Below are 57,671 nucleotides of genomic sequence, written 5' to 3' on the forward strand. Positions count from 1 at the left end.
AAAAAAAGTCTAGTGATAATGGCAAAGAGGTCACACCCGTTCCCATACCGAACACGGAAGTTAAGCTCTTTAGCGCCGATGGTAGTTGGGGGTTTCCCCCTGTGAGAGTAGGACGTCGCTAGGCTTTTTTATTTATACTTTTATTCCGAAGTAGCTCAGTGGTAGAGCAATCGGCTGTTAACCGATTGGTCGTAGGTTCGAGTCCTACCTTCGGAGCCACTACTTTCTTCTTGCTTCCATAGCTCAGCAGGTAGAGTGCTTCCATGGTAAGGAAGAGGTCACCGGTTCGAGCCCGGTTGGAAGCTTTTTTCCAAAAATACAGTACTCGTTTATCATACATATCGGCCCCTTGGTCAAGCGGTTAAGACACCGCCCTTTCACGGCGGTAACACGGGTTCGAATCCCGTAGGGGTCACCATGAATTTCTTTTTACGTAACTTTAACCAGTTCGTAAAAAGGATCAAAAGCAAGTAGTTCTAGGAAACGAACGAATGAATGAAGGAGCGTACAAAAGTACGTGACTGAAATGAATGCGTGAGTTGACAACGAAATACGCCGCTTTTCATTCTTTTTACCGGAGGATTAGCTCAGCTGGGAGAGCATCTGCCTTACAAGCAGAGGGTCGGCGGTTCGAGCCCGTCATCCTCCACCATTATTTTTATATGTTTACCCTTGGAGGGGTAGTGAAGTGGCTAAACACGACGGACTGTAAATCCGTTCCTTCGGGTTCGGCGGTTCGAATCCGCCCCCCTCCACCATTTTTTCGATTTTACTAATGGGGTATAGCCAAGCGGTAAGGCAACGGATTTTGATTCCGTCACGCCCTGGTTCGAATCCAGGTACCCCAGCCATAACACTTGTACGAGCCATTAGCTCAGTTGGTAGAGCATCTGACTTTTAATCAGAGGGTCGTAGGTTCGAATCCTACATGGCTCATTTTTTTATTTAATCTTTTTTCGGGGCCTTAGCTCAGCTGGGAGAGCGCCTGCCTTGCACGCAGGAGGTCAGCGGTTCGATCCCGCTAGGCTCCATAATTTAAAAGATGTTTGGAATATTTATATTCCAAACATCTTTTTTTGTTTTTCTGAAATCATGTTTATCCAAAATAATGCGATGACAAGAGCTGAATGAACTCTTTCTCCAATTCCGCTTGTTTCTTTACGACAACATAAGTCGTGACTTTCGGTAATTCAAATAAATCAAAATGGACATTCTTCAATCTGCCCTCCAGTAGTTCACGTCTGACAATAGAGTGAGGAAGGAATGAGATACCGAGCCCTTCCTGGATAAAACGTTTGGTGATATGTGCTTGAGAGACTTTCATGGAACGCAAGCCGGTTACTTGTTTTCTTAACTTTATCAACACGTCATCCCAAAACACGGGGTGATGGTGGGTAAACAGTGTATAAGTTTGTAAAAACTCCATTTCATCGTACGCAGGCCCACTTTCATCATCATAGATATCCACAGGAGCAATGAAAAGAAGAGGTTCTTCAAAAATTGGAATCGATTCAATATGTTTATAAGTCGAATTTAATGCGGATATCCCCAAATGTACGTCTTCTTTATCCACAAGTTCTTCGATGAGGTGCGATTCTTCCACGCGAATCGTGATTTCTAAGTCTGGATGTTGCCGCATAAATGAACGCAGGATATGAGGTAATATGGTTTCTGCCAACAACGGAGAAATGGCAATGGTCCAATTCCTTCTAAACCCCTGTTTGTAAGCATGAATGGTTTGGATACTTTCTTCATATTGTTGAAGGAGTTTGTCTGCTTTATCCACAAATAATTTGCCGGCATCCGATAACGTAACCCGGTTTTTGCTACGTTCAAATAAAGAAATTCCTAAAAATTCTTCCAACAATTTAATGTGCACGGAAACACTCGGTTGTGACATTAAAAGTTGCTCGGAAGTTTTTCGGAAATTAAGCGTCTTGGCAGCTACACTGAATGTTTTTATCCATTGAATTTCAATAACAAACACCTCTATTAAGAAAATTAATTAAGTTAATTATAACTATTTAATTTTTATAATCAATTTGCCGACGTATACTTCTTTTATAGGAGGCGATCAGTATGTTTCAAAAAGGTTTGAAAGACGTGGTGGCCGTTCACACGAAAATCGCATCAGTCGATGGAGACAAAGGTGAATTGCGCTACCGTGGAGAACTTGTGGATAAAATCATCCCAAATGCAACATTTGAACAGTTGTCCACATTTTTATGGACAGGAGAGAAGGAACCAGTTTCCTCATTACTGAAAGAAGGAAGAGTACTTCCTGAACATGTACTAAACCTACTGGGGCAATTGCCCATTGATTTACAAGTGATGGATGTATTGAAGGTAGCTGTTTCGGCTTACGGAACCCCGTCATTCCTGGGAAAATCAACATATGAACAATCGGTTATTTTAACAGCTGCTCTTCCGGTAATCGTTGCTTTTTATTATCGAAGACAACAAGGATTGGAGCCTTTGTCTTCACTTGATAATCTCGGACATACAGCCAATTTTTTATACTTGTTAACAGGGATATCCCCAACACCTGCACAAGTGGAAGCGCTTGAGACGTATTTGTTATTAACAATGGAGCATGGTTTGAATGCATCGACGTTTGCTGCACGTGTCACCATCTCAACGGAGTCTGATATTCCATCTGCAATTGTATCTGCACTAGGGACGATGAAAGGTCCTTTACATGGAGGTGCTCCTTCAGGGGTGCTTGATTTATTGGATGAGATGCAGTCTCCCGAAGGAGTGCGTGCAGTCATAGAAGAAAAGCTAGCTAGGGGAGAACGCATCATGGGGTTCGGTCACAGGATCTATAAAACGGAAGATCCGCGTTCGATTGTGCTTCGTGAAAAATGTTTATCACTTCAAGGAGAAGATGCATGGCTTGATCTTGCTACTTTTGCTGAAAAAGAAATAATTCATCTGTTAAATGAACATAAACCTGGCCGCAAGCTGTATACCAATGTCGAGTTCTATGCAGCAGCCATCATGCGTGCCATTAATTTGGACCCGGCACTCTTTACACCTACCTTCAGTGTGGCTCGAATTGTCGGGTGGACTGCCCATGCGATGGAACAAGCAGAAGATAACACAATTTTCAGACCGCAGTCTGTATATATTGGAAAAACTTTTGTATGATAGTGTAAAAGTTGTTGGGAGTGTGGAATATGAGCGTTTTATTAATGCATGATGATGTGACGTTACGACCGATGCAAGAATCCGATATTGAAAGACTGTGGAAACTGACAACGTTCGAAACGTTTACTTTTATGCTTAATAAATTTCAACATATGGAAGAGTTTGAAAAGTGGATGAGCTCCGGCTATGAAGATATGCAATTAACTGATTCGACATTTGTTTTTGTTGCAGCGAACTCAAAAACGGATGAAATGTATGGTTCTACACGTATATATAACATTGACCATGCGAATAAAACATGTGAAATAGGCGGTACTTTTTATGGCAAACCATTTCAACGAACGCATATCAATACGACAGCTAAGTGGCTGCTGCTCACATATGCCTTTGAAACGCTTGGCATGATTCGCGTTCAATTTAAAACAGATGAAGAAAATGTGGAGTCTCAAAAAGCGATTGAACGACTCGGAGCCCAAAAAGAAGGCATCTTACGAAATGAACGAATTCGCTCGACTGGAAAACCGCGCAATGCCGTTGTTTACTCAATCATTGATAAAGAGTGGGCCAGCGTCAACAAAGGGTTGCAAGAAAAAATGAATAAATATTCAAAATGATGTGCAGTTGAGCCAAGTGTACCTCTTGATTTACAATAGACCTAAGTAAATGGGGAGGTATAAAATAATGAATAAATTAAATATATCTTTAATTGGGGTACCGATGGATTTGGGGCAAAATCGTCGTGGGGTTGATATGGGACCGAGTGCGATTCGTTACGCTGGCGTTGTTGAACGTTTAGAAGAGATTGGTCACACGGTAACAGACGAAGGCGATATCCAAATTGCAGCGGCAGAAAAAACTGCTCCAACGAATACAAATTTACGCAACTTAAAAGAAGTAACAGATGCAAGTACAACTTTAGCTAATAAAATCCATGATGTTATGGAAAATGGTCAATTCCCGCTTATTCTAGGTGGAGATCATAGTATTGCCATTGGCACATTGGCTGGTTTAGGCGATCGTTATGAAAATCTAGGCGTTATCTGGTACGATGCGCATGCAGATTTAAATACGGGAGATACGTCTCCATCTGGTAACATTCACGGAATGCCACTTGCAGTAAGTATTGGATTGGGCAATGAACAATTGGTGAATATTCGTGGATTTGCACCAAAAATCAAGCCTGAAAATGTTGTCATTATCGGAGCACGTTCAATTGATCCTGGTGAGCGTGAGTTAATTAAAGAAAAAGGCATCAAAGTGTTCACGATGCATGATATCGATAAGCTTGGAATGACGGAAGTTATGGACAAAGCTATGGGGTATTTAAAAGATCGTGAAGTAGATGGTGTCCATTTATCACTTGATTTAGATGGAATTGATCCGATCTATACACCAGGTGTGGGAACTCCTGTACCGGGTGGAATCAGTTACCGCGAAAGTCATTTAGCGATGGAAATGCTGTATTCTGCAGACATAATCACATCAGCTGAATTCGTTGAAGTAAACCCGATTCTTGATGAGAAAAATAAAACAGCGGATGTAGCTGTAGCTTTGATGGGCTCACTATTCGGCGAAAAATTATTATAAGTTAATATCGAACGGTTCAACCTGGCATATGATGCTTAATGGTTGAACTGTTTTTGTATTTAATTTCATGCCACTAATTGACGTGAATGGCTGTCAACGTATAGGTAGGTTTTTAAATAATTGTAAGTATCTTGAAATATTTCTGATATAATATAAGGTATTGATAAAAAAGATGAAACCTGTCTCAACTTTAATCCGTATAAGTAAGACAGCCGCATGAGCGGAGGGGAAATCACCATGGATGCTTTGGTCAACAAACGAATAAAAGAAGTATTAAAAGGCGATCAAAATGCATTCGCGGAGATTGTCGAGCTATACCAAGATAAATTATATCGGGTATGTTTTCGTATGCTTGGAAACATGCATGAAGCGGAGGATATCGCACAGGAAGCATTTGTTCGTGCCTTCATTAACATCCACACGTTTGATACAAATCGAAAATTTTCAACTTGGTTGTACCGAATTGGAACCAATTTGTGTATCGACCGTATAAGAAAGAAGAAACCGGATTATTACTTGGATGCAGAGGTTTCAGGTACAGAAGGTTTGAATATGTACTCGCAAATCGCTGCCTCAGAAGAATTGCCGGAAGATCAGGTAATGAAAATGGAAATGCAAGACCGTGTCCAATATGAAATCAGTCGCTTGCCGGATAAGTACCGCGCAGTGATTGTATTGAAATATATGGAGGATTTGCCGCTCCAGGAAATAAGTGACATTTTGGAAATGCCACTTGGAACTGTGAAAACCCGTATCCACAGAGGGCGCGAAGCGCTCAGAAAGCAATTGAGTAACATGTAGGAGGGATTCACGATGAACAAATGTCCAGAACATATCGTTCACTATATGCATGAATATTTGGATGGCGACATCAGTGGTGAACATGAGCAGGAGCTCAAATCCCATTTAGCCAGTTGTCCGTCTTGTCAACAGCACATGCATGAGTTAAGCAAAGTCGCTGCGTTCGTTCAGAGCGCTTCACATATTTCAGCACCGAATGGTTTTGTGGAAGGCGTGACGGCACGATTGCCAAAAGAAACATCAAAAGTTGGGATGAAACGCTGGTTCCACAGTCATCCACTACTGACTGCTGCAGCCTTGTTTATGATTCTGATGAGTGCTTCACTCTTCTCCAGTTATAACGATGACCAACATTTCTCGTTTACAAAACAACCAAATCTTGTGGTTGAAGGAGAAAAAGTAATCGTTCCTGCAGGAGAGATTGTCAAAGGGGACTTGGTTGTCAAAAACGGTGACCTTCAAATTGATGGAGAAGTAGATGGGAATGTAACGGTAATCAATGGACAGTATATGGCATCAACAGCCAATGTGACAGGTGAAATAGAAGAAATCAATCAAGTGTTTGATTGGCTTTGGTACAAAATTAAAGCAGGCGCAAAAGACGTCACGTCGCTTGTTGATGGAAAAGAAGATAAATAAGCCTACCCATTGAGGGTGGGCTTTTGCTTTGTCTCTATTGAAAGGTAGGAGATAGGACGTGATTCCGGCTGCGAAATATGTGAACGCGAATAGAATTTGTGGAAAAGCGAATAGAAGTCAATGAAACGCGAATAGAAATGGAATAAGCGCGAATAGAAGTCCCCAAAACACGCATAGGCCAAAATCCATGCGCTATAAGTGTCAATCTTGCCTGAAGCGTTGCGCTATTAGGCAGAAGGCTGGATGTTTATGTTATACTGATTCCATATGAATATGTGATGAAAAGTGGGGGATGCCACATGCCGTTTATTGACCAATTCACCGATTTGACGCCGGTAAACGTGCTCGTTAATATACTTGATGTGTTACTCGTGTGGTTTGTCATTTATAAGATCTTCACTTTGATAAAAGGAACGAAAGCGGTCCAATTATTAAAAGGAATCTTTGTAATCATCATTGTCCGGGTGCTAACGCAAACAGTTGGATTGGATACACTTGGTTGGATGATGCAAAAAATCATTGACTGGGGCTTTCTTGCCATTATTATTATTTTCCAACCGGAGCTAAGACGTGCACTCGAACAGATAGGTCGAGGTAAATTATTCGCCCGCACGAGCCTTCAAGAAGCAGAAGAGCAAAATCGATTAATTGAAGCCATGACGAAATCTGTAAGCTATATGGCAAAACGACGAATTGGTGCGTTGATTTCGATTGAACGCGAAACAGGGTTAACGGAGTACATTGAAACGGGTATTAAAATGAACTCCGAAACTACATCGGAATTATTGATTAATATTTTCATACCGAACACGCCACTTCACGATGGAGCGGTTATTATGCAAAAAAATAAAATAGCGGCTGCTGCCTGTTATTTGCCGTTATCTGAAAGTCCATTCATTTCGAAAGAGCTTGGTACACGTCATCGTGCGGCACTGGGTATAAGCGAAGTGACGGATGCCATTACCATTATTGTATCTGAGGAAACGGGAGCGGTTAGTTTAACGTCTAACGGAGACCTTCACAGAAATCTATCCATTGAAGAATTTGAAACACGCTTGCGTAAAGTGTGGTTTGGACCTGAACCTGAAATGGTTAGCACTTCTAAATGGACGTGGAGGGGGAAAAAGAATGGATAAAATGATGAATAGCCCTTGGTTTTTGAGAATCACTGCGCTACTTCTTGCCATGCTTTTGTTCTTGACAATTAAATCCGATGAAGAAAGCTTGAATGCATCAACGAACGGGAACATGACGGATATTATTCGCGATGTGCCGGTGGAAGTCTATTATGATGATGAGAACTTAGTGGTCACGGGAGTTCCAGAAACAGTTGATGTAACGATAGAAGGACCTACGTCGATTGTACAATCAGCAAAACAGTTGCAAGATTTCACCGTCTTTGTGGATTTACGCAATTTGAATATGGGTCAGCATAATGTCATGCTCCAAGTGGAGAACGTGTCAGAAAAACTTGAAGTCACCTTAGATCCTTCTTATATCGAAGTGAGTATTGAAGAGAAAATAACCCGGGAAATGCGGGTAGATGCTGAATTTAACGAACGATTGCTGGCTGAAGACTTTATCGTGACGGGCATGAAAACGAACCCTGAACGTGTATTGATAACGGGAGCGAAAAGTGTAGTTGAAAGCATCAGTTTTGTAAAAGCAACTGTCGGGGGAGAGCCAGGACTCAATAAAACATTCACGCAAGAAGCGAGCGTAAAAGTATTGGATAAGGATTTATCCAAATTGAATGTGACCATTGAACCTGCTCAAGTGGACGTCACGGTTAACATTGAAGAATATAGCAAAGAGGTACCCATTGCTTTAAGGCAAATCGGGCCACCTAAAGAAGGCGTAATAATTAATGATTTAACGCCATCATTTGAGTATGTACGTGTGTACGGAAACCGAGCGGTTGTCGATGCATTGGAGTCAATCAAGGTGGACGTAGATGTGAGTAAGCTTGAAGAATCAAAAGAACTCGCATTGAAATTACCGGTACCTAAAGGTGTGTCGAGACTTTCTGAATCTCAACTGGAAGTACTTGTTGATGTGACACCAGCACCTAAAGAAGAGTCGGTGGAAGAGTCCGGCCAAGTGCCAGCTGAAGAAGATAACGAAGTTAAAACAAAATCCCGTGAATTCGCGGATGTTAATGTAGAAGTCAAAGGGTTGAATGAAAAGGATCATTACGCATTCAGCCAACCTGAAAGTGGTCAAGTCCTCTTGACTGTACGAGGAGAAAGTCCATATATTGACACCTTGAGTGCGAAGGATTTTCAAGTATATGTAGATGCAAGCACAGCTGAAAACGGTGAAAATCTTTTGGTTGTCACCGTTGAAGGTCCTGAAAACGTGACTTGGACGGTGTCTTCACCTTCTGTCACAGTGGATGTCGTGCGAGCTTAAGTTTGGATTTGAAGGAGAGAATAGATAAATGGGTAAATATTTTGGAACTGATGGGGTACGAGGCGTTGCGAATAGCGAGCTTACACCAGAATTAGCATTTAAATTAGGTCGTATCGGTGGATACGTTTTAACAAAAGAAGCTACAAGTCGTCCGAAAGTTTTGATTGGACGTGATACACGTATCTCCGGTCATATGCTGGAAGGTGCACTGGTTGCTGGTCTTTTATCTGTAGGTGCAGAAGTTATGCGTTTAGGCGTCATCAGTACGCCAGGTGTTTCTTACTTAACGCGTGTGATGAGTGCTGAAGCGGGCGTCATGATTTCAGCTTCACATAACCCGGTTGCAGATAATGGAATCAAATTCTTTGGTTCTGATGGCTTCAAGCTTTCTGATGAACAAGAAGCGGAAATCGAAGCGCTTATTGATACAGAAGTGGATGAATTGCCACGCCCGGTTGGCGGCAATTTAGGATCTGTTACGGACTACTTTGAAGGTGGACAAAAATATATCAGTTACTTAAAGCAAACGTTGGATGAAGATTTTGTTGGCATCCATGTTGCTTTGGACTGCGCACATGGCTCTACTTCTTCTTTAGCAACTCATGTTTTTGCTGACCTGGATGCGGATCTTTCCACGATGGGCGCATCACCGAACGGTTTGAACATTAACGAAGGTGTCGGATCTACTCACCCTGAAGTATTGGCTAAGTTTGTCGTTGACAAAGGAGCTCATGTAGGGCTTGCGTTTGATGGAGACGGCGATCGTCTGATTGCAGTGGATGAAAAAGGTCAAATCGTAGATGGCGATCAAATTATGTACATTTGTGCGAAGCACTTGCATAGTGAAGGCCGTTTGAAGCACGATACAGTTGTTTCTACAGTTATGAGTAACATGGGCTTCTATAAGGCGCTTGAATCTCATGGCATGAGTAGCGTGCAAACAGCGGTTGGTGATCGATATGTTGTCGAGGAAATGAAAAATAATGGCTACAATTTAGGTGGAGAACAATCAGGACACATCGTGTTCCTGGATTATAATACAACAGGTGATGGTTTACTAACGGGTCTTCAATTGGTGAACATCATGAAAATTACAGGCAAGAAGCTGTCTGAACTTGCAGCTGAAATGACGATTTTCCCACAAAAACTTGTGAATGTACGTGTCACGGACAAACATGGCGTAACGGATAATGCAAAAGTGGCGGCAGTCATTGCGGAAGTTGAGCAAGAAATGGCTGGCAATGGCCGCGTGTTGGTACGTCCTTCCGGTACTGAACCATTGGTGCGTGTCATGGTTGAAGCGTCAACGCAAGAAGATTGCGAACGATATGTGGAACGCATTGCTGAAGTTGTGCGTACTGAAATGGGACTAGCAGAATAATTTATTTGGGGGGCCAGCTTCTATGAAGTTGGTCTTCTGTCGTTCTGTGTATATAAATTCCCATTTAAAAACAAATCGTAAGAATATTAATTATTTTTCTTCCCAGCTGCTAATTCTTTTCGTATAATACCAATACAATGGTGGAAAGTGGGTGGCCCATGCGTTTAGATGCTACAGATAAACGTATTTTAGAATTATTGATTGCCAATGGACGCTTATCGTATGTAGATATAGGTAAAGAATTGAACTTATCACGCGTTGCTGTGCGCGAACGTGTACACCAGTTGCAAGAAGCGGGAGTCATTGAACGTTTCACGGTGGTAATCAACTCGGAGAAAGTTGGTAAAAGTGTATCTGGCTTCTTTGAAGTGGACTGTGAACCATCTTCGCTTGTGGAAGTGGCTGAAAAACTTGCTGATAACCCTAGTGTTGCGAGCTGTTATCAAATGACCGGACCTTCAACCCTGCATATGCATGTCTTGGTGGATGATTTTTCCAATCTGGAAAAGTTCATCAACGAAGAATTGTACGCATTGGAAGGCATTACGCGTGTGGAAAGCCACATATTATTAAGACGCTTCAAGAGCCGAAGCGGATTAAAACTATAACAAAATAAAGACCCCTGACATTTCTTATGAAAAGTCAGGGGTCTTTTTGTGTAGAAATTTCAACTTACGAAATGATTGTAAACGTTTTCATCATTTTAATAAGGCGATACTAACATTTTGATTGAGTTTTTCTGAAACGAATTACGTTATGTAGGAGATAATCACTATTTATTAACGAAAGGAATATAAAAAATGAAAAATTATAATTTATTTGAATATTCATGTAGATTTTTAATTCTCAATGCTCTATAATCACATTTAACAAATAACAACCAATTGTTAATCAAATTAAAAAAATCAGTTAACAATTGCAAGAAGGTGGGGGAATAAATGATAGCTTTGATTGTCAGAAGAGGGATACAACTGGTTTTTTTATTACTAGGAATTTCCTTTCTTGTATTTTCATCCATGTACATAGCTCCTGGCGACCCAGCCACGATGGTGGGCGGACCTACGGCGACTGAAACCGATTTGGAAGCCATCCGAGATAATCTTGGCTTAAATGATCCATTCCTTGTTCAATATGGAAGTTATTTAAAGCATGCAGCTCAAGGCGATTTTGGTTATTCCTATCAGTCAAAGCAAGCTGTTTCAGAGGCTATATCAATCCGTTTTCCAAATACATTAAAACTTGCGATTGCCAGTATGATTGTTGCGGTAGTCATTGGGATATTTGCAGGGTTGATATCAGCACTCAAACATAATTCATGGCTGGATGTCACGTCAACCACGTTTGCGCTTGCTGGCATTTCCATTCCGAACTTTTGGTTAGGTACACTGTTAATTTTAGTGTTTGCAGTAAATCTGCAATGGCTTCCAGTAGGTGGACTTTCCGAACCTTTTTACACGGTTGACGGCTTCAAACAATTGATTTTACCGGCAATTACTCTTGGTACGGGCTCCGCAGCTATGATTGCACGAATGGCGAGGTCTTCCATGCTTGAAGTGATTAAAGCTGATTACGTTAGGACAGCAAGGGCGAAAGGTGTAAAAGAACGAAACGTCATTTGGATTCACACTCTGAAAAATGCCATGATTCCAGTCATCACAGTCATCGGACTTAACTTTGGATTTTTGCTAGGGGGAACAATCATTACTGAAAAAGTATTCGCCATCAATGGTGTAGGAAGGTTAATGATTGATTCAATCGCAATGAGAGATTTCCCTATGGTTCAAGGATCTGTGCTGTTAGTGGCCACTCTGTTTGTGGTCGTAAATTTAATCGTAGATATTGTTTATACCTTTATCGATCCACGTATCAGCTACGACTGATGAAAGGAGATACCATATGACGAATGCAATCCTGACAACGGAGAAACGTTTGCCGGTTGTTAATAAAAAAGAGAAAGTTTATGTGACTACTTTAAAAAGATTGTTCAAAAATAAGTTAGCGGTTGCGGGACTGATCATCATCCTTTTACAAATCGGAATGGCAGTTTTTGCACCACTTATTGCGATCCATGATCCCATCAAACAAAACTTGGTGGCAAGCGAATTGCCAATGTTTTCAGATGGCCATTGGTTAGGAACTGACAACTATGGACGGGATGTGTGGGCACGAATTGTCTACGGTGCACGAATTTCCTTGCTTGTAGGAATTATGGCCGTATCACTCGGTCTGATTGGGGGGGTCACGCTTGGATTGCTCGGCGGGTACTATAAAAAATTAGATGGCGTCATCATGCGCATTGTTGATTTATTGTTCTCGTTCCCAGGGATATTGCTAGCGATGTTGATTATCGCAATTTTGGGCACGAATTTGGTCAATGTCGCCATCGCAATCAGTATTTGGTCCATTCCAACATGTGCCCGTATTGTACGAGGCTCGGTTCTTTCCATTAAACAGAAAGAATACATCATGGCGATGAAGTCATTGGGTGCATCTGATTTTCGAATTATGATCCGTCACATTTTACCGAATGCATTCGCACCGATCATTGTATTCGCGACGATGCGAATGGCTACGGCGATATTATCCACAGCTGCACTCAGTTATTTAGGACTGGGCGCTCAGCCTCCCACACCTGAGTGGGGAGCCATGATTGCACAAGGTCAAGATTATATGTGGACTTCTCCTCATTTAACAATCGTCCCAGGTATTGCTATTATGTTGACGGTTTTTGCATTCAATGTTGTCGGTGATGGATTGCGGGATGCATTAGATCCGAATATGGATATTCAATAAAAAGCGAAACGCGCCACTTTAGCTCGCCGCCGAAGAACCGATTCGAAAGCTTGCTTTCGCATGAGGGACTAAAGCTGAAGTGCGAACTGGCGTGTATTGCCAGACATCAATAATAATGGAGCAGGGGGAAAAAGAATGAAGAAAATAGTATGGTACTCAATCATGTTAATGGTAATGCTTGTACTTGCAGCTTGCTCGGGGGAATCCGCATCAGCACCTAAAGATTCTGATGGGAAATCAAGTGGTGGATCTGCAAGTAATGAAACATTCACATATGCATCAACTTCAGATGCTGTAGGGTTATCACCGATCTTAATGAACGACGCAGTATCCGCGAATATCACGGAGCATGTCTATGAGCAACTATTTACTCGTAACGGAGATACACAGGAATTTGAACCTTTGCTTGCTGAATCATATGAAAACCCTGATGAAAACACATGGGTCATTAAATTAAAAGAAGGCATCAAATTCCACGATGGCACACCTTTTAATGCTGAAGCAGTAAAATATACATTTGATAAACTTCGCGATCCAGCAACTGCTGCACCACGTGCATCATTATTGGAACCGGTTGATACGATTACAGTACTAGACGAACACACGGTTGAAATTAAAACAAAATATCCGTATGGACCGTTCTTAGCGTCTTTATCACATACGAATGCAGCAATTGTCAGCCCGACTGCCGACAAGAAACAAGACTTAATGAAAGATCCAGTTGGAACGGGTCCATTCAAGTTTGTTAGTTGGACACCTGGAGATAAAGTTGAATTAGAAGCAAATGAAGAATATTGGGATGGGGCACCGGAATTAAAGAAAGTTGTGCTAAAAGTCGTTCCGGAAATTTCAACTGCGATTTCCATGCTACAAACAGGGGAAGTTCAATTTATCGATAATTTACCAACAGAGCAAGTGAAGCGATTGGAATCAATGGATAACATCAATATTGAAAAGAAAGATGGTACGAGTGTTTATTACTTAACGTTCAACCATTCACTTGAGAGAAACCAAGATGCTGAGTTCCGTAAAGCAGTTGCATTAGCAGTAGACCGTGATGCATTTGTTTCGAAACTGAATGGTTTAGGTGTAAGAAGTGATAGTGTTATCGGGCCGCAAGTATTCGGCTTTGATGAATCTGCAGACAAAGCGGGAACAGCGTATGATGTTGAAGCGGCAAAAGCCTTAGTTAAGAAAAATGGATACGGGGACAAACCAATAAAATTATTAACTGCTAATCGCGACAATTTCATCTTAATGGCTGAAATCGTACAAGCTCAATTAACTGAAGCAGGATTCAAAGTAGAGATTGAATCGATGGAATGGGCAACATTCTTGGATACAGCTCGCGCGGGAGACTATGACCTTACTTTCTTGAGTTGGTCAAATGTAACGGGAGATGGTTCTGAATTATTATATCCGAACTTCCATAGTGATAACGTTGGTTCATCTAACCGTTCTCAATACAGCAATCCGGAATTTGACGAACTGGTTGTTCAATCTCGTACAACGATTGACCAGGATGAGCGTTTGCAAATTCTAGATGAAGCCAATCATTTAATGATTGATGAAAATGTTGTCATCCCAATGTATCACGGGATTGTTACGGCAGCGCTGGATAAAAATTATTCTGGTCTTGAAATTGATCCAAATGGTAAGTGGTCCTTGAAAAAAGTTTCAAGAAAGTAGGGGGAAATGATATGGAGACATTACTCGAAGTGAATCACTTGGTAACCGAATTTCGCACAGCGGACGGCAACGTCCAAGCTGTGCGGGATGTCTCCTTTTCCATTGCGAAAGGGGAGACGCTTTGTATCGTTGGTGAATCAGGCTGCGGGAAAAGTATTACGTCCCTATCTGTCATTGGACTGCTTCCGAGTAATGGAAAGATCGCAGGCGGAGAAGTGAAGTACGAAGGAAAGCCGATTCATAATCTACCATACGAAGAAATGAGAAAAATGCGTGGCACGAAAATTTCAATGATTTTCCAAGAACCGATGACCGCATTGAATCCAGTATTGACGGTGGGGTACCAATTGCGTGAACCACTCATTTTGCATCATAAAGTCAGCAAAAGTGAAGCGACGAAACAAGGCATAGAGTTATTGAAGCAAGTCGGCATTCCCTATCCGGAGAAACGTATGAATCAATACCCACATGAACTGAGTGGGGGGATGAGACAACGAGTCATGATTGCCATTGCCCTCGCCTGCCATCCTGGCCTGCTCATTGCAGATGAACCAACTACTGCATTGGACGTCACCATTCAGGCTCAAATTTTGGATTTAATTAATGACCTTAAAGAAAAATTGAATATGGGCGTTATGATGATTACCCATGATATGGGCGTTGTCGCTGAAGTTGCTGACCGTGTGATGGTCATGTATGCAGGTGAAAAAGTGGAGGAAGGCACGGTCACTGAAATATTTGATCATCCAAAACATCCGTATACAATTGGCTTGCTGAATTCAGTTCCGAACATTGATGATCCTGATTTTGAGTTGGAACCGATTCCTGGGTCCCTTCCGAGTTTACAGGAACACATCCAAGGATGTCGTTTCCATCCGCGATGTAAATTTGCGACTGATAAATGCCGGGAACTGACACCACCTGAATTTAAAACGGATGAAGGACATGTCGTCAGTTGTTGGTTGCACGAAGAAGTGGAGGAGGTTAAGCATGGTCACCTTGTCGCCCAAATCTGATCCGAAAATTCTCCTTGAGTTAAGAGGCGTGAAAAAGTATTTTCCTATTAAAGGCGGTATTTTGAAACGCGTTCAAGGCCACGTGAAAGCTGTAGAAGATGTGTCACTTCAATTGTTTGAAGGGGAAAGTCTGGGAGTGGTTGGCGAATCGGGCTGTGGAAAATCAACTCTGGGTAGAGCCATTTTAGGACTGGAAGAATTGACGGAAGGAAAAATCCATTTTCGTAACGAAGAAATACAAGATTTAAAACGTAAAGAAAAATTGAAATTCGTCAAAGAAATGCAGATGATTTTCCAAGATCCATATGCGTCCCTAAATCCACGCCAACGTATCGGTCATGCATTGGAAGAAGTATTTACAATGCATACAAACATGTCTGCAAAAGAAAAGCGAGCGAGTGTATTGGATTTACTACAAGAAGTCGGATTGAAAGAAGAACATTTTGAACGGTATCCGCATGAATTCAGTGGAGGACAACGGCAACGAATCGGCATTGCGCGTGCGATTGCCTTGAATCCTTCTTTTGTCATTTGTGATGAAGCGGTTTCGGCTTTGGATGTTTCAGTCCAGGCACAAGTGTTAAAATTATTGAAGTCGCTGCAAGAAAAATACCAGCTGTCGTACTTATTTATTTCTCATGACCTGGGCGTTGTCCGTTATTTCTGTGATCGGGTCTTGGTTATGTATCTGGGCAACACGGTGGAGCTCGGCACGGTAAAAGATTTGTTTGCTAATCCATTGCACCCGTACACGCAGGCTCTGCTATCCGCTATTCCGAGGCCATCTGTTCAAAAAAATACTAAACGGATTCGTTTGCAGGGTGATTTGCCAAATCCGGCAAACCCTCCTAGTGGATGTCCATTTCACACACGTTGTCCGATTGCGCAGGAAGTATGCAAAGTCGACAAACCGGCTTGGCAAGAAGTAGAACCAGCTCATTTTGCTGCTTGTCATTTTTCAGGAACAAAAATTTAAACATTGAACTGACCGAACTTAAGGGGGAACATCATGGATTACTTAAACCACCCATTTGCTGCGAAGCGACATACGGTATTCGCGAAAAAAGGCATGGTCGCCACTTCACAGCCACTTGCAGCACAGGCTGGTCTTGAAATTTTGCAGAAAGGCGGAAATGCAATTGATGCTGCCATTGCAACAGCTGCCGCATTAACTGTAGTAGAGCCCACTTCAAACGGTATCGGTGGCGATGCATTTGCCCTCGTATGGTCAAAGGACAAGTTGCATGGTCTGAATGCCTCCGGTCCTGCACCGCAATCGATTTCTGCTGAAGCCATCCGCGAGAAAGGGCATGAAAAAATGCCGGTCTTCGGTGTCATTCCTGTGACGGTTCCCGGGGTTCCAGCTGCGTGGGCTGAACTGTCCGCGAAATTCGGGAAACTTCCATTAAAGGACGTGCTCGTTCCGGCGATTCGATACGCAGAAGAAGGCTATCCATTGTCACCGATTCTCGGCAAGTATTGGAAAGCTGCCTATAAGAAGTACAAAGAAACGTTCACGGCCGAAGAATTTGCTGGGTGGTTCGAAACGTTTGCACCGGACGGTCGTGCGCCTGAAATCGGGGAAGTCTGGTCTTCACCAGGCCATGCAAAAACGTTGCGTGCAATTGGTGAAACGAATGTGCGTGATTTCTACGAAGGTGAAATTGCCGACAAAATCGATGCCTTCTTCAAAAAGCATGATGGATATTTAACGAAAGAAGATTTATCTACATATAAACCACAATGGGTGGAGCCTGTTTCAGCCAACTACCGCGGTTACGATGTGTGGGAAATTCCACCGAACGGGCAAGGAATGGTTGCGTTGATGGCGTTGAACGTATTCAAGCAAGTAGATCCACCTACTTGGCAGGATGCGGACACGTTCCACCGACAAATCGAAGCGATGAAGCTGGCATTTACAGATGGCCAGGCATTCATTACAGAACCTGAATCAATGTCTGTAAGTATCGAACATCTGCTGTCAGATGAATACGCTGCAAAACGTGCTGGTGTCATTGGAGGTACTGCTACGAACCCTGAACCGTATGAATTGCCAAAAGGCGGAACGGTTTATTTAGCCGCTGCAGATGACGAAGGAAACATGATTTCTTACATTCAAAGTAACTATATGGGCTTCGGCTCGGGTATCGTGATTCCAGGCACAGGCATTGGTTTACAAAACCGAGGGCATGATTTTTCACTGGATGAAACACATCCGAACGTGCTGAAGCCAGGCAAGCGAACGTACCATACGATTATTCCTGGCTTCCTGACGAAAGATGGTCAGGCTGTCGGCCCGTTTGGTGTGATGGGTGGATACATGCAACCCCAAGGTCATTTCCAAGTGGTCACAAATACAGTTGACTTCCTATTAAATCCGCAAGCAACGTTGGATATGCCACGCTGGCAGTGGATGAAAGGGAAGACTGTCCACGTAGAACCGGAGTTTCCGAACTACTTGGTTCAGAGTTTGGTTAGAAAAGGACATGACATTTACGTAACATCCGATGGCGGCAGTTTTGGACGTGGACAAATAATTTGGCGAAACCCTGAGACGGGTGTGCTTCAAGGTGGCACAGAATCCCGAACAGACGGAGCCATCGCGGCTTGGTAGAACGTGCTGGGGTGAAGAACGCTACGGGACGTCCACGTCGTGTTCTTTACCGCAATATCGCGCTGGCTTTCTTTCGCACCGGCATGCTTGGATTTGGAGGGGGTCCTTCCTCTATTCCATTGGTCCATCAGGAAGTCGTGAAAAAATATGAATGGATGACGGATGACGAGTTCGGCGACACTTTAGCTCTTGCCAACACGTTGCCAGGTCCCATTGCGACTAAAATCGCTGGATATATTGGCTACCGGATAGCGGGTGTCTGGGGATGCTTGATTGCCCTTGCGGCATCTATCATACCAACAGTTGTATTGATGATTGTTTTTTTAGGATTATTGCAAACATATAAAGATATTCCCTGGGTTCAACATATGTCAGCGTCCGTCGTACCGGTTGTTGCGGTCATGCTTGCCGTATTGACTTGGGATTTTGTTAAGAAATCAGGAGAAACTCTCGGTTGGATGCGCGCCATATTATTGATCGGGTTATCCGGCATTCTAATAGAAGGTTTGCAAATCCATCCGGCTATTGTCATTTTGGTTTGTATCCTTATCGTCTTTTCACCGCTCCTGAAAAGGAGGAAAAAAGCATGATTTATTGGCACTTGTTTTTAGCATTTTTCATTCCTGGTATCCTCGGTTATGGTGGAGGACCAGCTTCGATTCCATTAGTAGAGCATGAAGTGGTAGGGAATTATGAATGGTTAACCACGCAGGAATTTAGTGAAGTGGTCGCGATTGGCAATTCCTTGCCTGGTCCAATTGCTACGAAAATGGCGGGGTATATTGGGTACACGGAAGCGGGAGTACTCGGATCTATCGTCGCGATGTTCGCGAGCGTCGCACCGTCTTTACTCCTGATGATTGGTATGATGGCCCTCCTGCTTAAGTACAAAGACGAACCGGAAGTGAAAAACTTAACGAAGATTATTCGACCAGTCATCGCTGTGTTGCTAGGTTTCATGACCATCCAGTTTGCGCAGGAATCAGTTGAAGGTGTTGGTCCCGGTTATACTTTGTTTTTGATGGCGGCAAGTTTCGTACTGTTGGAAAAAGTGAAGTTACACCCCGCTTTTGTCATTGCGTTGGCATTGGTATTTGGGGCTATAACGGGTTTGTAGGAGTCGCAGAGATGCGACTCTTTTTCATTTTCCCGATACACGTCGCATCTCTTTGTCAGCTTCGCTCACTCACATTCTCATGTACTTATGTACACTCCGGTGTTCGCTCGCTTGCTTCCGCGACCTGCTCGTGTCTCGGAAAAATGGTGTGTTACACGTCGCATCTCTTTGTCAGCTACGCTCACTCACATCCTCATGCACTTTTAGTGCACTCCGGTGTTCATTTACTTGCTTCCTCGAACTGCTCGTGTCCCGGGAGAATTGTTATTTAAGAATGATTGAAAGGCCATCTTATAACAAGATACTTGGTGAAAAATGGTCATTGAGAATATATAAAATGTTTAATTAAACTAGGAAAAACGGATGGTAAATTTTAAAAGGCTGTTTTCTTAGACTTTCATGTTTCTTTGGAATATATTGAGGGTATGTACTGTATTGACGTATGTATGTGAATTCAGTATGATAGGTGTGCTGACGTGAATTGTAAGTCATTGACAACTGACTACTTTAACGTTACCGTGCAAAAGGAGTGAATTTACGCACGTCAAAAAAATCGGAAAACAATGATAGCGCCTGAGCTGAAGAAATCGGACGGAAATGGATCTTCAGCAGACGAGGAGGAGGAGTATCGAAGATTCGGCGGATACCTCCCGGCCGCGATGCCCGGTCGTAATTCTGATTCTTAAACCGCAGAAGTGATTTTGCGATTAAAGGAAGAAGAGGGCACACGAACAGCGTCTGCACGCTTAGCAGAACGCTTATTTTATTATGATTAAATTATTGGAGGATTTTAAATTATGTGCGGAATTGTAGGATACATCGGAGAGTTAGATTCAAAAGAAATTTTATTAAAAGGGTTGGAAAAATTGGAATACCGCGGTTACGATTCAGCTGGTATTGCCGTTCGCAATGAAGATGGTGTAACTGTATTCAAAGAAAAAGGACGCATTGCAGACTTACGTCAAGCAGTAGAAAATGATGTGCATGCAAAAACTGGTATCGGCCACACGCGTTGGGCGACTCACGGAGTTCCTAACCAATTGAATGCCCATCCACACCAAAGTGAATCAGGTCGCTATACGCTGGTTCATAACGGAGTTATCGAGAACTATCATTTGCTTCAAAAAGAATATTTACCTGGCATGGAAATGAAGTCCGACACGGATACAGAAGTCATTGTTCAGTTAATTGAGAAATTCTCTAAAGACGGCATGACTACTGGTGAAGCATTCCGCCATACACTTGGCTTGTTGCACGGATCATACGCAATCGCGCTATTGGATTCAGAAGAAGCACAAACAATTTATGTTGCGAAAAACAAGAGCCCATTATTAGTTGGTCTTGGTGACGACTTCAACGTTGTAGCGTCTGACGCAATGGCGATGTTACAAGTAACAGACCAATATGTAGAGCTTCATGATCAAGAAATGGTTATTGTGAAAAAAGAGTCTGTTGAAATTCAAAAATTAGATGGCTCGGTAGTAGAGCGTCAAGCTTATACAGCTGAACTGGATATGAGCGATATCGAAAAAGGCACATACCCACATTACATGCTGAAAGAAATTGATGAGCAACCGGCTGTTATGCGTAAAATCATCCAAGCTTACCAGAACGAACAAGGCGAGCTTGAAATCGATGAAGCAATCTTGACTGCTTTAAATGAAGCGGATCGTATGTATATTATTGCAGCAGGAACTAGCTATCATGCTGGTTTAGTAGGAAAAGAATACTTCGAGAAAATTGCGGGTATTCCAGTAGAAGTTCACATTTCAAGTGAATTCGGCTATAACATGCCGTTGCTATCTGAAAAACCATTGTTCATGTTCATCACTCAATCTGGTGAAACTGCGGATAGCCGTCAAGTATTGGTGAAAATCAAAGAATTGGGCCACCCAACGTTAACAGTAACAAACGTACAAGGTTCTACACTTTCACGTGAAGCAGATCACACATTGTTATTGCATGCAGGTCCTGAAATCGCTGTAGCGTCAACGAAGGCTTACACAGCACAAATCGCTGTACTTGCCCTTACTGCAGCAGTAGCGGCTAAAAAAGCGGGACGTACAGTAGATTTCGATTTCGTTAAAGAACTTGGTATCGTAGCTAATGCCGTTCAAGCGATGGTTGATTCAAAAGAAGAAATGGAGCAAATCGCTCGTGACTTCCTATCAACTACTCGTAACGCATTCTTCATCGGCCGAAACTTGGACTTCTGTGTCAGCATGGAAGGCGCATTGAAACTAAAAGAGATTTCTTACATCCAAGCTGAAGGCTTTGCTGGTGGCGAATTGAAACACGGAACAATCGCTTTAATTGAAGACGGTACTCCAATCTTCGCATTGGCGACTCAAAAAGCAGTAAGCTTGAACATCCGTGGAAATGTTAAAGAAGTCGTAGCACGTGGCGCAAACCCGTGTATCATTGCGATGGAAGGCATGGAAGAAGAAGGCGACACATTGGTACTGCCAAAAGTGCACCCATTGTTGACTCCACTTGTTTCGGTAATTCCTTTACAACTGATCAGCTACTACGCAGCACTTCACCGTGACTGTGACGTGGATAAACCTCGTAACTTGGCGAAGTCTGTTACGGTTGAATAGACACTAGAAAGTGAAAAGCCGAACAAGAGTAAGTTCACAATAAATCTACGCAAGTAGACCCGGTCCATTTTTTATTGGATCGGGTCTTTTTTGTGTTGTTAGATTCAGTGGGAATTTTTAATAAAGTTTGATTACTACATGAAGGAGTTAGGGGTAAAAATACTAGGAGCATTATTGGTGTTACTAGTAATTTGATTCAACTAGAACACCCCTTACCAAATGGAGGAGGGTGGTGTAAAGGATGAAACTACTTAATCTAATGTATCTAATTTCCCTTTTATATAATTCGCCCGTGCTTCAATAAAATTCAATATATACTCCGGTTCTTTATCAAATAAAAGGATATCATCTTTCTTATAGGGATCTTCAAGAAAATATGGTCTTATCAATTCATGCAGACCTTGTATTTTCGGTTTCAAATAGTCTACATTAAATTGGTTGTTTATAATGACTTCTAGCAAGTTTTTGTATTGACCGCGGAATGTTTTTACATCGAGAATTCTTGCAGTTAGCGTATTAAATCCTTCGATTCGTAAATAATCCTCCTCCATTACTTCCCCGTTTACATCTCTTCCCCATGTTGCATCGTAATCCCACGGGAGGACTTCGAATAGTCTCGTTTCACTATTTTGGTATAGTGCGTAGTTATGAACAAAACCATCAAAATTTTGGGTGAAAACAACGCCAGCCAACCATCGAAGATACTGATCAACATTTAGGTATTTCACAATTTCTTTTTCAAAATCATCTCTTGAAATGGTATTAATATTAATAATAAATTCTTGTAAATGAAATTCATCTTGTTCTGTACCACATTTTTTTTCATAGCCAAATTTAAGTGATTTTTTTACATCTTTATCAAGATCACTCATTAACGAAAAGTTAGCATCTCCGTCAATCGCATAGAATATAGGTCCTTTCGGTAGTTGTCGATTCGCAAGGAAATATTCATCCACTGATTCTAATTCCAAATATAGCCCCTCATTTTTCCCATTCAATTTTATATTTACAAATCGAGACTTTGGAGATAGGCATCCTATGTCATTGAAAAAATCGAGCGATAATTTATTTCTCATTAGAGACGGATCTTTATATTCTGCGTTGATATGAATTTCTTTGGCATTTCTATACGTATTTGGTTTATAAAACGAAATGTGATATGACTTCTTTTGAAACTCCCGGATATGCGAGCCACGATACGCAATATCGATATCATGTTTCTTTTTGTTTATCGTTAGCTTCGCGGAAACCGGATCATCCGTCCAAATTTCTTTTCGAAGTTCCCTTAAATCGATAGGATTAATAAAAAGCTGATATACAGGTATTTCCACGACATTATCCACGCGAATTCTTCCTTTCATTTTTATAATATTCGTATGAAACAAGAATAAAAGATGCCAAGAAAAGAAACGAAATTTTATTTATTTTAAAATAGTATGCGTTTGTCTCTACCATAATTAGTACAATTTCGTAACTTACTATATGAGAAAGAAATGTGTATCAGCACGAGTTTGAATTAAAGTAAAATTGATTTTTTTCTTTCTCTAATATAAAGATGAAGGGAGGTTTGAAAATGTCACGTTTTAATGTTGACGGCATTAAAAATGCAGTCGAACTATCTAACTCTAGAGGGTTAAGCAACTTCATGTTCCAGGATACTTTTAGTAGTGAACGACGCTCGAACAAAAGACGCCGCACAAGCAGAAATCGTTGCACTTGTCGAAACGGACGGTGCACGAACAGAAATCGTCGTACTTCGCGTAACAGACGATGCACGAGCAGAAATCGTCGCACTTCGCGTAACAGACGGTGCACGAACAGAAATCGTCGCACTTCGCGTAACAGACGATGCACGAGCAGAAATCGTCGCACTTCGCGTAACAGACGGTGCACGAACAGAAATCGTCGCACTTCGCGTAACAGACGATGCACGAGCAGAAATCGTCGCACTTCGCGTAACAGACGATGCACGAGCAGAAATCGCCGCACTTCGCGTAACAGACGGTGCACGAGCAGAAATCGTCGCACTTCGTTCAACAGACGATGCTGTAGAAGAGGCTTTTTCGGTAACTGGTTCTTTTAAAAAATCTTCGTGGTGATTTTTCGCTATCTGAAGAGTATCTACTTTCAGTTCTTTAAAGAACTATTTAGTGCGTCAGTATTATAAAGTTAACTAGTTCTTAATAATGGTTAACTTTTTAATACACAATGGAGCTACCAATTTCCAACTCCTTGCATTATAGGCTATGTAGAATTAATGATGAGGCTTAGACTAAGACCCATGTTTGGGGTCTTTGCATGGAACGATTTTGGACTGTTTCGCAAATCTCCAATTGGCATTTGGCAAAAAGAAAAGAAATAATCAAGTGCGTATTTGATGATAAGAAAGAAAAAGCATGGAATGGATTGGACAGATCATGATTACAAAAGGCATCCGGATTAAGACCATCCGGATGCCTTTTGTCTTTTACCTAAGACAACCTATTAGGAATGACTTTTAGTTATTCGTTTCTCTGTCCATGAAGAAGAATTTTATGAGCAAATATTGGAAAAGAAAAAGCCGTTTAATGATTGGACTAAAAACTATTTCCCGGGTAATACAAATTTAAATGAAATCGTGGGAATAGATATGTGAATAAAGTGAAGTGCGGAACGCGCCTTGCTTATACAAAGGCTTTATTTAATAAGGTGAAATACACACGACGAATTCTTGATTCCAGCGATTAACCCATAGTAACGTGCCATTTGCGATGCAAATGGCACCATTTCAGCGAGTTTGAATTGTGCGGATTTCGTGAATTTTAGATATGAGTACTCGATTTCTAGATAACCCAGACACATTTCAAGATATCCCTTTCTGAAATGAAGATATCACAAGATGAATCCTCGATAAACACCCGCGAATCCTTGATATCCCCAGCTGTGAGTTTGAGCCTAACGGTGTATGGCATTATTGCATGAGGTGCATCGATGAGGGCCAGGGTGACTTTTTTGGCCACGAATCATGGGGGAAAGCTGTATTCCAAGAGATTAATGCACCTAAAAAAATCGTCTATATGGACATGTTTGCAGACGAAGAAGGTAATACTGTAGATAGTTTGCCAGAGATGCAGATAACAATGGAATTCGTTGAACACGAAGGAAAGACGAAACTTATATCACGTTCTCAATTTGCTTCCATCGAAGCACTTCAGCAAGTAATGGAAATGGGAGTTGTTGAAGGAGTAGCCTCTCAATACGAGTGCCTCGAGGACCTCCTGAACGAGATTCGGTAAGTAAGTTCTCGCTTTTTTCTAAAACAAATAATTTCCTAAAAGGCGTAATTCATCTATGAGAATTGTGCCTTTTTTTACGTTTAGTACTATGTTCTCCCTTAGGTTTTCATTAATTTAATCCCCCTAGAAATAGTGAACTAAAGTACATATATCCTCATGTGAAAAACCCTTCAAGAAATAGTTTTGCTGTCTAGTGAAACTGATTTGTGTAAAAATAGAATTAAATAGAAAATCTTTACAAGATGAAAGGAGCCGCTTATGAAGATTCAAACTACACGTTTTGGAGAAATAGAGGTAGAAGATAGCAGTGTCATCACGTTCAATAAAGGAATTCCAGGATTTGAGGAATATAAGAAGTATGCATTGATACCGGCTGCTGAAAAAGGGGAATCCCCATTCTTCTTCCTGCAATCGATAGAGGAAGTAGAAGTAAACTTCTTTTTGGTAGACCCTTTCTCATTTTTTAAGGAATATGACATCAAATTAGAAGAACAAATGGTAGATAGACTTGAGTTGAAAGGTCCCACAGATGCAATCGTCTTAACAACCGTTACGGCGACGGGCGAAATAAAAGATGCAACGACTAACCTAAAAGCCCCACTTGTCATCAATAATAATAGACAGCTTGGCATGCAAATTGTATTGGATAATAAAGACTACCTAATTAAGCAGCCTTTATTTCAAAACAGTATTAATGCTGAATCAAGGCAGGTGTAGCAGATGTTAGTGCTTGGAAGAAAAAAAGGTGAATCCATCATAATTGATGACGACATTGAAATCTTCGTTACTGCTATTGAAGGAGAAATGGTTAAACTCGGTATTAAAGCACCAAAACATATCACCATCCACCGAAAGGAAGTCTATCTAGAAATCCAGGAAGAGAATCGACGAGCGACTTCTAACGTCATTAACTTGAGCGATTTTTTGAATATGAAGAAGTAAATTTAGGGAAAGCCTGCAGAATTATAGCAGGCTTTTTATTTTTTAAAAAATAATAGAAATATTTTCAAAAAACGCTAAACATTTATCAAAAGCCTCCGATATAAATTATGTAAGCTAGTCCAAACGGATTTGGACACTTGCAAAAAACAAAAAACATTACACGGAGGTAATACAAAAATGAGAATTAATCACAACATCGCAGCACTTAACACACATCGTCAATTAGGCAGTGCAAACAATGCACAAATGAAAAACATGGAGAAACTATCTTCAGGTTTACGTATTAACCGCGCTGGTGATGATGCAGCTGGACTTTCAGTTTCAGAGAAAATGCGCTCACAAATTCGTGGCTTAGATATGGCCGCACGAAATTCACAAGATGGAATTTCATATCTTCAAACTGCAGAGGGAGCTCTAAATGAAGTTTCTTCTATGGCAACACGCCTTAAAGAATTAGCAGTTCAAAAAGAGAACGGAACTTATAACGCAGAAGACACAATTAACCTTAACTTAGAGATGACAGCTTTAACGGATGAAATTAAGAATATCTATGCAACAACAGAATTTAATGGTAAAAATGTTTTTACGTCTAGTGTAGATATTACAGTAACTCAAGATGCGTCAGCTATGTTAACTATTGCTCCGGCAACAACGACATTGTCAAACGCTTTAAGTTCTGGTAGCGATGTAACTGCAATTGATGCTGCAATCGATGAAATTAACTTACAACGTGCAACTTACGGTTCACAACAAAACCGTTTAGAGCATACAATCAATAACTTGAATACTACTCAAGAGAACTTAACGGCTGCAGAATCTCGTATCCGTGATGTTGACATGGCGAAAGAAATGATGGAGCAAACTAAAAACTCAATTCTTTCTCAAGCATCACAAGCTATGTTAGCTCAAGCTAACCAACAGCCTCAAGGCGTTCTACAACTTCTTCGTTAATTTTTACTTTTTAAAAATGAGATCCTTGTTTACGAGGGTCTCTTTTTTTAAAGACTTAATATAGGTCTTTGTGTGTATATAAGGGTTATTTGTGCCTGTTATTTTGATATTAAAAAGAGGGTAGTAAGATTTAAATATATTTTAAAATACCAAGTGAAAAAGGCAAACCATTGGGAAACCATGGGGCGCAAAGCCAAGGGCCTGAAACATGTAGATTTACATGAAGGTAGCCGGTTGCCACAAGGAATCATAGACCGATTCTATGAACCTTGTTGAAGGTTCTTTTTCTTTGGAATTCAAGAAGCGGAGAGGTTATGGAATGAATAAACGAACAATTAAAATGACGTCCTATTTGGCGCTATTGCTGCTTTTGATTCAAATGATTAACCCATTTGCAGCTGCATTTGCAGCAACGAATAGTAATATGTTGCCGCCAAGTAATCTGGCTGTCCAACAAGTGACACCAGATGACGTGAAACTTACGTGGAGTTCTGTATTCGGTGCTACTGGATACAATGTATATGAAATTCAAGAGGGGCAGCTAAACCTGCTTGGCAATAGCACTTCTCCAAGTTTCAATCTAAATAATCTGTCTGAAGGGACTACTCGATATGTTGTTTCTACGATGAGTCCAGAAGGGGAATCAGGCCCGAGTGCACCTGTATCGGTAGAAATTCTTTACCCGGAAATGATTGCCCCTTCAACATTGACACAAACAATCAAGAACGGAAATGATATCGCCTTGAGCTGGGGGTCATCTGCATATTCAGAAACTAATAATCTTTACCAGCTTTCTGTTGACGGACAGAAGACACTAGTAACAACTACTCAGAACAAAACGACATTCACTGTTAATAACGCTCCTGAAGGGAACTTCATATATGCAGTTACAGCAGTTAATGCATTGTATGGGGAATCTCCTCTTTCAGAATCAGTTCAAGTGGAAGTTGTTTATCCTACGATAAAAGCTCCTGCCAATTTTACGTATTCTGTGACAAATGGGAGCGACATTACATTCAAGTGGAATGCAGCTGCAAATGCAGCAAATTATAAACTATATCAAATCGTGGATGGACAGCCAGTTTTGAAAAATACGGTGGTTGGTACGTCTGTGAAATTAACGAATGTGCAAGCAGGAGACTATGAATATGAGATCCGTTCAAACAGTGACCGCTTTGGTGAGTCTGGGGATAGCAGCAAGGTTTCTGTAACTGTAGGTACTGTTTCAATGACGGCACCTGGCAATTTTACATATAAGCTTGAAAACACAAATGATGTTGTGTTGGCTTGGGATACAGTCCCGTACGCTAACAGTTACAAAGTCTATCAAATCATTGATGGAGAAAAAGTATTGAAAAGTATGGTAACCGGAACTGGAATCAAGTATTCGAAGATGCCTTCCGGAAACTACATTTATGAAGTGTACTCTTACAGTACTCGTTATGGCGAATCTGCTGAGGGAAGTAGAGCCGAATTGACAGTTGATGAAGTTCTGATTCAAGCACCTGCCAGCTTGGAGTATAAAATACAGAACGGCAATGATGTTGTCTTAAACTGGATTGCTGCGGACAATGCGACAAGCTATAAAGTCTATCAAATTGTAGACGATCAAAAAGTATTGAAGAGTACAGTGACTGGAACATCGGCAACCCTAGCTAATAGAACAGCTGGTAGTTATAAATTTGAGGTGTATTCACTGAGCGACCGTTTTGGGGAGTCGAAAGAAGGTAGCAGTGTTTCATTTGAATTGATACATCCAACAATGAAGGCTCCTGCTAACTTGAAAGAAACCATAAAAACGGATACGTCCTTTACGCTGTCTTGGGACACTACCGAGTACGCAACGGACTATAGAATCTACCAAATTATAGCGGGACAAAAAACATTAAAGAAAACAGTAACGGCTTCCAATAACACATTTACGAACATGCCGTCAGGTGACTATGTGTACGAGATACATTCATACTCTTCTAAATTTGGTGAGTCCAATGAAGGATCGAAAGTGTCCTTTACACTGAAAGGCCAGACGATGCTTGCTCCGCAGGATTTATCGCACACCATTACTAACGGTAATGACATCAAATTGAACTGGACAGATGTAGAAAAGGCGACAAGCTATAAAGTCTATCAAATTATTAATGGGGAAAAAGTGCTTAAGAGCAGCCCGACGAGTGAATCCATTGCTTTTTCGAACTCGCCTGCCGGAGATTACACATTTGTGGTTCACTCCTATTCAACTACTCATGGAGAGTCGGAATATGGAACGGAAATCTCGTTTAAATTGATTTATCCAACGATTCATGCGCCTGAAAATACTGCATATCAAATTAAAAATGGTAATGACGTTGTATTATCGTGGAATGTAGCTACATTTGCAACTGGCTACAAAGTATATGAGCTGGTGGATGGTCAGAAAGTATTGAAGTCTTCGCCAACAGCATTAACCACCACACTTTCTAAAGTGCCTGCTGGCGAGCATATGTATGTAATCCATTCTGTCAGTTCACGTTTTGGAGAATCGACAGAAGGTACTTTGCAAAAGGTGACTGTGGACGAGCATACGATGGAAGCTCCGCAAAATGTGACATCAAGCATTGCAAACGGCAACGATTTAACATTGAGGTGGGAAGCTTCAATATTTGCAACTTCCTATAAAGTTTATCAAGAAAAGAATGGTCAGCTAGAGTTAGTCAAAACAACAACAGGACCATCAACGACATTTGCTAATATGCCTAAGGGAGATTACAAGTATATAGTTCATTCCTATAGTGATCGTTTTAATGAATCTCCAGTAGGCAGTGAAATAGTTGGTACGATGGTATATCCAACCATGCAGGCTCCTGGAAATCTTAAACAAAGCATCGTAAACGGAAATGATATTAAACTAACATGGGATGCAGCGGCTTATGCAACCGGCTATAAAGTGTATCAAAACGTCAATGGCGAATTGATTTTGACAAAAACTGTACCTAGCACGACTGTTACATTTTTCGATATGCCAGAAGGGGATTACGAATATGAGGTTCGCTCATACAGTGATCGTTTCGCTGAATCACCAGTCGGTAGCACAGTAGGTATTAATGTGATTTGGCCAGTCGTAGAACCACCTGTACTTACTAGTAAATTTACTAATGTCAACAATGTGGAGTTAACATGGAAATCCGTTACTTGGGCTAATGAATATCGTGTTTACCAAACTGTAGGGGGCAGCCAAACGCTTGTTTATAAAGGAACTGCTTTGAAAGCTAATGTGTACAATTTGGTCGAAAACACGCATTCCTTTGAAGTAAGAGCCTACAGCACACGATTTGGAGAATCCCAACCATCCAACGCCATTACACAAAAGATTGTATATCCAGAAATGCAGCCACCAACGGCCACAGTGACAGTTTTGAGTAATTCTAGTGCTAGAATAGTCTGGGATTTCGTCACTTACGCTAACGGATATAATATTTATGAAATCGTTGATGGCAAGGCAGTCTTGGTGGCAGGAAAAGTGAATAACTTATCTTACACAATTAACAATCTGTCATATGCTAACCATGAGTTTTATGTCACTTCTCAAAGTAATTCGTTCGGGGAATCAAAACCATCAAATACGGTTTTGGCCAAATTGATTGTGGATACAGAAGCACCGGTTACTATATCTGACGCACCTACAGATTGGACAAATAAGCGTCCTGTCATCACACTGTCAGCATCCGATAATGAAACCGGAGTGGCAACTACGTATTATTCAGTGGATGAAAGTGATTTCATTGCTGGAACTAACATTTCAATTGAAGAGGAAGGCATCCACAAAGTTTCCTTCTATTCAGTTGATAAAGTAGGCAACAAGGAAGCGATTAAAACCATTAACATCAAGTTTGACAAGACTGCACCTGTGACAAAAGAAAGCGTTACTCCAGCTTGGTCTAACCTGCCTATTACAATAACTCTGGCATCAGCTGATGTGCATAGCGGTGTTGCAGCTACCTACTATTCGATTAACGGATCAGAATATATGGTAGGCACAGAACTTACATTAGATAAAGAAGGAATCAACGAAGTATCCTTCTATTCGATCGACAAAGCAGGCAATAAAGAAAATCCGCAGACAGTAGAAATTAGTCTAGACCAGACAGCTCCTGTCACGTTGTCCAATGTTGGAGAACAATGGTTCAATGATCAATTTATCGTTGAATTAACTGCAACTGACGATTTCAGTGATGTACAGGCATCCTATTATTCAATCAATGGTTCAGAGTACCAGCAAGGTACAAGCTTCGAATTAAGTAAAGAAGGCATAAATGAAATATCCTTCTACAGTATAGACAATGCAGGAAACAAAGAAGAAGTGAAAACAGCTAAAGTCAAAATTGACAAATCAGCACCAGCAACAATTTCTAATTCAACTGACGAATGGCACCAAGAGTTCACTGTGGAGTTCACTTCAAAAGATGAACTTAGCGGTGCAGACTCAACGTACTATTCAGTAAATGGTTCTGAATTTGCAGAAGGAAATAGCCTTCTTGTAAATGAAGAGGGAATCAACGTAATCACGTTCTATAGCGTTGATAACGCCGGTAATAAAGAAGAAGTAAAAACAGCTGAAGTCAAAATCGACAAGTCAGCACCAGTAACTTCTTCCAATGCAACAACTGAATGGCAACAAGAGTTTACTCTAGAATTTACTGCTAAAGATGACCTAAGCGGTGAAGCAACAACATTCTATTCAGTAAATGGTTCTGATTTCACAAAAGGCAATAATGTTGCTGTAAAAGAAGAAGGAATCAACGTAATTACGTTTTATAGCGTCGATAACGCTGGTAATAAAGAAGAAGTAAAAACAGCTGAAGTCAAAATTGACAAGTCAGCACCAGAAACAACTTCAAATGCTAGCGATTTTTGGGTAAAAGAAAGCTTTGCGGTGGAATTGACTGCAGCGGATAGCCAAAGCGGTTTATCATCAACTTATTACTCTATCAATGGTTCTGAATACGTTGAAGGAAAAAGCTTCACGGTAAATAAAGAAGGAATTAATGTAATTACGTTCTACAGCGTAGACAAAGCAGGTAACAAAGAAGAAGTGCAAACAATCGAAGTGAAGATTGACAAAACGGCCCCAACTGTAACGTGGGAGCTTAAGGAAATCTATACTCTTGGTACAAAACTTCAATTGGCCTATACAGCTAAAGATGCTGAATCAGGAATCAAAACGGAAAGCTTGACGGTTAATGGTGAAGCATATAAAAACGGTGATATCATCGACTTTACTAAACCGGGTAAATATACCGTAAGAGTAACTGTAACTGACCATGTTGGACTGACGACAACTCTTGAAAAGACAATCGTAGTCTACATTCATGTAAGCACCATCAAAGTCAATCCTGGTGTTATCAAGGATAACGGCGGAGTTTTCACAGTTGACGTATCGTTGCCAAGAGGATTTGACACGAAGAATTTCATTTTAGAAACAGTAACGATCAATGGCGTATCTGCCCTTTCCGGTAAAAATGGCTATGAAAAACAAGCCGAAAAAGGCCAATTCAAATTCAATCGGGATGACTTTGACTGGAGTAATGGCAAGCAGACACTTGAGTTCAGTGGAATGGTTGGCGATTACCTAGTACTTGGAACTACCGAAGTGGAAGTAAAAGGGTCAAAAAAATAAGGCTCGAATAACGGCCATCACCATGGGTTCAAATACTGGGAATGGTTAGCTTCTTTAGTAAAGCGAGCAATCGGACAATACTAATATAGAAGAAGGACTGTGACTTATTTCCTGCCACAGTCCTTCTTTTTGTTCTTTTTTTCTATAAAGTACCAACTAATGAGATTATACGACTATTCTTTTAATTATTTTTTCTATGTAAAATGATTGGTATGAATATATAAAGAAGGATGCGAAATCTATCAATGACCAGCCCGATCTCTTCCAATTGGTTTTATTACATGACAATGGCTTCTATGGCACAAGCAATGCCTTCGATAAATCAATCAGGCAGTGCAACCAATTTACTCGGTAATGTAGGAAATGAAAATTCTCTATTCCTTATGGTATTGAATGCAGCGATGCAAGGGAGCGAATCGAACAATACAACCACTCTGCCTTTTGCTCAAAATCAGTTGATTCCACAAATAAACAGTCCATTTACTCTTCCAGTAAATGTGCAGGCAGTAGATAAAATAGATGTCCCTACAAGTCCAAATGATACAAGTGACTTCCATTTCAAACCCGTGCAATTCTTGAAACTTGATAGTAGTTTGGAAGGGAAATTGAGCGGATCAGCCTCGCACTTTATCAATGCAGGGAAAAAGTATGATATAGATCCGAGTCTTCTTTCTGCGATTGCCATCCATGAAACGGGGAATGGTTCATCAAGAGCAGTCAAAGAGAAGAATAATGTCGCTGGCATGATGGGTAAGAATGGCTTGAGAAGCTACGCATCTATAGAAGATAGCATTTTCGATATGGCTCGTAATTTACGTAAAAATTATTTGAACCAAGGAAAATCCACGATTGCCGAGATTGGAGCGAAATATGCCCCAATTGGTGTTGCAAATGATCCAACTGGTCTAAACAATCATTGGACAACAGGGGTCAGCCGTCATTTTGATAATCTATCATAGAAAAGACTGATTCTAATCGAATCGGTCTTGTTTTTTTGAACAAATATATTTGTAAATAACACTAAAAATTTCGCTGTTTATGCCGATATACATAAAATAAAGGTTGATTTGCAGTGAAGTAGATTTGTTTTCTTTCTCAACCGACAATGACGATACAAGGGGATAGCCACTGATGGAAGTTAAACCAGCACCTGCAATACCGTTTCCAAAGAAAGTCGATCTTGCAATGGAGTATCCTGTCAAAGGTCCAGTTCAATTAGAAGAACCGACCACTGAACTAAAAGAGAAAGTAACTAAAGAAATGCTGATAGATAAAGTCGAGGGGATGAATGAGTTCCTGGAACCGACTCCTACTGAAATAAAATTCAAACTGCATGAAAAACTGGATATCTATTATGTACAAGTAATCGATACAAACTCGGATACAGTCCTGAAGGAAATTCCACAAAAGAAATTTCTTGATATGTATGCTTCTATGGCGGAGTTAATGGGTTTGATTGTGGATGACAAATTTTAATTAAGTCTATTATGAAAATCATGACATAAACACAGAAACGAAAGAAGTGGAGTGAGGTAAATTGCGTATTGGCGGAATAGCATCAGGAATGGATACGGATTCATTAGTCAAGGAACTTATGAATGCACAAAAAATACCATTAAATAAATTGATGCAGGAGAAAGTATGGACAGAATGGCAACGGGGCGCCAATCGAGAGTTTAACTTGACTCTATCGAAGTTAAGGTCAACTGCAAGTGATCTGCGTTTTCAAGGTTCATTCAATGCCTATAGTGCAACATCATCAAATCCGAGCAGTTTAACAGCATCAACAACAGCCAACGCATTGAATGGTACTTATCAGGTAGAAGTAGTGAATGTTGCGAGTCCTGCAAAAATCCATTCTGCCGGCATGATTGAAAAAGTCGCTGGAGTTGCTGCTAAATCAACTGATGTAATGTCTGCTACAGGATTGATCACAATTAAAGATAATACGGGCACGGTTTTGGGAAGCGTTGATGTTACTAGTGGCATGACTTATGCCGAGGTCGCGAAAAAACTTCAGGAATCAACAGCAGGAAAGACAACCGAGTTACGAGCGAGCTTTGATGACACTACATCGAGCTTCTTCATGTCGACCAAAGGCATGGGTTCTGATCAAAACTTCACGTTGGAATTCAGTAATGACCTGTTAGCCAAACAAGTAATAAACGATGGCACCAATACGGTCTTCACCACTGGCACTGCTGTAGGGGGTGGCTTCATGTCATCCGCAACAAACGGAGAAGTGAAATTCGACGGAATTACTGTCAATAACTTGACGTCAAACAAAACAACAATCAATGGCCTCACCATAAATCTATTACAAAAAGGTACATCCACTATTACGGTTCAATCAGATACAACCAAACCATTAGAAATGATAAAAAATCTAGTGGAGAAATACAATGAAACAATTTCTGAAATCGAGAAAAAGCTGGTAGAGAAACGTTATCCCGACTTCAAACCACTTTCCGATGAACAACGAAAAGGCATGAGTGAAAAAGAAGTGGAACTATGGGAAGAGAAAGCAAAAAGTGGTTTGCTACGAAATGACCCTATTCTAAAAAATGCTTTGCAAGAGCTTAGAAGTGCCTTCATGAACCCAATAACAGAAATTGCTAATGGAAATATAAATATGCTTACTCAAATTGGCATTAATACCGGCAAGTACACGGAAGGAGGAAAACTTTTCATTGATGAAGATAAGCTAAAAGAGGCATTGTCAAATAAACCTGATGAAGTCATGGAGTTATTTACTAACAGTGCAAACGGCATTGGTCACCGAGTTTATCAGGAACTGAACGATGTTGTAAAACGTTTGAGTGAACGTGCAGGCAGTACAACGAGTGCTGTCGACAACAGTACCATGTCAAAAAAAATCACCCAAATGAACCAAGAAATTAGTAAATGGAATGACCGGTTAAAGATTGTTGAAAACCGCTATTGGAAGCAGTTCACTGCCATGGAAAAAGCATTGAGCCAGATGAACTCACAAAGTTCTTGGATGCAACAGAATATGTTCGGTGGCATGTAATGATCGGGTACCAAAACGTACTAGCTGAGTTTCTTCAATTGACAGAAGAAATCCATAATCATTCTAAAAAGCTTTATTCAAACATGAAAGATAATGAAACTGGGCAAGTGGAAACCTTGCTATCCCTTTTCGATAAAAGACAACAGCTGATTTCTCAGCTGGATACATACATGCAACTGACTGACTTTCACTGGACAGAAGAAGATAAGAAAGTAATTCAGCAAATGAAAGAAACCGAACAATTAATCCAGACGCTTATGAAGGGTTTACATCAGTCGTTCAAGTCGCAAATGAATCAAATCACTCAAACGAAACAAGGGTCCAAGAAGTTTGTGGATGCGTATCAAAATGTATCGACCGAGGGATCTTTTATCGATAAACGGAAGTAAAAAGCAGGAGGATTCAATATGTCAGTTATCAACCCTTACCAAACTTACCAACAAAATTCAGTGATGACCGCATCTCCGCAGGAGCTTACACTGATGTTATATAACGGTTGCTTAAAGTTCATCAGGCTGTCCAAAAAAGCGATGACCGAAAAGAATTACGAGGTAAAAAATACAAATATCATTAAGGCACAAAACATAATTCAAGAGCTGCGAATCACCTTGAACCAAGAAATCGAAATTTCCAACAATATGACACAACTTTACGAATATATGCACACTAGACTGGTTGACGCCAATATAAAAAATAACCTGGAAATACTGGAAGAAGTTGAAGGGTATGTTGTAGAGTTGCGTGATACATGGAAGCAAGTCATTGAGCTTGCGAAAAAGAACTAAAGGTCACGGTACGTTTGTTATTCTTTGAAATTGAAATGAGGGTTTGGTGTGGATAAGACATCATGGTTAGGCATAATACTTGGAATGTTCGTACTGGTCGGTGGGATGATTTTGAAAGGCTCCGATCCAATCGCTTTATATAATCCTGCGGCACTCGTCATTATTTTTGGCGGAACAGTTGCCTGCATACTTATTGCGTTTCCATTTGAAGAAGTGAAGAAAATCCCTGTTCTATTTAAGGTGATTTTTTCTGAGTCGAAGATGGTTTCTCTTAAAGAATTGATTCCAGTGTTCACGGGGTGGGCGATGGTCGCAAGAAGAGAAGGGTTACTGGCATTGGAAGAGCGTTCGGAAGAAGTGGAAGACCCATTTTTACAACGTGGTTTGAAAATGGTGGTTGATGGACAATCACAGGAACATATTCGTGAACTGATGGAAGAAGAAATTGCTGCGATGGAAGACAGACATGAGCTTGGGGCGAAAATTTTTACACAAGCTGGTACATATGCACCTACACTCGGGGTACTCGGTGCCGTAATGGGATTGGTATCGGCACTTGGCCACTTGGACGATATTTCATTGCTTGGTAAATCCATTTCGGCGGCATTTATTGCTACTTTGTTCGGTATTTTTACGGGGTATGTCATGTGGCATCCATTTGCCAATAAATTAAAGCGTAAATCAGAGCAGGAAGCCAGAATGAAATCGATTATGTTAGAAGGCTTGCTGGCTGTTCAGGAAGGTCTTCCAGTACGTATAGTAGAAGAGAAATTACTGACGTATTTACCTGCTAAAGATCGTGTTCTTGTGCAGGAAGAAAAAACAAGAGAAGGTGTTCGCGTTGAAGCGTAAGAAAAAACATGAAGATCATGTTAATGAATCATGGCTGATTCCTTATGCCGATATTTTGACGCTATTACTCGCTCTTTTCATCGTATTGTTTGCGGCAAGTGAAGTCGATTCACAGAAATTCAAGGAAATCTCAGAGTCATTTAATAATGAGCTCCAAGGTGGGACAGGCATTCTGGACGAAGAAGCGGCTATTGAAATTATGACTGATACGTCCAAAATCTCTAAACTGGATGAGATTAAACCTGAAACTGGAGTGAAATCAGTAGCTGAAATAACCCTTGAGCAGGACCTTAAAGAACTCGGGGAACTCAGGGGGAAAATTGAAGTTTACATAAAAGACAAGGGATTATCTACAAAAATTGAAACAGCTCTGACAAGCAAAGGGTTGGTGTTGAAGATAAAAGAAGGTGTACTTTATCCTTCGGGTAGTGCGGATATAAACGAAGAATCAAGAACGATTGCGGTTGAGATTTCAAATTTACTGGTTACAGACCTACCACGGAACATTTATATTGATGGTCATACGGATAATATTCCGGCTAATTCAGAAGAGTTTCCATCAAACTGGGAATTGAGTGCTGCAAGGGCCATCAATTTCATGAAAATACTACTGGAAAATAAAAAGTTAGATCCGAAAGTATTCAGTGCAACCGGATACGGTGAGTACCGACCGATTACTTCAAATGACACTCCACAAGGCAGAGCAGAAAACCGACGTGTGGAAGTTTTGATATCACCGTACAAGCAAGAAACTAACCACTGAAGAGGTGTACCATGGGAAAAATGAAAGTTTTAGTCATCCTCTTCTTCGCTATCATTTTATTAGGCGGGGGAGCCATGTTTTTTTTGAAAGAAGAAGTAATGGGCAAGGAAAAGGAAAAAGTAATTTCAGCAGAAGAACTGGTTGAAATGAGTGTTGACACCGACGTCATCACAACCAATCTAGCATCCGCCAACAATTTTGCAATTGTTCAGTTCAATATTTTGTTAAGTAGCAAGGAAACGAAAGAAGAGGCGGAAAAACGTAAACCTGAAGTACGCGCAGCCATCATTTCCACTGTTGCTGGCTTTACAAAGGACGAGTTAATTGGCAAGGAAGGCATTGTCAAACTTGAAAAGGAACTATCTACAAAACTTGAAAGTATTGTGGAAACAGGAGAAGTCGAACGGGTATTGGTAACGGAATTTAAATTACAATAATTCGTATTTGTACTAAACATTCTGTGAGAAGTGCCGATATATACATTAGAAAGATTCAGGTGATTTAAATGCAATCAGGTCAATTGGATAACTGCAGGATTTGTGGCAAATTGTTTCTCAGAGAGCATACAGATTATTGCTTGAGCTGTTACAAAAAAACTGAGGACGATTTCAAACTGGTTGCCGACTTTTTAACAGACGAGAAAAATCGTTTTGCTACGATTGAAGAAGTAAGCATAGAAACGGATGTTTCATTGAAACAGGTTGCTGATTTCATTCGTGACGGTCGGATATTTGCGGAGGACTACCCGAACCTGGGTTACCGCTGTGCGCATTGTAGTAAAAAGATAAAAAGACAGTTGTTATGTGACGAGTGTTTCAATCAATTCTCATCTGAAATCAATCAAACCTTGAAAAGAGAAAATCTCCAAAATGAGATTAGAAATAAACAAAATAAACAACCGACAAAAGTGAACACGCCACAATATTGGCAGTTAAAGAAATGAAAATAAACGACAGGGCGGTGAAGGAATGAATATCGATAAGACGACAGGTTCTTCCTTTATTCAATCTTATCAAAAACAAATGCAGGTCTCCCAAGTTGGCAAAACGAGACCATTGCAAAAAGAAGACCAGCTTCAAATTTCAAATCAAGCAAAAGAGTTATTTGAAAAGAACACCGAAATAGATTTAGACAGACAAGAAAAGATCAGCACATTAAAGGCACGAATTCAGTCAGGTGAGTATCAAATTCACAATGATAAAGTGGCAGATAAAATCTATCAATTTTGGTTTGATAAATAGATGTTCGTCTATATAGAGGAGGGTGTCGGATGCTTCAGTTAATCACGACGCTGAAAGAATTGATGGTAATACTGGAAAAACTCATCAACTTGGCGGAACGAAAGAAAGTTGTTTTAGTCGAACGAAAAGTGGACGAGTTGAATCAACTGGTACAAGAGGAAGCAAAGATTATAAAACAGCTCAATCAAGTAGATCAGGAGCGTGAACAGCTGGTTGAAAGTGTGATGCAAAATCATCCTTCTCTTAGTTTCAGTCAATTTGTAGAACAACTTCCAGATGAACTTACGAGGAAAAATCTACAATCAAAATTGAAAACATTACAACAGCTCATGATGGAGCTGCATGATATAAATAAAGTAAATGAGTCACTAATTGAAGACTCAGTGAATTTTGTTCAACATATGATCGAACACATTACTAAGTCAAAACAACAACACTTCAATTATCAATCTCCTATAGGTCAACAAAAATCACAAACAAGCAATCGGGGCTTTTTCGATACAAAAGCTTGATTGACGTTAGAAGGTAGGGAATAAGATGGTTTCAACATTTCACGGATTAGAGGTTGGGAAGCGCGGATTAATGATGGGGCAGGCAAGAATTGCAACAACAGGTCACAATATTGCCAATGCAAATACCAGAGGCTACTCACGCCAACAAGTGAATGCATCCACTTCCCCTTTTCTAAACATTTGGACAAGTGGTACGGTCAACCCCGGCCAACTTGGTACTGGGGTCTCATTGGACTCCATTACTCGTGTGAGAGACAAGTTTTTAGACGGAAAATTTCGTGAGCAATACGCAAAACTAGGTGAAGCATCCGTCAAACAAGAAACACTTGATCAACTTGAAACGATTATCAATGAACCAAGCGAAACGGGATTAGGTTCTTCAATGGATCAACTGTGGGGAGCTTGGCAAGACTTGGCGAATGATCCGGATAGCCTTTCCGCTAAAGCAGTAATCAAAGAAAGAGCACAGGCTTTCATCGATACCGCGCAAGCTATGGATAGTGCAATGACAGGTGCTAAAGCGGACTTGGATAACCAATTGACTGCGAAAATTAAAGAAGCGAACGGTTATTTGGAGCAAATTGCCCAGTTGAACGACAGCATCAAACGCAATGGTACGCAGGCGAATGATTTATTGGATAAGCGAGATGTACTTGTTGAAGAACTATCGAAAATTGTGGATATTAAAGTTGCCGACCAAACAGACGGAACTTATAAAATCAGCTTAAGCTCTGGTGAAACACTAGTTGATGGATCAGCTGTTAATGAGCTTGCCACTGTAGCTGATAGTGATCCAACTACTACTGAAGTTATTGTTAGTGATTTAGTCGGAGGCGAATTATCCGGTATCCTTAAATCAATAGATACGGTTGATGAGTACCAAGCGAACCTGAACAAAATTGTCAATGATTTTGTCCAGGCAAACCAGATGTCATCAACGGATCCCAACGTACCTGGAGAAAATCTATTCAGCGGGAATACGATTGCTTCACTTAAAGTTAATCCGTTAATTGAATCTGATAGTAGCCAAATTACTTCTTTGATTCCGGGCAATGAGCAAAAATACAAGAGCGTAAACAATGAATACCGAGCGCTTGTTAGTGAACTTGGTGCTGAAAGCCAAACGGCCATCCGGAATATGGCAAACTATGAAGCAACCTTGCTAGCGACAGATAGCCGTCGTCAATCGATAACGGGTGTTTCACTAGATGAAGAAATGGCTAATTTAGTTCAGTACCAACATTCATATAGTGCTGCAGCAAGAATGATTTCAACGACGGATCAGATGCTCGATACAATCATCAACCGCATGGCTGCACGTTGATGAAGCGCATGGGAGGAAAATGATGATGAGAGTTACACAGCAAATGTTACATCAAAATTCAGTTCGCCATATGAATCAGAACTTGAGTCGACTGGAAAAAACCAATAATCAAGTGACGACAGGCAAACAGCTACACCGCCCATCTGATGATCCGAATGGCGTAAGTAAGGCAATGAACCTGAAAAGTGCACTTGTTGCTAATGATCAATTTGAACGTAATACCAATGAAGCTAACCTTTGGTTGGATGAATCAGGTCAGACGATTAACGAAATGGTTAATGCCATGCAGAAAGTACGTGAACTAGGAGTCCAAGGAGATAGCGGGACTCTTACGGATTCTGATCGTAATATCATTGCAATAGAAGTGGAAGAATTGACCGAGCAAATTCGTCAATTTGCTAATTCAAAAGTAAACGGCAAATATATATTCAATGGTTTAAAAACGGATGAGCCTCCTTATCCCAATAAAAATTCCTATCAAAATGATACATTTGATACGAGTGCCAAAATGTTTACGATTGCAGATGGCGTAGCAGTAAAAGCAAATGTCACTGCCGATGAGTTATTTGGAAATGCTGCTGATAATACCAATCTGTTTAACACATTGAATTTACTGGCTTCAGATCTTCGTTCGGGTTCTGACATTCAGATGGATCAAATCGATAAAGGCATCAATCGAATGTTAACTGTAGCTTCAGAAGCGGGCGCAAGAAAGAATCGCGTTGAAGGAATTGAAAACCGGATTCAAGACAGCAATATTGAACTTAAGTCCATGTTATCAAAGCTGGAAGATGCGAATTATGCAGAAGCCGTTACGAAGTTGAAAAGTGAAGAGAGTGTATATCAGGCAAGTCTTGCTGCTTCAGCAAAAATCATTCAGCAAACTTTGATGGACTTTCTAAGATAAAGAATAAGGAGCATTCGCCATATGGGTGAGTGCTTTTTCAGCTTGTTGACAAAAGAATATTAATCAAAAAAAAAGTATAAAAATTCGCATTCTTATCTTTTGCACTCTATCGAAAAAGATTATGGTCGGCTATTTCTTTCGCTTTCCGCGGACGAAACGCTAGCCTCCTCGGCTCAGCTGTCTATGACAGCTGAGCCTGTGGGGTCTAGCTTATTTCGTTTTTCCGCAGGAGTCTTCAGAAATAGCCGACCATCTTACTAATGAAATAATATGAAGAGATACGCAAACAGAAGCGAAATCCGTTGATTGGAGTGGAGGCGGCGGAAAACCCCACAGGAAACGAATAGTGCAAGTGTAAGTTTGCACTATTCGTTTGCGACGAAGCTAGCGAAGCGATCCAACGTACTTTCATGTTTCGAAGCTAGCGAAGCGATGCAGAAACAGAAACAGGAGCAATGTATACTGCGTCGAGTAACCGCAGGCGCACCGGTTTTTCTAGTGACAAGGAGACTAAAGCCGTGCCCGCGAAACGCGTCCGCCGCAAAGGAAATCAACATTTTCTTGCATACGTTCTTTTTCATTAGTATACAGTTATATTCACTCTTTTTATTTTTTGTCTACAGTCTATAAGGAGCATTCGCCATATGGTAAGTGCTCCTTTTTTGCATTTACATATTGGGTGAACGAAAATAAAACTTCATAGGAAAATCAAACAAAAGAAAAAAGGATGGGATTAATGACAAAGTCATTAAACCCATCCTTCTATTTAACTTATGATTTTATCGTATTGACCAAGCCCATCATATCATCCGCAAATGATATCGCTCTTCCTTGGGATTGCAGCAATCGTTGAGTAGAAATTAATTCGGTCATTTCATCAGTCAAATCAACATTGGACATTTCGAGTGCCCCTTGCGTGATTCGGAACGAACCATCATTGTTTCCAATTTGCAGGGTACCGTTTGCTACTTGATTTGCTTCCGTTCCAGGAAGTTGATAACGGTTGGCTCCGATTTTTTCGAGAAGATTCGGCCTGTTAATTTGGGCGATGCTCAACTGGATTTGGGTTGGCTGTTTTGAAGGATTCCGATAAGACAATTCAAGTGTTCCGTTTTCCGTTACTTTGATGTTGTTATAATCTCCATCAAAAACAATCGGGCGGTTATTGCTATCGAGAACAGAGTCTCCAGAAGACGTGACCAAGTTTACTTGGTTAGAATTCAGGACTGGCTGAACTTGAAATGATCCATCTTTTGTATAGTAAGTTTTTCCTTCGGAAGCCACGCGGAAAAATGCATCATTTCCCTGAATCATGAAATCAAGAGGGCGATCTGTTTTTTTCATGGACCCTTGTTCAGTCCGAATCGACGTCTGGGTAATGATTGCACCAGAACCAACTCGAAGACCGTTCGGCGTGATTCGGCCAATTTCGTTGTGAGTTCCGGCTTGCTTTACAATGGATTGGTAAAGGGCATCTGAAAAGTTCGCTTCCTGACGTTTGTACCCGTTTGTATTTAAATTGGAAATATTATTAGCAATGATATCAATTTTTTTCTGCAATTCACGCATGGATGTTGTGGCGGAATTCATTTGGATACTCATGTATTCATACCTCCTTAGTAAATACGGCCAATCTCATTGACTGCTTTTTCCATGCTGCGGTCATATGCCTGTATGACTTTTTGATTCGATTCGAAACCTCGATAAGTGTTCATCATTTCCGTCATTGTTTGAGTCAGATCCACATTGGATTGTTCGATAAATCCTTGTTTGACGAAGGGGCCGGTTAAGCCTGTACCTTCAATGGACTGAGGACCTTCTGCCGGATTTCCTTCCCAGCGTAATAATCCCTGACCCTGTTTAACTAATTGTTCAGGCTGTTCGGTATACCCAAGCCATAGACGATTTGTAGCGGAACCATTTTGTAGAATAATCTGGCCATCTTCTTGAACTGTAAATTCTTTTGAGTTCACTTGGATAGGTTGCAAGTTTTGATTCAAGACATTGTAACCGTCACTCGTTTTTAGGAAGCCGTTTTGATCAACTGAAAATTGTCCATTTCGTGTATACCGGACTTGGTCATTTTCCAGTCCAACTGCAAATACAAGAGACCCCTTTTTTTGAGTGACCGGATTCACGGGCAAACTTTCATCAAGAAGAGCAAAGTCTGTTGTATTTCCTGTGTCTTTTAGTGGTCCTTGAAGAAATGAAGGAATTCCTTCCTGTGTATATACGCCTGTATTTAAAGTGCCCACAGTGGATTGACCCATTTTCATGGTACCGCCAGTCGTGCTTTTCATTTCCATTGCTTTTATCAATTGTTCAGGAAACGCACGCAAGACATTTTGATCTTGTTTAAATCCAGGAGTACTCGCATTGGCTAAATTATTTGTCAAAATTTGTTGTTTTCTGTTATTTGCCATCATACCTGATGTGGCAGTATATAAACCACGAAACATGCCTTTTTTCTTCCTTTCAAACGCGATAGGGTTGATTATGCGTTAGCATAACACGAAGTTGACAGAAAATATAGGTCAATATTGTAAATTAAGGTAAACAAAATACAACGAAAAATAAAAATATACAAATAGACGAAAATGTGAGATTATATTTTTGGTACAATTATTACTAAAATATGACGAAATATGACACGATATGACAATTAGATTAAAATGTAGAGTTTTTATCATACCGATAACGGCAAACTTATTCGAAAGATAAGGACGCAAAGCCACGGGCCTAAGTGAAATCGATAGGGCAGCCGGGTTACCGAAGATGGAAGCTTTTAAAGTTATCCACCTTTAATTAAAGGTGGATTTTTATATGGACCAAACACTTAAACATGGGGGGTTAAAAGATGAAACTATTTCCTCAATCTTTTCAGTCATTGGAGCAGGCATTATCAAATGCCACATTAAAGCAACGAGTTCACTCGGCTAATATCGCAAATGTCGATACACCCAATTACAAGAGCAAGCAAGTGAGTTTCAAGTCTACATTGAATGATGCAATCAATAACCAAAGCATGTCCAGTTACAAAACAAATGCAAAACATATTTCTTTCAGCAGTGAATCGTCTAATTTTAATCCGACCATAAAAGAAAATAAGTCCACACAATTCAATCCTAATGGAAACAATGTAGATATGGACTATGAAATGGCAGAGTTAGCCAAAAATCAACTATGGTATAACGCCGTAACGGAAAGAGTGAACGGCAAATTCAACAGTTTACGAACAGTAATCAATGATGGGAGGTAGCAGTTATGAGCTTATTTAATGGTTTTAATATCAGTGCATCAGGGTTAACGGCGAATCGTATGCGAATGGACGTTGTTTCTTCAAATATTGCCAATGCCAACACGACTCGTTCGCAACTTGTAAACGGCGAATGGGTACCGTATCGTCGGAAATCTGTGGAGTTATCACAAAGCGGGGTATCACCATTTCAACAGCAACTTCAGTCGGCAATGAATAATCAGTCTTCTAAAGTTTCGGGAGTTACTGTTTCAAAAATTGATGAAGATAAAGCACCATTTACACTTTCCTATGATCCTTCTCATTCTGATGCTGACGAGAACGGGTATGTTCGTTTGCCAAATGTTGATCCGATAAAAGAAATGGTCGATCTCATGTCTGCAACACGTTCATACGAAGCGAATATTACAGCATTGAACGCTTCAAAGAATATGTTCATAAAAGCTTTGGAGATTGGTAAATAATCTATCAGATTGCTAGGGAGGCACTATGGATAAATTAAGCTTGATTCAAACACCATTTATACAAAACCAATCAATCTCAAAACAAAAGCCTGAAGATAAGGTGGAAGGTTTTGGTCAACTATTTAAACAAAAGCTCGAAGAAGTAAACACCGCACAGAACACATCGGATAAACTGACCAACCAATTGGTAACGGGTGAAGTAAAGGATGTCCATGAAGTGATGATTGCTTCACAAAAGGCAAGTCTTTCTTTGCAACTTACCGTTCAAGTACGAAACAAGGTTGTTGAAGCTTACCAAGAAGTGATGAGAATGCAACTATGATTTTTAGGATGAGATGAGATAAATGAAAGAAAAAATATTGGTTTATAAAAACAAAATAATAGAATCATGGGGCAGTTTTTCTCCAAAAATAAAATGGTCTGTGGCCGGCACATTTTTTATCACATTACTTTTACTTTTTGTATTTGTTTTTTTAAACTCCCGCCCGAGTTTTGCGGCGCTATATACTGGTTTGTCTCCCTCAGAGGCTGGTGAAATCAAGACGGCAATCGAAGAGCAAGGAATTCCAGTACAAGTTTCATCTGATGGGAAGTCTATCAGTGTGCCGAATGAAGAAGTGGCCAACTTAAAAGTTAGTTTGGCAGCGGACGGCATTCCGAAAAGCGGGAACGTAAACTACAGCATCTTCAGTGAAAATATGGGGTTGGGAATGACAGATCGTCATTTTGATGTAGTGGAACGAGACGCAATGCAAAATGAACTTGCTGATTTGGTTAAGCAAATTGATGGCGTAACTGAAGCAAACGTAATGATCACACTTCCAAAAGAAAATGTTTGGATATCGGATGAAGAACAAGTGGCAACGGCATCTGTTGTTGTAAAAGGTGATCCATCCTTTCAACTAGATCAGAAGCAAGTCAATGGTCTGTATCATCTAATCAGTAAAAGTGTACCCAATTTGCCTCAAGAAGAAATTGTCATAATGGATCAAAATGGTCAGGTTTTCGAGATTCAAAAAGAAAACCAACTGGATACGGCCTTATCTGTCTATCAACAGCAACGGGAAATCAAAAAGGATATTGAACGAGATATTCAGCGTGAACTGCAACAAATGCTGGGATTGACACTGGGACATGACAAAGTGGTCGTGTCAGTCATGACAACGATTGATTTCACCAAGGAAAAGCGGGAAGAAAACCTGGTTGAAGCCGTGGATAAAGAAAAGAATGAAGGCATCGATATCAGTGTAGAAAGAATTGTAGAGTCCTATTCGAGTGAAGGGGCGGCTATTGCTGATGCAACTGGGACTGGAGAGACTGAAATCGCCAATTACCCAGGGGTTGATGGTGAGGGGAATTCGAAATCCGATAAAACGGAAGAACGTATCAATCGTGAAGTCAATCGAATCAACCGCCAAATTGAATTGAGTCCATATGTCATAGATGACATAACAATCAATGTTGGAGTTGAACCTCCCAATCCTGAAAATCCGGATAGCTTAACACAACAAAATATAGATGATATCAGCAATCTCTTGAAAAACACGGTAAGTACTTCATTAAGCATGAATGGAACGCAAGTGACGGAAGAAGCGCTGGATGACCGTATATCAGTATTCGCAACGGAGTTCCAAGGAAAACCTGTGGTTGACGGTGAAGCACAGGGTGAATCTTTGTTGTCAATGAACAATATCTCGAACCCACTGTTTTGGATTATCGTTGGGGGTGTTGTCCTACTTCTGATTCTGATAGTTTTAATCTTCATAATCCGTAAAAGGAAGCGTGAACGCATGGAGGAAGAAGAAGAATATGTTCTTGATATGTTTAATCAACCTATCGAAAAAGTCAGCAACTTTGAAGAAGCTGAGGTTGACCTATCCGAGTTCAATACAAAAGCAAATCCTAAGAGAAAAACGATTGAAAAGCTTGCTACAGGTAGACCTGAAGACTTTGCTAAATTGTTACGCTCTTGGATGGCAGATGAGTAGGAGGGTGACACATGGCTAAAAATGCAAGAGAGCTAAGTGGGATACAAAAAGTTGCCGTATTGTTAGTGGGATTGGGACCGGACGTGTCTGTGGAAATTTTTAAACAGTTGACGGAACAAGAAATTGATCAAGTAACAATGGAAATTTCAAATATACGACAATTAAAAAACAGTCAAACAGAACAGGTAATCGATGAATTTTATGAAATGATTCTTGCCCAAGATTATATGAATGAAGGCGGCCTGGAATATGCAAAGGATATTCTTGAAAAAGCGCTAGGTAAAGAAAAGGCAATGGATGCAATTGGCAGATTAACGAGCAGGTTGCAAGTTAAACCGTTCAGTTTCGCAAGAAGAGCAGATCCGAATCAAATCTTGAATATTTTACAGCATGAACATTCACAAACGATTGCACTAGTACTATCGTATTTGGAACCAAAGCAATCATCGCAAATCCTTTCTGCACTGCCTCCTGAAAAGCAAGCAGAAGTAGCAAGGAGGATTGCCTTAATGGAGAGTACTTCGCCTGAGGTTATTCATCAGGTTGAACAAATTCTTGAGAGAAAGCTTTCGGCTACTGGATCACAAGATTACACATCTACCGGTGGTGTAGAAGCAATTGTTAGAGTGCTAAGTAAAGTGGATCGTGGTACCGAGAAAGCTATTCTTTCTAAGCTGGAAACCGAAACTCCTGATCTTGTTGCAGAAATCAAGAAGCGGATGTTTGTATTTGAAGACATCGTGAACTTGGATACACGTGCCATTCAACGTGTCATTCGTGAAGTTAATGATGCAGATTTAACTTACGCATTGAAAGTAGCAAGTGATGAAGTGAAGGATACGGTTTATACCAATATGTCTACAAGACGGGCAGATCAGATTCGCGAAGAAATTGGATTAATGGGTCCTGTGAAACTCAAAGATGTAGAAGACGCACAAACAAACATTGTTACGTTGATTCGTAGTTTAGAAGAAAAAGGCGAAATCATCGTGGCCCGTGGTGAAGGGAATGAAGTGATTGTCTAATATCATTCGCTCGCATTCGCTCCCGACCAATGAAAAGAAAATAATTCATACAAAAAAAATAGAAAGCAAAACATTGGACTTGAATGAACAAGAACTCGATCCAGTTTTGCAGAAGAAACAGTTGTTAATGGAAATCGAATCATTGGAAACACAGTACGGAGATCTTCAGAAGCAAATGAATAATGAAATGGAAAGTGCCCGAACGGAAATTGAACACTGGTGGTCAGAAAAGCAAGATGAAGCCGTGCAGGAAGCTAGAAGAATGGCAGAAGCAGCATCTGAACAAGGTTTTCAAGCGGGTTTTGAGCAGGGCAAGCTGTTAGCGGAAGAAGAATTCCGGCAAAGACGCGAGGAAATGCATGTATTGATAGAGACGGCTTACGAAGAAAAGGCAAAAATTGTTCAGGAATCTGAGTCGTTTTTATTGTCACTCAGCGTTAGAGTAGCTGAGAAAGTTATCAAAAAAGAATTGAAGCAGCATGATGACCAGTTACTGAACGTCGTAAAGCAAGCCTTAAAGCATATAGAAGAGTCAGAAGATGTCACTATGCAAGTATCGCTTGAAGATTATCCGATAATTTTACCGTTTCTCGAAGAGTTAAAGACCTATGTAAAAGCTGACTCAGAGTTTAAATTGGTTCCGGTTGCCAACCTTTCCAAAGGTGGCTGTATGATTCATACGGCAAGTGGTTCTTATGATGTCACGATTGACAGTCAGCTGCAGGAGATTAAAAAGCACTTACTGGCTTATTGTGAGGAGAAAACCAACGATGAACCTAAGGGAAGATGAGTACCTCGAATTATTGGAAGAGATTGAGCCAGTAAAAAAGCATGGGAAAGTGATTCAAGTTATCGGTCTGACCATTGAATCAAGAGGACCATATGCAAAAATTGGAGAACTTTGTCTGTTGTATCCGAACCACTATGAGCGGCCAATTGAAGCTGAAGTGGTCGGCTTCAAAGAAAACAAAATTTTACTTATGCCGTTGAAGGACGTATCTCAAATAGGTCCAGGATGCCTGGTTGTTGCAACCGGATATCCACTCCAAATCAAAGTGGGACCATCCATTTTAGGAAAAGTTCTCGATGGAACGGGCCAGCCGTTGGATGAAAACATACTTCCGAAAGGGTTGAAGAAATATTCAACCAATAATACACCACCGAATCCATTGAAAAGACCGAGAATCGATAAACCATTGGAAGTTGGTGTAAGAGCCATTGATGGACTATTGACAGTTGGACAAGGCCAGCGCGTTGGTGTGTTTGCAGGAAGTGGCGTCGGAAAAAGTACATTGCTTGGTATGATTGCCCGTAATACAGAAGCTGACGTCAATGTAATTGCCCTGATAGGTGAGCGGGGCAGGGAAGTTCGAGATTTCATTGAACGCGACCTTGGTCCTGAAGGGTTAAAAAAATCGGTCGTCGTTGCGGCAACTTCCGATCAGACGCCATTACAACGAATAAAAGGTGCTATGACGGCTACAGCCATTGCGGAATATTTCCGTGATCAAGGAAAAAACGTCATGTTGATGATGGACTCGGTGACACGCTTTGCTATGGCACAACGTGAAGTGGGACTAGCAGTTGGCGAGCCACCAACAAGTAAAGGATACACACCAAGTGTTTTTGCACTGCTGCCAAAATTACTGGAACGTTCCGGAACGTCTAACAAGGGTTCGATTACCGCTTTCTATACAGTGCTGGTTGATGGGGACGATATGAACGAACCAATTGCCGATGCTGTCCGAGGTATTCTAGATGGGCATATTGTATTGGATCGGAAAATAGCTCAAAAAGGTCAATTCCCTGCAATCAATATTATGTCGAGTGTCAGTCGGGTCATGCATGATGTTGTATCGGATGAGCACCAGAAGGCAGCTGTTGAATTCAAAAGATTGTTGGCAGCTTATGATGCATCGGAAGATCTGATTAATATCGGCGCTTACAAAAGCGGGGCCAACAAAGAAATAGATGATGCCATCCGTTCCTATCCACTGATTAAAGAATTCTTGCAACAAGATATTTATGAAAAGACAAAGCTGGAAGAGAGTATCGACCGGCTAACAGCGCAATTTGGGGGAGCACAGACGTGACGCAATTCAACTTTAGATTTCAAAAAATATTGGATTTAAAAGAGAATGAAAAAGGCTTGGCGCAAATGGAAATGGCGGATGCCATCAAACAACAAGAAATAGGCCATCGAAAAAAAGAAGCAATCCATAAAAAAATTATGGATGCAGAACGTTTGAAAAAAGAAAAACAGCAGGATGGAGTCAACATTTCGGAATTAAGAATGTTGGTCAATTATATCCATCAACTTCAGGAGCTATTGATTTCCTTGAATCGCGAACTGGAGCATTTGCAGAACAATGTGTCGAGAAAACAAACTCATTTGCAAATGAAAGCTCAAGAAGAAAAGACATGGGGAAATCTAAAGCAACAAGAACTTACTATATATGTTGAGCAAAGCAAAATGGCAGAACAGAATTTCTTCGATGAATTGGCCAGTACAAGGTTTTACCGAACAACACAAGCAAGTTTAGCTGAAGGGTGATGAAAAAATGGAAACTATGAGTTTATCTATTCCTTCCAACATTTCAACTTCAAAGCCCATTGCATCAAAACAAAGTAGTGGGTCTGCCACGGTAAATTTCGCTGCACTATTAGGTTCTGTAACTTCAGAAGGACAAAGTGCAAGCGAAGAAAATGTAAATCAACAGGGAGCACTGCTGGAAAAACTTCAGGATATGTTGCAAACCTTGCAGGAAATACCGAAAGAAAATTTGTCACCCGAAGAGCAAGAAATGATGTATGTAATCGTACAGATGCTTTCTCTTCAAACGGTTCAAATAGAAAACCAGCTAAATAGTGTCGAGCCTGGCCAAGTGATGAGTGATTCAGTTCAGGAAAAACTGATAAATCTGCTGAACCAGATCGATCAGGAAATTCAAAAACAATCAACTGTTACTAAATCATTCGAAGCCACTGCAGAACTTGTGGGGGTAGAAGAAAATATTTTAGCTGATCCGAAAAAATTAGAGCAGGCATTTAAACAATTGGTAGCTATTATCCAGCAACTTGATAACGAACAGCAGGCTATTACAGGAAAACAACAGCAAAACGAAGTGGCAAAAATATTCAAACAAATGGACAGTTTTACACAACAACCAACTGACCAAACACAGTTAAATGAACCTCCAAGGAATAATGGACTGATTGTAGACACTTCACGAACACTATCAACACAATCCATTTCACAGCTTCAACAATTGGATGGTAACGCTGCACGAGTGGAACCTGTTCCAACTGAAGTGAATGGACAAGTTTTGACTGGCAATGCATCGGAAGTCGCAAAAGCTAGCCAAGCTCCAACGCGCCCGGAAGCAAGTGCACCACCAGCACCAACTGTTCGTATGTCAAACCTGATTGAAGAGTTAGGTGGGGTGCTGAAAGGTTCTTTCCGTTTGAATGGCACGCAAGAAGGAACGCAAATAAAAGTGAACATCTTTCCAGAACATCTCGGACATCTGGATATTCGTTTGACAGCTTCAGAAGGAAAGATTGCAGCCCAAATTTTCACCAGTAACTTACTGGCTAAAGAAGCGTTGGAACTTCAAGTGAATCAGTTAAGAAATTCATTGCTTCAGCAGGGTGTAACGCTTGATCGTATTGAAATTTCGCAACAGAGTTCGCAGCCATCATTTGGACAACAAAACGCACACCCAGATCAGCGTTTTTCACAACAACAACAACAACAACAGCAACAACAGCAAAAGCAAGGAAACGCATCACACAATAAAAACGGCTATCAACGAATTGAAGAAGAAGCCGCTATAGAACGTTACCATTCGTCAGAGGGATTAATGAAAGTAGATTATACAATATAACGAGGAAGGGGCATTGCAATGAATGTGAATAGTTCTAGCACGGTCAAAATGCCGACGGCAGGCGCAAAAATGCACACAGAGCCACAAAATGGACTTGGTAAAGATGCTTTCATGCAAATCCTTGTGACACAAATGAAGAACCAGAATCCTTTGGAGCCGATGAAAGATACGGAATTCATCGGACAGATGGCTCAGTTCAGCAGTTTGGAACAGTTAACAAACTTGAATCAGGCAATGAATCTGTTTATTGGTCTTCAATGGAGACAGTCACTATCCGAAAATGCTGATTTAATTGGTAACAAGGTGTATTGGGAGCGGGAAGTAAACGGGGAGTTGCAGTCAGGTGAGGGGATTGTCAAGGGACTGGAAATCGTAAATGGGGAGTTAATAGTCGAGCTTGAGGATAACGTCAAGGTTCCAATCGACTCAATCCATCGTATTGAAAAAGAGTCAAAAACAATAAATGAACAGGAAATTGTCTAATCCACAAAAGGGATAAGGCAATATTTGAAAGGGGAAAAACAAATGTTACGTTCAATGTATTCTGGAGTATCAGGTATGAAAGGTTTCCAAACAAAATTAGATGTGATCGGGAACAATATTTCGAATGTAAACACGATTGGATACAAAAAAAGCACAATCAACTTCCAGGATTTATTAAGTCAAAACTTATCAGGCAGTGGTGTTAATTCGATGCAAGTTGGTTTAGGATCAATGACTTCTGCAATCAATGTGATTCATAATCCAGGTTCATTTATGACAACTGGTGTTGGATCAGATGTGGCTATAAATGGCGATGGATTCTTCGTAGTTCAAGATCCAACGGTACCGGCTAATAGTACTGCAGATCGCTATTTGACTAGAGCTGGTAATTTTGTTGTTAATGCACAAGGGAATCTTGTTACTTCACAGGGCTACAATGTAATTGGTAGACGAGAACCTGCCACAAACCCTGCAATCTACGAACCAATTAAGATTGATTCGAATACTTATGAGTCCTTTAGCATCAATCTCTTAGGTGAAGTGGTTGGTAAAGATGCGAATGGAACAGAAACAATAATTGCTTCTATCGCAATTGCACAACCTGACAATCCAGCTGGACTAAATAAATCTGGCGGATCTTTGTATGAATTAACTTCTAAAGCTGATTCACAAACACTGACTCAAATGATTGGAACTGCAACGACAAATAATGTCGAAGTAGGTTCAGGCATGCTCGAAATGTCCAATGTTGATTTGACAGAGGAATTCACAGAAATGATTATCGCTCAACGTGGTTTCCAGGCAAACTCACGTACGATTACTACTTCTGATGAAATCTTACAAGAAGTCGTAAACTTGAAACGATAAAATAGGGAGGGCAGGCTGAGAGGGATGAAGCGTCTCTCCAGCCGCTTTTAACATGATCCAATTAACGAAACTTAATCGAACACCATTTACATTAAATGCTCTTTATATCGAAAGAATTGAATCCACTCCAGATACTGTGGTCACGTTGGGGTCAGGAAAGAAAGTACATGTTTTGGAGTCAGTTGAAGAAGTAACGAATAAAGTGACAGCTTACTACCAAAAATTAAACCTTTTGCCGAGTTTGCAGAAGCCAAACTGGATGGAATGAAGGGAGGACGGTCCTAGTGGATTTCTTATCAGATGAAAATATTGAGACCATTCTATCGTCCTTGAAAAAGGAAGAACCTAAGCCGGTTAAACCTAGCAAGGAAAGAAATGTTAAAACATACGACTTTAAAAAGGCAATGCGTTTTTCACAAGATCAAATTCGAACACTAAATAGAATACATGAAAACTTTGCCCGATTGCTGACATCCTATCTTTCTACACAGCTTCGTACATTCGTGCAGATTTCTGTAACATCTGTTGAGCAATATCCTTATGAGGAATTTATCAATAATGTTCAGAAGAAATCCATTTTGGGTGTTTTTAAAGCGCCACCGCTTCAAGGAAGCATGGTTATGGAATTCTCTCCGGATGTGGTGTATGTCACAGTGGATAGAATGCTTGGTGGACAAGGGAACATCTCCCTAAAAAGCAGCGATTTAACGGAAATTGAAATCAGTGTGATTCAACGGATTTTTGTTAAAGCACTGATCAGTTTTCAAGAAGCCTGGTCGTCTGTAGTAAAACTGTCTCCGGAGTTCAAAGAAATAGAAGTGAATCCTCAGTTCTTAACCATGTTCCCGCCTAATGAAACAGTTATTATAGTAGCATTGCATGCAAAAATTGGTGATGTTGAAGGAATCATCAATATTTGTTTGCCGCATGTAGTGTTGGAGCAAATTTTACCGAAGTTATCCGCTCGCCATTGGTTGGCTAATCAGAAAAAAAACGTGGTCAATCAGGAAGTTGCAGCCTTGGAGAAGAAATTGCAAGCCACGAAACTAAATGTTAAAGCCATATTAGGTCGATCAACGATAGACGTTGGCGATTTTTTGAATCTTAAACGCGGTGATGTCATTCGCTTAAATGAGTCTTACGATGCTCCTGTAACAATATTGGTAGATGATAAACAGAAATTTTTTGCACAACCTGGGGTTTCGAAAGGACGAATGGCTGTGCAAGTAACCGAAGTTCATAGAGAAGGAGATGAATTCGATGAAAACTGATAAGTTATCTCCAGATGAAATCAAAGGTTTACTGGAGCAAAGTGGAACGGACGATGAAACGATTTCCGAGAGTTCCCTATCGAAGCGTGAAATGGAAGCATTGACAGAGTTATTGAATGTATCACTGGGAAGTTCGTCTGCAGTGCTCACCACTCTATTTTCCCAGCAAGTAAGTTTCTCTACTCCAAAACTATCCATCAGACAAAATGATCAGTTATTAACCAATACCAAAGAGCCCTTCATAGTGGTTCTGGGAGAATATGAGGGTGGCATCAACGGCTTACAAATTCTTTCCCTACATGTAGATGATGTTCAGACTATGACAAACCTGATCTATACGGACAGCGAAGAGAATCATATCAGAAAACAATTTCAAGTGGTAGAAGAAGTGGTACAAAAAATGTTTACTTCTGTCTCACAATCAATGACTACAGTACTAGACCAAGAGGTTTCCCATTCCTTGTCATCGATGGACTTGATTGAAACACTGAAAGACTTCCCTGTTGCAAAATTTACTGATGAAAAATGGTTTGTAGAAGCAGATTTCCAACTGAAAATAGGTACTCAGGAAAATATCAGCCTTCAACTATATATTCCTGTCCGCTTGGGGAAACAAGTGGTAGAAATATTAACAGATTTATTGGAAGAAGGAAGTCATCCAGAGGAGACAAAAGAAATGCAATTTCAATCCACTACTCAAACAGATGTAACTACTAAAACGGACGAATCAGGTTCATCACCTAAAATCCAATCTGTTCAGTTTTCAAATTTCGATGAATCCGGCTCCGCACATTCAGAACCGAACAATTTGGACATGTTACTCGACATTCCACTTCAAGTAACGGTTGAACTGGGAAGAACGAAACGAATGGTGAAAGAAATTTTGAGTGTTTCCCAGGGCTCGATTATTGAACTTGATAAATTGGCAGGTGAACCTGTCGATATTTTAATCAATAACAAGTTAATCGCTGTAGGTGAAGTTGTTGTGATTGATGAAAATTTCGGCGTCCGTGTAACAGATATTTTAAGCACAGCAGAGCGTATTTCAAAACTACGATAATGCCGTAAGTAAGGAGTTTGCCAGGTTTGATTCAAAAAAGATATGTAAAAGTACTTGCGATGATTTTACTTTTCACTTTATATGTGATGTTGACCCCGAATTTGGCAAATGCTGCTAAAGATCCGACCGTAAAAGACTGGGCAGAAGACAAAGAAAAGCAGTCCGATGAGCAACTCGAGCCAGTTGTTGATGAGGAGTTAAAGCCTACTCAAGACACTAATCTCGTGACCATCATTATTAAACTTATATTCTATACGTTGTTGATTCTCGTCATGATTTATGGATTGATTAAGTTTTTGGCAGTAAGACAAAAGAAATTCCAACCAAATCAAGCAGTTAAATTAATGGGCGGAACTCCTTTAGGTAACAATAAATCACTTCAACTTGTAAAAGTAGGTGACAAGGTTTATTTACTGGGAGTGGCAGATCAAGTCACATTGATTAAGGAATTTTCAAATACGGATGAGATTAGCAGTATTGAGAATGATTTAGAGCAGCAACCAAATATGTTAGCAAACCCGATCATGAATTTATCGAACTCGATCGTCGATTTTTCGAAAGAAAAGATAAGCAAGCGGTTGGAATCTAAACCTACAAATGGTTTTGAACAATTATTCAAGCAAAGCCTGAATAAACAAAAGAGTAAACAAGACCAACTCAAGCAAGATTTGAACAAAGCAGATGATGAAAAGGAAGGTAAATCAGAATGATGATGACAAACTTCCTTCTTTCACTTAGCATTCCTGGAATCAATTTTGGTACGGATGCGCCGGGAGATGTTTCCATTACATTGCAGATTTTGTTCCTGATGACCATCCTTTCGCTGGCTCCAGGAATCTTGATCATGCTCACTTGTTTTACTCGAATCATCATCGTGTTGTCATTTGTTCGTACCGGTTTAGGGACACAGTCTATGCCACCGAACCAAGTGCTAGTGGGACTAGCCCTGTTTATGACCTTTTTCATTATGACGCCAGTAATTAATGAAGTTAACGAAACTGCCTTACAGCCATATCTGGCGGGGGATCTCGCACAAGAGAAAGCGTTGGATACTGCGGTGATGCCAATTAAGGAATTTATGGCAGAACATACGCGACAAAAAGATCTCGCTTTGTTTTTTAAATACGCTGGTTTGGAAAAGCCAGACAGCATTGAAGATATCCCGTTAACCTCGCTTATTCCGGCGTTTGCCATCAGTGAGTTGAAGACTGCATTTCAAATTGGCTTTGTCATATTTATCCCGTTCTTGATCATCGATATGGTTGTTGCCAGTACGTTAATGGCCATGGGGATGATGATGTTGCCTCCGGTTATGATTTCGTTGCCTTTCAAGAT

At 40.6% G+C, this 57,671-nt stretch carries 58 protein-coding genes, 8 tRNA genes, 1 rRNA gene and 2 riboswitches (1 of these 69 running past the window's edge); of the genes, 63 read left to right on the top strand and 4 right to left on the bottom strand.

What is annotated here, in order from left to right; genetic code table 11:
• The first annotated feature begins 8 nt into the window (after positions 1-8).
• From rrf to HMPREF1210_RS14715, 9 genes are all read left to right on the top strand, one after another.
• Positions 9-124 (top strand): 5S ribosomal RNA (gene rrf, locus HMPREF1210_RS14675).
• 20 nt (positions 125-144) lie between these two features.
• Positions 145-219, top strand: a tRNA-Asn gene (locus HMPREF1210_RS14680).
• A gap of 13 nt (positions 220-232) precedes the next feature.
• Positions 233-305, top strand: a tRNA-Thr gene (locus tag HMPREF1210_RS14685).
• A gap of 38 nt (positions 306-343) precedes the next feature.
• A tRNA-Glu gene (locus HMPREF1210_RS14690) sits at positions 344-418 on the top strand.
• Positions 419-576: 158 nt separating this feature from the next.
• A tRNA-Val gene (locus HMPREF1210_RS14695) sits at positions 577-652 on the top strand.
• A gap of 22 nt (positions 653-674) precedes the next feature.
• Positions 675-758 (top strand) — tRNA-Tyr (locus HMPREF1210_RS14700).
• 18 nt (positions 759-776) lie between these two features.
• Positions 777-851 (top strand) — tRNA-Gln (locus HMPREF1210_RS14705).
• 12 nt (positions 852-863) lie between these two features.
• Positions 864-936: transfer RNA gene (locus tag HMPREF1210_RS14710), tRNA-Lys, on the top strand.
• 22 nt (positions 937-958) lie between these two features.
• Positions 959-1,031 (top strand) — tRNA-Ala (locus tag HMPREF1210_RS14715).
• A 65-nt stretch (positions 1,032-1,096) separates the two neighbouring features.
• On the opposite strand, the gene HMPREF1210_RS14720 is transcribed toward HMPREF1210_RS14715, so the two are convergent.
• Positions 1,097-1,987 carry a LysR family transcriptional regulator gene (locus HMPREF1210_RS14720; RefSeq protein ID WP_016429486.1) on the bottom strand — a complete coding sequence of 297 codons (891 nt, stop codon included), beginning with the start codon at positions 1,985-1,987 and terminating at the stop codon, positions 1,097-1,099.
• Positions 1,988-2,079: 92 nt separating this feature from the next.
• On the opposite strand from HMPREF1210_RS14720, the gene HMPREF1210_RS14725 reads away from it, so the two are divergent.
• The 18 genes from HMPREF1210_RS14725 to glmS all read left to right on the top strand — a co-directional run bounded on the left by HMPREF1210_RS14725 (position 2,080) and on the right by glmS (position 21,799).
• Positions 2,080-3,150, top strand: coding sequence for a citrate synthase/methylcitrate synthase (locus tag HMPREF1210_RS14725; protein ID WP_016429487.1), 1,071 nt, complete (start codon positions 2,080-2,082; stop codon positions 3,148-3,150).
• A 29-nt stretch (positions 3,151-3,179) separates the two neighbouring features.
• Positions 3,180-3,764, top strand: a complete 585-nt coding sequence (locus HMPREF1210_RS14730; protein WP_016429488.1) for a GNAT family N-acetyltransferase — start codon at positions 3,180-3,182, stop codon at positions 3,762-3,764.
• 67 nt (positions 3,765-3,831) lie between these two features.
• A complete protein-coding gene (gene rocF, locus HMPREF1210_RS14735) occupies positions 3,832-4,737 on the top strand; it encodes an arginase (protein WP_016429489.1) in 906 nt (301 codons plus the stop codon).
• A 237-nt stretch (positions 4,738-4,974) separates the two neighbouring features.
• Positions 4,975-5,538 carry an RNA polymerase sigma factor SigW gene (gene sigW, locus HMPREF1210_RS14740; RefSeq protein WP_016429490.1) on the top strand — a complete coding sequence of 188 codons (564 nt, stop codon included), beginning with the start codon at positions 4,975-4,977 and terminating at the stop codon, positions 5,536-5,538.
• Between the two features lie 12 nt (positions 5,539-5,550).
• A complete protein-coding gene (locus HMPREF1210_RS14745) occupies positions 5,551-6,177 on the top strand; it encodes an anti-sigma factor (protein WP_016429491.1) in 627 nt (208 codons plus the stop codon).
• 299 nt (positions 6,178-6,476) lie between these two features.
• The gene (gene cdaA / locus HMPREF1210_RS14750) at positions 6,477-7,313 is read left to right on the top strand and encodes a diadenylate cyclase CdaA (RefSeq protein WP_016429492.1); all 837 of its coding nucleotides are present in this window, start codon (positions 6,477-6,479) and stop codon (positions 7,311-7,313) included.
• A complete protein-coding gene (locus HMPREF1210_RS14755; RefSeq protein WP_016429493.1) occupies positions 7,306-8,589 on the top strand; it encodes a YbbR-like domain-containing protein in 1,284 nt (427 codons plus the stop codon). The genes cdaA and HMPREF1210_RS14755 overlap by 8 nt, the downstream gene beginning before the upstream one ends.
• 28 nt (positions 8,590-8,617) lie before the next feature.
• Positions 8,618-9,970 carry a phosphoglucosamine mutase gene (gene glmM / locus HMPREF1210_RS14760; protein ID WP_016429494.1) on the top strand — a complete coding sequence of 451 codons (1,353 nt, stop codon included), beginning with the start codon at positions 8,618-8,620 and terminating at the stop codon, positions 9,968-9,970.
• Positions 9,971-10,128: 158 nt separating this feature from the next.
• The gene (locus HMPREF1210_RS14765; protein WP_016429495.1) at positions 10,129-10,578 is read left to right on the top strand and encodes an Lrp/AsnC family transcriptional regulator; all 450 of its coding nucleotides are present in this window, start codon (positions 10,129-10,131) and stop codon (positions 10,576-10,578) included.
• 330 nt (positions 10,579-10,908) lie between these two features.
• On the top strand, positions 10,909-11,850 hold the full coding sequence (gene nikB, locus HMPREF1210_RS14770; protein ID WP_016429496.1) for a nickel ABC transporter permease: 942 nt from the start codon (positions 10,909-10,911) through the stop codon (positions 11,848-11,850).
• Between the two features lie 16 nt (positions 11,851-11,866).
• Complete coding sequence (locus tag HMPREF1210_RS14775; protein WP_016429497.1) at positions 11,867-12,763, top strand: ABC transporter permease; 897 nt, start codon at positions 11,867-11,869, stop codon at positions 12,761-12,763.
• Between the two features lie 135 nt (positions 12,764-12,898).
• Positions 12,899-14,452, top strand: coding sequence for a glutathione ABC transporter substrate-binding protein (locus HMPREF1210_RS14780; protein ID WP_016429498.1), 1,554 nt, complete (start codon positions 12,899-12,901; stop codon positions 14,450-14,452).
• A gap of 11 nt (positions 14,453-14,463) precedes the next feature.
• Positions 14,464-15,468, top strand: a complete 1,005-nt coding sequence (locus HMPREF1210_RS14785; RefSeq protein ID WP_016429499.1) for an ABC transporter ATP-binding protein — start codon at positions 14,464-14,466, stop codon at positions 15,466-15,468.
• On the top strand, positions 15,443-16,444 hold the full coding sequence (locus HMPREF1210_RS14790; RefSeq protein WP_016429500.1) for an ABC transporter ATP-binding protein: 1,002 nt from the start codon (positions 15,443-15,445) through the stop codon (positions 16,442-16,444). The genes HMPREF1210_RS14785 and HMPREF1210_RS14790 overlap by 26 nt, the downstream gene beginning before the upstream one ends.
• A gap of 33 nt (positions 16,445-16,477) precedes the next feature.
• Complete coding sequence (locus HMPREF1210_RS14795; RefSeq protein ID WP_016429501.1) at positions 16,478-18,082, top strand: gamma-glutamyltransferase family protein; 1,605 nt, start codon at positions 16,478-16,480, stop codon at positions 18,080-18,082.
• Positions 18,076-18,672: a chromate transporter gene (locus HMPREF1210_RS14800; protein ID WP_016429502.1), complete on the top strand. Its 597-nt coding sequence runs from the start codon at positions 18,076-18,078 to the stop codon at positions 18,670-18,672. The genes HMPREF1210_RS14795 and HMPREF1210_RS14800 overlap by 7 nt, the downstream gene beginning before the upstream one ends.
• Positions 18,669-19,199: a chromate transporter gene (locus HMPREF1210_RS14805; RefSeq protein ID WP_016429503.1), complete on the top strand. Its 531-nt coding sequence runs from the start codon at positions 18,669-18,671 to the stop codon at positions 19,197-19,199. The genes HMPREF1210_RS14800 and HMPREF1210_RS14805 overlap by 4 nt, the downstream gene beginning before the upstream one ends.
• A 797-nt stretch (positions 19,200-19,996) precedes the next feature.
• Positions 19,997-21,799, top strand: a complete 1,803-nt coding sequence (gene glmS, locus HMPREF1210_RS14810; RefSeq protein ID WP_016429504.1) for a glutamine--fructose-6-phosphate transaminase (isomerizing) — start codon at positions 19,997-19,999, stop codon at positions 21,797-21,799.
• Between the two features lie 251 nt (positions 21,800-22,050).
• On the opposite strand, the gene HMPREF1210_RS14815 is transcribed toward glmS, so the two are convergent.
• Positions 22,051-23,142: a CotH kinase family protein gene (locus HMPREF1210_RS14815; RefSeq protein ID WP_016429505.1), complete on the bottom strand. Its 1,092-nt coding sequence runs from the start codon at positions 23,140-23,142 to the stop codon at positions 22,051-22,053.
• A gap of 324 nt (positions 23,143-23,466) precedes the next feature.
• Here HMPREF1210_RS14815 and HMPREF1210_RS14820 point away from each other — a divergent pair, with 324 nt between their 5' ends.
• The 20 genes from HMPREF1210_RS14820 to flgL all read left to right on the top strand — a co-directional run bounded on the left by HMPREF1210_RS14820 (position 23,467) and on the right by flgL (position 42,035).
• Positions 23,467-23,898 (top strand): hypothetical protein, encoded by a 432-nt coding sequence (locus HMPREF1210_RS14820; RefSeq protein ID WP_016429506.1) that lies wholly within the window; start codon positions 23,467-23,469, stop codon positions 23,896-23,898.
• A gap of 199 nt (positions 23,899-24,097) precedes the next feature.
• Entirely contained in the window at positions 24,098-24,220 is a 123-nt protein-coding gene (locus HMPREF1210_RS18530) for a hypothetical protein (protein WP_255349294.1), read from the top strand.
• 491 nt (positions 24,221-24,711) lie between these two features.
• Complete coding sequence (locus tag HMPREF1210_RS14825) at positions 24,712-25,074, top strand: SRPBCC domain-containing protein (RefSeq protein ID WP_255349295.1); 363 nt, start codon at positions 24,712-24,714, stop codon at positions 25,072-25,074.
• 258 nt (positions 25,075-25,332) lie between these two features.
• A complete protein-coding gene (fliW, locus tag HMPREF1210_RS14830) occupies positions 25,333-25,791 on the top strand; it encodes a flagellar assembly protein FliW (RefSeq protein WP_016429508.1) in 459 nt (152 codons plus the stop codon).
• A 3-nt stretch (positions 25,792-25,794) separates the two neighbouring features.
• Positions 25,795-26,016: a carbon storage regulator CsrA gene (csrA, locus tag HMPREF1210_RS14835; protein ID WP_016429509.1), complete on the top strand. Its 222-nt coding sequence runs from the start codon at positions 25,795-25,797 to the stop codon at positions 26,014-26,016.
• 177 nt (positions 26,017-26,193) lie between these two features.
• Positions 26,194-26,967, top strand: a complete 774-nt coding sequence (locus tag HMPREF1210_RS14840) for a flagellin (protein WP_016429510.1) — start codon at positions 26,194-26,196, stop codon at positions 26,965-26,967.
• A 151-nt stretch (positions 26,968-27,118) separates the two neighbouring features.
• A riboswitch (cyclic di-GMP riboswitch) is annotated at positions 27,119-27,209 on the top strand.
• Positions 27,210-27,286: 77 nt separating this feature from the next.
• A complete protein-coding gene (locus tag HMPREF1210_RS14845) occupies positions 27,287-32,620 on the top strand; it encodes a hypothetical protein (protein ID WP_016429511.1) in 5,334 nt (1,777 codons plus the stop codon).
• Positions 32,621-32,865: 245 nt separating this feature from the next.
• Entirely contained in the window at positions 32,866-33,579 is a 714-nt protein-coding gene (locus HMPREF1210_RS14850; protein WP_016429512.1) for a glucosaminidase domain-containing protein, read from the top strand.
• A gap of 172 nt (positions 33,580-33,751) precedes the next feature.
• Positions 33,752-34,096: a flagellar protein FlaG gene (gene flaG / locus HMPREF1210_RS14855; protein ID WP_016429513.1), complete on the top strand. Its 345-nt coding sequence runs from the start codon at positions 33,752-33,754 to the stop codon at positions 34,094-34,096.
• 61 nt (positions 34,097-34,157) lie between these two features.
• On the top strand, positions 34,158-35,651 hold the full coding sequence (gene fliD / locus HMPREF1210_RS14860) for a flagellar filament capping protein FliD (RefSeq protein WP_016429514.1): 1,494 nt from the start codon (positions 34,158-34,160) through the stop codon (positions 35,649-35,651).
• On the top strand, positions 35,651-36,040 hold the full coding sequence (locus HMPREF1210_RS14865) for a flagellar protein FliT (protein WP_016429515.1): 390 nt from the start codon (positions 35,651-35,653) through the stop codon (positions 36,038-36,040). Before fliD ends, HMPREF1210_RS14865 begins: the two co-directional genes overlap by 1 nt.
• An 18-nt stretch (positions 36,041-36,058) precedes the next feature.
• Positions 36,059-36,436 (top strand): flagellar export chaperone FliS, encoded by a 378-nt coding sequence (gene fliS, locus HMPREF1210_RS14870; RefSeq protein ID WP_016429516.1) that lies wholly within the window; start codon positions 36,059-36,061, stop codon positions 36,434-36,436.
• Positions 36,437-36,484: 48 nt separating this feature from the next.
• Positions 36,485-37,288 (top strand): flagellar motor stator protein MotA, encoded by an 804-nt coding sequence (gene motA, locus HMPREF1210_RS14875; protein WP_016429517.1) that lies wholly within the window; start codon positions 36,485-36,487, stop codon positions 37,286-37,288.
• The gene (motB, locus tag HMPREF1210_RS14880) at positions 37,278-38,051 is read left to right on the top strand and encodes a flagellar motor protein MotB (RefSeq protein ID WP_016429518.1); all 774 of its coding nucleotides are present in this window, start codon (positions 37,278-37,280) and stop codon (positions 38,049-38,051) included. The genes motA and motB overlap by 11 nt, the downstream gene beginning before the upstream one ends.
• Before the next feature lie 11 nt (positions 38,052-38,062).
• Positions 38,063-38,488 (top strand): flagellar basal body-associated FliL family protein, encoded by a 426-nt coding sequence (locus tag HMPREF1210_RS14885; protein WP_016429519.1) that lies wholly within the window; start codon positions 38,063-38,065, stop codon positions 38,486-38,488.
• 68 nt (positions 38,489-38,556) lie between these two features.
• On the top strand, positions 38,557-38,994 hold the full coding sequence (locus tag HMPREF1210_RS14890) for a flagellar operon protein (protein WP_016429520.1): 438 nt from the start codon (positions 38,557-38,559) through the stop codon (positions 38,992-38,994).
• A 25-nt stretch (positions 38,995-39,019) separates the two neighbouring features.
• Entirely contained in the window at positions 39,020-39,292 is a 273-nt protein-coding gene (gene flgM, locus HMPREF1210_RS14895) for a flagellar biosynthesis anti-sigma factor FlgM (RefSeq protein ID WP_016429521.1), read from the top strand.
• Between the two features lie 29 nt (positions 39,293-39,321).
• Positions 39,322-39,804, top strand: coding sequence for a flagellar protein FlgN (locus tag HMPREF1210_RS14900; RefSeq protein ID WP_016429522.1), 483 nt, complete (start codon positions 39,322-39,324; stop codon positions 39,802-39,804).
• A gap of 25 nt (positions 39,805-39,829) precedes the next feature.
• Positions 39,830-41,128, top strand: a complete 1,299-nt coding sequence (flgK, locus tag HMPREF1210_RS14905; RefSeq protein WP_016429523.1) for a flagellar hook-associated protein FlgK — start codon at positions 39,830-39,832, stop codon at positions 41,126-41,128.
• A gap of 22 nt (positions 41,129-41,150) precedes the next feature.
• Positions 41,151-42,035, top strand: a complete 885-nt coding sequence (gene flgL, locus HMPREF1210_RS14910) for a flagellar hook-associated protein FlgL (RefSeq protein ID WP_231391165.1) — start codon at positions 41,151-41,153, stop codon at positions 42,033-42,035.
• A gap of 771 nt (positions 42,036-42,806) precedes the next feature.
• Here the strand turns inward: flgL and HMPREF1210_RS14915 are convergent.
• Both HMPREF1210_RS14915 and HMPREF1210_RS14920 read right to left on the bottom strand, forming a co-directional pair.
• Positions 42,807-43,637, bottom strand: a complete 831-nt coding sequence (locus HMPREF1210_RS14915) for a flagellar hook-basal body protein (protein ID WP_016429525.1) — start codon at positions 43,635-43,637, stop codon at positions 42,807-42,809.
• A 14-nt stretch (positions 43,638-43,651) separates the two neighbouring features.
• Entirely contained in the window at positions 43,652-44,494 is an 843-nt protein-coding gene (locus HMPREF1210_RS14920) for a flagellar hook-basal body protein (protein WP_016429526.1), read from the bottom strand.
• Positions 44,495-44,724: 230 nt separating this feature from the next.
• Positions 44,725-44,809: riboswitch (cyclic di-GMP riboswitch) on the top strand.
• 83 nt (positions 44,810-44,892) lie between these two features.
• On the opposite strand from HMPREF1210_RS14920, the gene flgB reads away from it, so the two are divergent.
• The 16 genes in view from flgB to fliP are tightly spaced (at most 52 nt apart) and all read left to right on the top strand, a layout consistent with a single transcriptional unit that may run on beyond the window.
• Positions 44,893-45,294 carry a flagellar basal body rod protein FlgB gene (flgB, locus tag HMPREF1210_RS14925; RefSeq protein ID WP_016429527.1) on the top strand — a complete coding sequence of 134 codons (402 nt, stop codon included), beginning with the start codon at positions 44,893-44,895 and terminating at the stop codon, positions 45,292-45,294.
• Positions 45,295-45,299: 5 nt separating this feature from the next.
• Positions 45,300-45,755: a flagellar basal body rod protein FlgC gene (gene flgC / locus HMPREF1210_RS14930; RefSeq protein WP_016429528.1), complete on the top strand. Its 456-nt coding sequence runs from the start codon at positions 45,300-45,302 to the stop codon at positions 45,753-45,755.
• 25 nt (positions 45,756-45,780) lie between these two features.
• Positions 45,781-46,077 (top strand): flagellar hook-basal body complex protein FliE, encoded by a 297-nt coding sequence (gene fliE, locus HMPREF1210_RS14935; RefSeq protein WP_016429529.1) that lies wholly within the window; start codon positions 45,781-45,783, stop codon positions 46,075-46,077.
• 22 nt (positions 46,078-46,099) lie between these two features.
• On the top strand, positions 46,100-47,743 hold the full coding sequence (gene fliF, locus HMPREF1210_RS14940; protein WP_016429530.1) for a flagellar basal-body MS-ring/collar protein FliF: 1,644 nt from the start codon (positions 46,100-46,102) through the stop codon (positions 47,741-47,743).
• A gap of 11 nt (positions 47,744-47,754) precedes the next feature.
• Positions 47,755-48,768, top strand: coding sequence for a flagellar motor switch protein FliG (gene fliG / locus HMPREF1210_RS14945; RefSeq protein WP_016429531.1), 1,014 nt, complete (start codon positions 47,755-47,757; stop codon positions 48,766-48,768).
• Positions 48,761-49,558, top strand: a complete 798-nt coding sequence (locus HMPREF1210_RS14950) for a FliH/SctL family protein (protein WP_016429532.1) — start codon at positions 48,761-48,763, stop codon at positions 49,556-49,558. The genes fliG and HMPREF1210_RS14950 overlap by 8 nt, the downstream gene beginning before the upstream one ends.
• Positions 49,539-50,861, top strand: coding sequence for a flagellar protein export ATPase FliI (gene fliI / locus HMPREF1210_RS14955; protein ID WP_016429533.1), 1,323 nt, complete (start codon positions 49,539-49,541; stop codon positions 50,859-50,861). The genes HMPREF1210_RS14950 and fliI overlap by 20 nt, the downstream gene beginning before the upstream one ends.
• Complete coding sequence (gene fliJ / locus HMPREF1210_RS14960) at positions 50,858-51,322, top strand: flagellar export protein FliJ (protein ID WP_016429534.1); 465 nt, start codon at positions 50,858-50,860, stop codon at positions 51,320-51,322. The genes fliI and fliJ overlap by 4 nt, the downstream gene beginning before the upstream one ends.
• Before the next feature lie 7 nt (positions 51,323-51,329).
• A complete protein-coding gene (locus tag HMPREF1210_RS14965; RefSeq protein ID WP_016429535.1) occupies positions 51,330-52,655 on the top strand; it encodes a flagellar hook-length control protein FliK in 1,326 nt (441 codons plus the stop codon).
• Between the two features lie 18 nt (positions 52,656-52,673).
• A complete protein-coding gene (locus HMPREF1210_RS14970; protein ID WP_016429536.1) occupies positions 52,674-53,138 on the top strand; it encodes a flagellar hook capping FlgD N-terminal domain-containing protein in 465 nt (154 codons plus the stop codon).
• Positions 53,139-53,180: 42 nt separating this feature from the next.
• Positions 53,181-54,005 carry a flagellar hook-basal body complex protein gene (locus HMPREF1210_RS14975; protein ID WP_036660289.1) on the top strand — a complete coding sequence of 275 codons (825 nt, stop codon included), beginning with the start codon at positions 53,181-53,183 and terminating at the stop codon, positions 54,003-54,005.
• Positions 54,006-54,057: 52 nt separating this feature from the next.
• Positions 54,058-54,273, top strand: coding sequence for a flagellar FlbD family protein (locus HMPREF1210_RS14980; protein ID WP_036660291.1), 216 nt, complete (start codon positions 54,058-54,060; stop codon positions 54,271-54,273).
• A gap of 16 nt (positions 54,274-54,289) precedes the next feature.
• Positions 54,290-55,276, top strand: coding sequence for a flagellar motor switch protein FliM (gene fliM / locus HMPREF1210_RS14985; protein ID WP_016429538.1), 987 nt, complete (start codon positions 54,290-54,292; stop codon positions 55,274-55,276).
• Positions 55,266-56,336 (top strand): flagellar motor switch phosphatase FliY, encoded by a 1,071-nt coding sequence (gene fliY / locus HMPREF1210_RS14990; RefSeq protein WP_016429539.1) that lies wholly within the window; start codon positions 55,266-55,268, stop codon positions 56,334-56,336. Before fliM ends, fliY begins: the two co-directional genes overlap by 11 nt.
• A 26-nt stretch (positions 56,337-56,362) precedes the next feature.
• Positions 56,363-57,046, top strand: a complete 684-nt coding sequence (locus tag HMPREF1210_RS14995; RefSeq protein WP_016429540.1) for a flagellar biosynthetic protein FliO — start codon at positions 56,363-56,365, stop codon at positions 57,044-57,046.
• Positions 57,043-57,671: the 5' portion of a flagellar type III secretion system pore protein FliP gene (fliP, locus tag HMPREF1210_RS15000; protein ID WP_016429541.1), read on the top strand. Its footprint extends 64 nt past the window's final position; the window shows 629 of its 693 coding nt (coding positions 1-629); its start codon is at positions 57,043-57,045; its stop codon lies off the right edge, out of view. The genes HMPREF1210_RS14995 and fliP overlap by 4 nt, the downstream gene beginning before the upstream one ends.

The sequence above is a fragment of the Paenisporosarcina sp. HGH0030 genome (assembly GCF_000411295.1).
In the GTDB taxonomy this organism is placed as follows: domain Bacteria; phylum Bacillota; class Bacilli; order Bacillales_A; family Planococcaceae; genus Paenisporosarcina.

Bases quoted from the DNA above. Each gene is read 5' to 3' on its own strand.
- HMPREF1210_RS14885 (WP_016429519.1), top strand. From the start codon at position 38,063: ATGGGAAAAATGAAAGTTTTAGTCATCCTCTTCTTCGCTATCATTTTA.
- HMPREF1210_RS14780 (WP_016429498.1), top strand. From the start codon at position 12,899: ATGAAGAAAATAGTATGGTACTCAATCATGTTAATGGTAATGCTTGTA.
- HMPREF1210_RS14755 (WP_016429493.1), top strand. From the start codon at position 7,306: ATGGATAAAATGATGAATAGCCCTTGGTTTTTGAGAATCACTGCGCTA.
- HMPREF1210_RS14965 (WP_016429535.1), top strand. From the start codon at position 51,330: ATGGAAACTATGAGTTTATCTATTCCTTCCAACATTTCAACTTCAAAG.
- HMPREF1210_RS14845 (WP_016429511.1), top strand. From the start codon at position 27,287: ATGAATAAACGAACAATTAAAATGACGTCCTATTTGGCGCTATTGCTG.
- HMPREF1210_RS14805 (WP_016429503.1), top strand. From the start codon at position 18,669: ATGATTTATTGGCACTTGTTTTTAGCATTTTTCATTCCTGGTATCCTC.
- HMPREF1210_RS14795 (WP_016429501.1), top strand. From the start codon at position 16,478: ATGGATTACTTAAACCACCCATTTGCTGCGAAGCGACATACGGTATTC.
- HMPREF1210_RS14865 (WP_016429515.1), top strand. From the start codon at position 35,651: ATGATCGGGTACCAAAACGTACTAGCTGAGTTTCTTCAATTGACAGAA.
- glmS (WP_016429504.1), top strand. From the start codon at position 19,997: ATGTGCGGAATTGTAGGATACATCGGAGAGTTAGATTCAAAAGAAATT.
- csrA (WP_016429509.1), top strand. From the start codon at position 25,795: ATGTTAGTGCTTGGAAGAAAAAAAGGTGAATCCATCATAATTGATGAC.
- fliG (WP_016429531.1), top strand. From the start codon at position 47,755: ATGGCTAAAAATGCAAGAGAGCTAAGTGGGATACAAAAAGTTGCCGTA.
- HMPREF1210_RS14840 (WP_016429510.1), top strand. From the start codon at position 26,194: ATGAGAATTAATCACAACATCGCAGCACTTAACACACATCGTCAATTA.
- HMPREF1210_RS14900 (WP_016429522.1), top strand. From the start codon at position 39,322: ATGCTTCAGTTAATCACGACGCTGAAAGAATTGATGGTAATACTGGAA.
- cdaA (WP_016429492.1), top strand. From the start codon at position 6,477: ATGCCGTTTATTGACCAATTCACCGATTTGACGCCGGTAAACGTGCTC.
- HMPREF1210_RS14915 (WP_016429525.1), bottom strand. From the start codon at position 43,637: ATGAGTATCCAAATGAATTCCGCCACAACATCCATGCGTGAATTGCAG.
- fliS (WP_016429516.1), top strand. From the start codon at position 36,059: ATGTCAGTTATCAACCCTTACCAAACTTACCAACAAAATTCAGTGATG.
- HMPREF1210_RS14975 (WP_036660289.1), top strand. From the start codon at position 53,181: ATGTTACGTTCAATGTATTCTGGAGTATCAGGTATGAAAGGTTTCCAA.
- HMPREF1210_RS14790 (WP_016429500.1), top strand. From the start codon at position 15,443: ATGGTCACCTTGTCGCCCAAATCTGATCCGAAAATTCTCCTTGAGTTA.
- HMPREF1210_RS14850 (WP_016429512.1), top strand. From the start codon at position 32,866: ATGACCAGCCCGATCTCTTCCAATTGGTTTTATTACATGACAATGGCT.
- HMPREF1210_RS14970 (WP_016429536.1), top strand. From the start codon at position 52,674: ATGAATGTGAATAGTTCTAGCACGGTCAAAATGCCGACGGCAGGCGCA.
- fliE (WP_016429529.1), top strand. From the start codon at position 45,781: ATGGATAAATTAAGCTTGATTCAAACACCATTTATACAAAACCAATCA.
- flgC (WP_016429528.1), top strand. From the start codon at position 45,300: ATGAGCTTATTTAATGGTTTTAATATCAGTGCATCAGGGTTAACGGCG.
- HMPREF1210_RS14980 (WP_036660291.1), top strand. From the start codon at position 54,058: ATGATCCAATTAACGAAACTTAATCGAACACCATTTACATTAAATGCT.
- flgL (WP_231391165.1), top strand. From the start codon at position 41,151: ATGATGAGAGTTACACAGCAAATGTTACATCAAAATTCAGTTCGCCAT.
- HMPREF1210_RS14745 (WP_016429491.1), top strand. From the start codon at position 5,551: ATGAACAAATGTCCAGAACATATCGTTCACTATATGCATGAATATTTG.
- sigW (WP_016429490.1), top strand. From the start codon at position 4,975: ATGGATGCTTTGGTCAACAAACGAATAAAAGAAGTATTAAAAGGCGAT.
- nikB (WP_016429496.1), top strand. From the start codon at position 10,909: ATGATAGCTTTGATTGTCAGAAGAGGGATACAACTGGTTTTTTTATTA.
- HMPREF1210_RS14765 (WP_016429495.1), top strand. From the start codon at position 10,129: ATGCGTTTAGATGCTACAGATAAACGTATTTTAGAATTATTGATTGCC.
- HMPREF1210_RS14920 (WP_016429526.1), bottom strand. From the start codon at position 44,494: ATGTTTCGTGGTTTATATACTGCCACATCAGGTATGATGGCAAATAAC.
- HMPREF1210_RS18530 (WP_255349294.1), top strand. From the start codon at position 24,098: ATGGAACGATTTTGGACTGTTTCGCAAATCTCCAATTGGCATTTGGCA.
- rocF (WP_016429489.1), top strand. From the start codon at position 3,832: ATGAATAAATTAAATATATCTTTAATTGGGGTACCGATGGATTTGGGG.
- fliI (WP_016429533.1), top strand. From the start codon at position 49,539: ATGAACCTAAGGGAAGATGAGTACCTCGAATTATTGGAAGAGATTGAG.
- HMPREF1210_RS14730 (WP_016429488.1), top strand. From the start codon at position 3,180: ATGAGCGTTTTATTAATGCATGATGATGTGACGTTACGACCGATGCAA.
- HMPREF1210_RS14725 (WP_016429487.1), top strand. From the start codon at position 2,080: ATGTTTCAAAAAGGTTTGAAAGACGTGGTGGCCGTTCACACGAAAATC.
- HMPREF1210_RS14775 (WP_016429497.1), top strand. From the start codon at position 11,867: ATGACGAATGCAATCCTGACAACGGAGAAACGTTTGCCGGTTGTTAAT.
- fliY (WP_016429539.1), top strand. From the start codon at position 55,266: ATGAAAACTGATAAGTTATCTCCAGATGAAATCAAAGGTTTACTGGAG.
- flaG (WP_016429513.1), top strand. From the start codon at position 33,752: ATGGAAGTTAAACCAGCACCTGCAATACCGTTTCCAAAGAAAGTCGAT.
- HMPREF1210_RS14890 (WP_016429520.1), top strand. From the start codon at position 38,557: ATGCAATCAGGTCAATTGGATAACTGCAGGATTTGTGGCAAATTGTTT.
- fliF (WP_016429530.1), top strand. From the start codon at position 46,100: ATGAAAGAAAAAATATTGGTTTATAAAAACAAAATAATAGAATCATGG.
- HMPREF1210_RS14785 (WP_016429499.1), top strand. From the start codon at position 14,464: ATGGAGACATTACTCGAAGTGAATCACTTGGTAACCGAATTTCGCACA.
- flgB (WP_016429527.1), top strand. From the start codon at position 44,893: ATGAAACTATTTCCTCAATCTTTTCAGTCATTGGAGCAGGCATTATCA.
- flgK (WP_016429523.1), top strand. From the start codon at position 39,830: ATGGTTTCAACATTTCACGGATTAGAGGTTGGGAAGCGCGGATTAATG.
- glmM (WP_016429494.1), top strand. From the start codon at position 8,618: ATGGGTAAATATTTTGGAACTGATGGGGTACGAGGCGTTGCGAATAGC.
- flgM (WP_016429521.1), top strand. From the start codon at position 39,020: ATGAATATCGATAAGACGACAGGTTCTTCCTTTATTCAATCTTATCAA.
- fliW (WP_016429508.1), top strand. From the start codon at position 25,333: ATGAAGATTCAAACTACACGTTTTGGAGAAATAGAGGTAGAAGATAGC.